The sequence below is a fragment of the Methylibium sp. T29-B genome, assembly GCF_000576225.1.
Lineage (GTDB): Bacteria > Pseudomonadota > Gammaproteobacteria > Burkholderiales > Burkholderiaceae_C > Methylibium > Methylibium petroleiphilum.
In genome coordinates this window covers 1-56,535 of record NZ_AZSN01000004.1, presented here as the reverse complement: position 1 = coordinate 56,535, position 56,535 = coordinate 1, and the positions used below count along the sequence as shown (strand labels likewise).

Genomic DNA, 56,535 nt, shown 5'->3' with positions numbered 1-56,535 from the left:
CAGCGTAGCCCCGCCCTCGCGGGCCGCTATGCTGTTCCCCAATGAGCCAACAAGCCCGCGCCGCCGAACGCGATCGCCGACGCCTTCGCGGCGCAAACGACGATGTGCATGCTTGCGCGGGCGCGCAACGCGCTAGGAACGGACTGAAGGACGTCCTGCTCGGGTCGGCGCTGTTGTACGAAGCGCTGGGCCGCACGGCGCATTGTGCCGAACGGGGTGGGTGAATGGCCTCGTTCGTCGAGCGCGTGCTGATCCTGTGCAAGACCTACCCGTCGCCGAGTGCGAAGTACGCCGAAACCTCCTGCGTGGCCGGCCTGACGGCGGGCGGCAAGCTCGTGCGATTGTTTCCGGTGCCGTTTAGGCTGGTGGCCGACGAACAGCAGTTCCGCAAGTGGCAGTGGATCGACGTGCGCCTGGAGAAGTCACGCGACGACCACCGCCCCGAAAGCCACCGCATCTTCGTCGATACGATCGTCTGCGACGCCGAGCCGATGAAGGCTGGCAAGCACGGCTGGCCCGCCCGCATGGCGCTGCTGGCGCAGCAGCGCGTCTTCACCGACTTCGACGCGATGGAGCAGGCGCGGCAAGCCGCCGGAACGACGCTGGCACTGTTCAAGCCAGCTCGCATCACGTCGCTCGAGATCAAGGCGACCAAGAACGACGACTGGACCCCCGACGAGCGCTCCAAGCTGCTGCAGATGCAGCAGCAGAACAGTCTCTTCGATGCCGAGGAGGATCAACGACAGGTTCGCCTGCTCGAGAAGATCCCATTCGACTTCTACTACCACTGCGAGTACGGCCCGGCGGACGCGACGAAGTCCGTCCGGGTCAAGCTCGTCGATTGGGAGGCCTGCGCGCTGTACCGCAACGCGCGGCGGCAGCATGGCAGGCACTGGGAGGCGCCTTTCGGGACAAGTTGGAGCACGACCTGCTCTCCAAGGATCTGATGCTGTTGATGGGCACCATCCATCGCTTCCCCGACCAGTGGCTCGGGGTGAGCCTGATCTACCCACCTAAGCCGCAGCCCGAAGACCCGAGTCAGAGCACATTGTTCTAGCGCTCAGGTGCATGACCGAAGGCGCACCGGCCGCATGGGCGGCACGCGCCACGAAGGTGCGATGGCAGAAGTTGAAGTCCGCCTCGAAGCAGACCAGGCAGCTGCGGGTCGCCCTGGCAATCTTCGCCAGCTCGCCGACCGAGGCCTTCTGCGCCGCCAAGTGCTTCATGAACCCGCTCGTGTAGCGAGACCACGAACCATCGCGCTTGTACTGGTCACGCACCTCCTTCGGGCAGCCCAGCGTCGGCGCGTGCAGGTAGGCGATGTCGGCCTCGGCCAACGCCGCCGCAAAGGCGGTCTTCGAGAAGCCGCGCTTGCGGGAGAGCGGCAGCTCGCGCACGTCCACGATGGTCCTGATGCCGGCCGACTGTAGGCGTGCGACGAAGGCGTCGATGTCGAGGCCTTCGTAGCCGAACGTGTAGAGGTGCGGGGGCGAGGACATGGGGGATGCAGGAGCGGACCGGAGTTTAGCCGGCGGCCTTGCGCTCGCCGGGGATGCTGTGGCCGCTGGCCTCGAAACCCCCCTCTCATTGGCCGCATTCCCGCCGGCCGCGGCGCCGCACCTTGCCTAACCTTACGGTCACCCGCTCCAAAGAGCACCGCCCGCAGTCGATGACCCAGGGATGCGCCCATGATCTCCGCTTCGCACAACGCCCCCGATGCCGGTACCCACGGCAGTTCGACCGGCGAGCACGCAGACACCGTCGAGACGCGGCTCTTCCTCGACAAGCACGAGTGGCTGTACGGCCTGCTGCGCAGTGACGACAACGTCTCGCCCACCTTCCGCTTCCCGGACCTGATCAGCGCCTGCGTGTCGCTGGTCTTCGAGGCGGACGACGCGCCCGGGCGCATCTTCGGCTTCCTCGGCACCCAGCTCGTGTTGCGCGCGCCGAACACGCCGCGCCGCCGCGAGTCGATGTGGCGTCCGCAGTACGAACTGCTGCAGGCCGTGCAGCGCTCGCCGGCCAACCGGCACCCAAACCCCAAATTCCAGCTCGACCAACTGACCACCGCCTGTGTCGCCCTCGCCCGCCAGATCGACGACGCCGACACGCGCGTGCTGCGCCAGGCCCGGCTGAACATGGCCGATCGCTCGTCCCGATGGCGACTGCCAAGACCCGGGTGATGCGGCCCTCGCTCGCGTGCGCGCCGACCCGCTGAGCACCCTGCCGGCCCCGACGCCGGCCCACCCGAACCCGACCCTCGCTGGCATCGCCAGCCTTGCCTCGCGGCCCGCTGGCCAGCGAGCGTGCCGACCTGCCTTCGGAGCTGTGATGTCCGCCACTCTGCCCACCCCGCTGACTTGCGCCTCGTCCGCCTCGCGGTCGGCTTTGGCGCGTGTCGTGCAGTGGGCTGCGCTCGGGCTCGTGGCGCTCGTAGCCCTGCCGGCGAGGGCCTGCTGGGAACAGGCGGCACAGCGCTACGGCGTCGCCGCCGAACTGCTCTATGCGATCGCCCGCGTCGAGTCGAACCTCAATCCGCGTGCGGTCAACCGGTCTCACGTCGCGCGCACCGGCTCTTACGACATCGGCCTCATGCAGATCAACAGCTCGCACCTTCCGCGGCTGGCCCGCCACGCATCGCCGAAGTGCACCTGTTCGACCCCTGCACCAACATCCAGGTCGGCGCCTGGCTGCTCGCGGACACGTTCTCGCGACATGGCGCCACATGGAATGGGGTCGGTGCCTACAACGCCGCGTGCTCGCAGCTGAAGGGCGCACGGTGCGTCGAAGCCCGGTCGCGCTACGCGTGGCAGGTCTTCCGCAAGCTGCCGGCCGCCACAGGAGTCTGGCCATGAAGCGCTCCTCCACCCGCTCGCTGCTGGCGTGGATTGCGTTCGGCTTGGTGGCCTGCGGCTCGATGGAACTGGCTGGGCCCAATCCGTCGGTGTCACCGGCACCTGCGGCGCCTGGCATGGGCGCAGCACGCATCGCGCAGTCCGGCTTTGGGGGCGACGCCCGCTTCGCGCTCTGCCAGCCGCCAGACTGCCCACGGCCCAGCGCAAAGTCGCTGCCTGCGCCTGCTTCGACCCCCGTCGCCGTGGAACCGTCGCCTTCGCGCGCGCCCCTCGCGCAAGATGCATTCGCGCTGACGCCGACGGTCTCGCACAGGTCGCCGCAAGCTTCGGCGTCCGGGGTGATCGAAGACGCGCCACCGCTGAAGGTCGTCGTGCACTTCGGCTTCGGTCGCTCCGACCTCTACGCCGCCGGCCGCGACGCACTCGACCTCGCGGCCGCGCAGCCGCTGCCGGTCCGGCGTGTGCTGATCGCCGGCCGCACCGACAGCATCGGACCCGCTGCAGCGAACGAGTTCCTGGCGCAGGCCCGCGCCGAGGCTGTGCAGCGCTACCTCACGGCGCGCCACTCACGCGTGCTGGCCGGCGCCGAAGTGCGCTTGCAGTCGCAGGGTGCGTGCTGCTACGCCGCCGGCAACGACAGCGCGTCGGGCCGCGCAGCCAACCGGCGTGTAGAGGTCATCTTCGAGCGTGACGGAGGCGCGTTGTGATCCCGAGGGTGCGCTGCGTCAGCGCAGTCGGGCGCGCATGGCGCTGGTCCAGTTGCCGGGCACCGCCGGTCGCGCTCGCACGCCCAAGCCACCACGTCATCCGCCAACCCGCGTTCCTCTTTCCACGCCCAACCGATGAGGTTTCCATGACCACCACCACCCTTGCCGCTCCCCCGCTGACCCGCCGCGCTGCACGCCGACCGTGGACCGTTGCCACCCTGCTGTGCCTGATCGCACTCGGCCTGGGCATCGCCTTCCCCGGCCATGCGCTGGACCTGGTCGCCTTCACCGGCATCACCGGCCCGCTGACTTCCGCGCTCACCGCCATCGCGAGCCTCGGCCCCGGCATCAAGGCGCTGGTCGGCTTCGTGGGCTTCGTCGTGGCGCTGATCTCGCTGGCGGCGCTGCGCAACTTCGGGCCGGTGCTGTTCTACGTCGGCCTGGCGATCTTCGCCGCCGTCGGCCTGGTGATCGCCGGCGCGATCATGGGCGCGGTTGTCTGAGCCACCGCGGCCCCGCTGCACGCACCGCCCGGAGCTCCATGCACGCCGACACCTACATCCCGCGGCGCCTCGACGACCAGTGGAAGATCGGCTTCTGGGACATCGACGTCGCCGCGCCTGCCCTGCTGGGCCTGTTCATGGGCTACATGTCGGGCTCGAAGCTCTCGTTCGCGCTGTGCTTCGCCGCCGGGCTGTTCACCTCGCGCTGGATCGCCCGCATCAAGGCCGACAAGCACCCGGCCTTCGCGATCCACTGGCTCTACTGGCACCTGCCGACCAGCCCGCTGACCGCGATGCGCGCGACGCCGCCTTCGCACATCCGCCGCATGGTCGGCTGACAGCCGGAGCGCGCCCACCATGGACTTCGAACGGCTCAGCGGCGACCTCAAGGAACTGCGCCGCCGCAACCGCACGCTCGGCGCGGCCGTCGGCCTGCTGGCGGCCGGCCATGTGCTGGCGCTGGCGGTGGTGCTGACCCTGCTGGGCGCCGTGCGCACGGTGGTCGTGCCGCCGTCGATCAACAAGTCGTTCTGGGTGACGCGCGACAAGGCCAGCGGCGAGTACCTCGAACAGATGGGCAGCTTCGTCGCCTGGCTGGTGCTCGACGTGACACCCGCTTCCATCGACTGGAAGAAGGACATCCTGCTGGGTTACGTCGAGCCCGAGCAGCACGGCGGCCTGAAGACCCGGCAGGAGCTCGAGGCGGCGCGGCTCAAGCGCATCAACGCCAGCACCGCGTTCGCACCACAGCAGCTGGTGCCCAGCGAGGAAGGCCAGTCGGTGGTGGTGCGCGGCCGGCTGCGCACGCTGGTCAACGGCGTCGAGACCGCGAACGACCTGAAGGCCTACCTGGTCGAGTTCAGCTACGCCGGCGGCCGCGTGCATCTCAAGACCTTCAAGGAGCTTCCCCATGCGGCCTCGTAGCCTCGTAGGCACGCGGAGACACGTCGCGGCTGCGCTGATCGCGCTGTTCTGCACGCCGGCAAGCCACGCGTTGCAGATCGTCGACGCGCGCGACGGCGTTGCGGTGGAAGCAATCCTCTCGGTCAAGGAGCCGACGCGCATCCGCATCGAGGGTGCGCCGATCACCGATGTCTTCGGCAACATCCACTCGAGCGCTTGCGGCGGCATGGCCGCTGGCGCGCCCGGCTCACCCGGCTCGCCGGTGGCGCCACTCTCACCGGCGGGCAACCCCGCCGGCGAGGTCGTCGTCGAGTGCGACCGCGACAAGGGTGAGATCTACGTGCGGCCGGTCGCCCCCGCCGGCGATGGCAGCGCCGCCGCGGGCAAACCGGTGAACCTGTTCATCTCGTCGGCGCACGCCACCTACACGCTGATCCTGCGCCGGGCCGACACGCCGGCAGACACCATCCTGATCCGCGACCGCAGCGCCCCTCCCGCCGCGGCCGACGGCCGCTCCGCGTCCGGCCCGTCGAGTACGTCGGCGCACCACGTGCGCGCCATGAAGGCGCTGCTGGTGGCGATGGCGTCGGATCGCGTGCCACCGGACGTGCGCGTGGACGAACTCAACCAGCCGGTGCAACTGTGGGCCGAGGCGCGCTTCGCGCTGATGCGCCGCTACGAAGGCCGCGGCCTGAGCGGCGAGAAGTACCTGCTGCAGAACATCAGCGCCACCGTGATGGTGCTCGCGGAACAAGAGTTCGACCGCCCCGACAGCAAGGCGGGCGGCCAGGTGCTGGGCGTCGCGGTCGAGCACCACCAGCTGCGCCCTGGCGAGAGCACCAGCGTTTACGTCATCCGCCGCGGAGGCGAACGATGAACCTGCCCGCCCCGATGCGCTCGCTTGTCGAGCGCCTGACGCCCCGGCAGCGTCAGTACGCCATGCTCGGCGCGATCCTGCTGGGCGGCGTCGGCCTTTTGTGGCTCGTCTTTGCCTTCGCCGAAAGCGCACCTTCGGGCCAGGCGGCCAAGGACCGTGGCGCCACGCCCGGGCCGGTCACCAACATCGGCGTGATGCCACCAGGCCAGCAGGTCAACCCGGTGGATCAGTGGGTCGGTACCGCCGGCAGCAAGCTCGCACAGTACGAGAGCGAGCGCGAAGAGCAGGGCCGGCTGAACAAGGACCGCCAGGCCTTCGAGGCGCGCACGATGCAGCGCTTCGCGGAACTCGAGCAGCGGCTCACTGCGACGACGCAGGCGGTGCAGGCGCCCGTGCCGGCGCCAGTTCCGAGTCCGGCTGCTGCGGCACCGTCGCTGCCGCCGCCTTCGGCCCTCCCTCCGCCGCCACCTGCGCCACGCGCGCCGGCTGCAGCGGTACCGGCAATGCCGCCCGGCGTCCCGCCGGCACCCCTCTCCTCGGCGTTGCCGCTTCAGACACCGGCCGCGCCGGCCCTGATGCGCATTGCGGTGGCCGACCGCGCTGCCCCCAGCGCTCCTGCGCCCGCGACTGCTGACTCCCGAACGCTGTCGACCTTCCTGCCGGTGAGCTTCACGCGCGGCACGCTGCTCGGCGGCCTGGACGCGCCCACCGGAGGCCAATCGCAATCCAATCCGCACCCCGTGCTGATCCGGCTTTCGGACAACTCGGTGCTGCCGAACCGCTTCCGCGGCGAATACCGCGACTGCTTCGTGATCGCTGCGGGCTACGGCGACATCAGTTCCGAACGCGCCTACCTGCGCACCGAGAACCTTTCCTGCGTGCGTGCCGACGGCGCGGCGCTGGAGGTCCGGATCCAGGGCAGCGTGTACGGCGAAGACGGCAAGGTCGGCATGCGTGGCCGCCTGGTCACCAAGCAGGGGCAGATGCTGGCCAACGCGCTGCTGGCCGGTGTGGTCAGCGGCATCGGCCAGGGCCTGGCCACCTCGTCTACCAGCTACAGCACCTCGGCGCTGGGCACGATCGCCACCGCCTCGGGCGCCGACGCCTACCGCGCCGGCCTGGGCACCGGCGTCGGGCGCGCGCTCGACCGGCTGGCGCAGTACTACATCAAGCTCGCCGAGAACACCTTTCCGGTGATCGAGGTCGATGCCGGCCGCGAGATTGACGTCGTCATCACCAAGGGCGTGCGCATCGAGCTGCCGCCGTCGGGCTCCGAGCAGCGTGCCGGAGCGAACCCGCCTTCAACCACCCGCAGCCCGGAGGCCGACGACGATGGCTCCTACTGACCCGCCCCGCCGCAGGCCGCTGATACGGCCCGCGGCACTCGCCACGCTGTGCATTGCGCTGCTGTCGCCGCTGGCCTTGGCGGTGGCGGCCGGACCGACCACCGACGAAGCCCGACTGCTCGGTGCACTGCGCAAGGCCCACCCCGGCACGCGCTTCACCGAGGTCGCTCGTTCACCCGTGCCCGGCGTCTACGAAGTCTGGATGAACGGCAACGTGGCCTTCGTCGCCGCACGCGACCCGCGCTACTTCATCTTCGGTCGCCTCTTCGACACGCGCACGATGACCGACCTGACCGGGCCGCGCCTGCTCACCGCTGCGCGCGCCGAACCGGTGACGGCCGAGGCCACTTCCACGGCGACCATCGCCTTCGACTCGCTGCCCGTCGCGGATGCGATTACGACGGTGCGCGGCAACGGCCGCCGCCAGCTCGCAGTCTTCAGCGACCCCGGTTGCAGCTTCTGCCGTCGGCTCGAGCCCGAACTCGATGGCCTCGACGACGTCACGATCCACACCTTCCTGCTGCCCTTCCAGGGCATGGCGCGACCCGTCGCGATCTGGTGCGCGCCCGACCGTGCACAGGCATGGCGGCAGGCGATGCACGACGGCATTGCGCCGACTGCGGCATCGGCGTCCTCCTGCGAGCACCCGGTCGACCGCAACCTCGCACTCGCCCGCCAGTTGGGAGTCAACGGAACGCCGACCCTCTTCTGGGCCGACGGCACGCGCACCGAAGGCTTCGTCACCCGGCCGGTGATCGAGGGCCGTCTGGCGCGCACCTCGGCAGAGGCCAGGCCATGATTGCCCAGCACACGAGTCGCCTGGTGGCCCTGCTCGGCGGCGTGGTGTCGCTCGCGGGCTGCATGAGCCTGTCCGGCCTGAGCGGCAACTCCAGCTACGCCTGCAAGGCCCCGGACGGCGTGACCTGCCAGTCCGTGTCCGGGACCTATGCCAACGCAGTGGCGAACAACCTGCCGGCGCAACGCACTCGCGCGACGCCGACTACAGCGCCGGTATCGGCACCACCGTCTTCAGCGGCAAGCGCGCCTGCCGTGCGTCACGCATCGGCGGACGCCGCGCAGGTGCTCCCGTTGCGCTCCGCACCGCGCATCCTGCGGCTGTGGTTCAAGCCCTGGGAGGACGTCGACCGCGATCTCTACGACCAGGGCTATGTGTACGTGCAGGTCGATGGCGGCCGTTGGCTCGTCGACCACGCCCAGCGAGCGATCCGCGAAGCCTACGCACCGTGCGTGCGCCCGCCGGACGGGGGGCCGCCGACGCCGCGCCACGCGGCCCCGCCGCGGGTGTGCAGCGTCCGCCAAGCCTTGAGCAATTGATCCAAGGCCTGCCCGCGCGGCCCGCCGCACCCACCACTGGCGACAGCCCCGACTGAGCCCGCGATGAACGCCCGCCTCCCCCATGTCGAACGCGCCGGCCTCACCGACTGGCTGCCGTTCGGCGCCGAAGCCGACTCGCCCGCCGAACAGTTCGCCGCCTGGCTGCCCTACTCGGCCTACCTGGCCGACGAGAAGCTGTTCGTCAACCGCGACGGGCTGGGCTTCCTGCTGGAGCTGATGCCGCAGTCCGGCGCCGACGAGCGCATGGCCGAGGTACTGGTGTCGCTCTACGCGACCTGCCCGCCAGGCACCGGGGTTCAGTTCCACCTTTTCGCCTCGCCGCACATCCGCGAGCAACTGTGCCGCTACGCGAACCTGCGCGTCGAGGACACCGACCAGGCCGAGAAGGCCAAGCACTGGGGCCGGCCCGCACGCAACGACAACCTCTTCCACCGTCTGGCGCGCCAGCGTGTCGGCCATCTGCTCGGCGGCGCCCAGCGTTCGCTGACGTCGGGCTTCCACTACACGATCCGCGACTTCCGGCTGATGATGAGCGTGGCATTGCCTGGCGATGCCGACCAGCTGAACCGCCGCGACGAACTGGTGGCGCTGCGCGAGTCGATGGCTTCGACGCTGCGCTCGGCCTCGTTGCCGAACCGCGTCTGCGACGCCGCCGACCTGATCAACTGGTGCGCGCTGTTCACCAATCCGGACCGCATCTCGCAGGCGGATGCACCGAACCTGCACTACGACGACGGCCGCGAGATCCGCGACCAGATCGTCGACTTCGACACCATCCAGGATCCGCAGCCCGGTGGCCTGACCTTGTGGAAGGAAGGCGGCGAGCACCGGCTCGAAGCGCGCTTCTACTCGATCAAGTCCTTCCCCGAACGCTTCGCGCTCTGGCAGATGGGCTCACTGATCGGCGACCTGATGCAGCCGGCGCTGCAGTACAGCGCACCCTTCCTGCTCACGATGGGCGTGCACGTGCTCGACCCGAACGTCACCAAGTCGGTGGTCACAGCCAACCATGTGCGCGCGACGCAGAACGCACGCAGCAAGATGGCCGAGGTGATGCCCGACGTGGGCAAGAAGCTGCAGGACTGGACCGCTGCGGCCAACGCAATCGACGTCGGCAGCAACCTGGTGAGCCTGTACCACCAGCTGGCGATCTTCTCGCCACCCGGCAAGTCGGTCGCCGCGCAGGAAACCGCCAACGCGATCTGGCGCGGCCGTGGATTCCAGCTCAACGCCGATGTCTACATGCACCGGCAGGCGCTGCTGGCCAGCTTGCCGATGACGCTCTCCGAGCGCTTCCACCGAGACCTGGCCAAGATGCGCCGCGTGTCGCGCAAGACGATGGCCAATGCCATTCACCTCGCGCCGCTGATCGCCGAGTGGCGCGGCACGCGCACCCCGGCGCTGGTCTTCGGCGGCCGGCGCGGACAGTTGATGACGCTGGACATCTTCGACAACGACCTCGGCAACTACAACTTCGCGATCATCGGCGCGCCGGGCTCGGGCAAGTCGGTGCTGATGAACGAGATGGCCTGGTCCTACCGCGCCATCGACGCCAAGGTCTGGATGCTGGACCTGGGCCGCTCGTTCGAGAAGCTGTGCCGCAAGGCCAAGGGCACCTACATCGAGTTCAAGCCCGATGTCGCCATCTGCCTGAACCCCTTCACCCACATCGTCGACATCAACGAAGACATCGACATGCTGGTGCCGGCCATCTCGAAGATGGCCTCGATGTCGCGGCCGCTGGACGAGGTCCAGTACAAGGCCATCTCGGCGATGGTGCTCAAGCTCTTCCGCGCGCACGGCAACGATCTGACCGTCACCGCACTGCGCGACGCCTTCAAGGCCGGCACGATCGAGGAACTGGACGTGCGCGAAGACCCGCGCATCAAGGACCTGGCGATCATGCTGAACCCCTACGCGCGGGGCGGCCAATACGAGCGTTTTTTCGAGGGCCACAACAGCATCGACTTCGAGAACGACTTCGTCGTCATCGAAAACGAGGAACTCAAGCGCCGGCCCGACCTGCATGCGGTGGTCAACATCCTGCTGCTGCACCAGATCACCGGCGAGATGTACCTGACGCGCAACCGGCGCAAGGTGCTCTTCATCGACGAGCTGAAGCAGCAGTTGGGCGACATCGGCGCCGACGATCCGGTCAAGGCCGCCGTCGTCGAGGAGGCCGCGCGGCGCGCCCGCAAGTACGGCGGCTCGCTTGGCACCGCGACGCAGAGCGCCGACGACTACTACGGCTCGGCACAGATGGAAGCAGCCTTCAACTGCTCGGACTGGGTGTTCCTGCTGCGCCAGAAACCGGAGTCGATCGAGATGCTGGACCGCCAGGGCCGGCTGTCGATGGACGAGCCGAAGAAGCGGCTGCTCAATTCGCTGCGGACCGAGCCCGGTGTGTTCTCGGAGGTCTACATCTCGTCCCCGGTTGGCGAAGGCGTGGCGCGCAACATCCTCGATCCGGCGACCCATCTTCTGTTCTCGAACAAGCTCGAGGACAACGCACCGATCGACGAACTGCGCGCACAGGGCCTGTCGATCGACGAGGCGATCGCGGAACTGCTGCGGCGCCGGGGGCATGTGTCGTGAGCCCCGGCCTCAAGTCGCTCCTGCTGAACGCGGGCATGGCCTGCGCGATCGTGCTCGGCACGCTGGCCGCTTACGACCGCGTCGTGGTCCGACCGGCGCAGCTGATCGGCGTGGTCGACATCGCCGAGGTCTACCGGCAGAAGGAAGCCGAGTTCACGCTGATCCTCACGCGCGCCGCAAGCGAGGGCGAGCGCGAGCAGGCAATGCGCATGGCGCGCAGCTTTGCGCAGCGCCTGCCGCTGGCGCTCGAGGAACTGCCGCGCGACTGCGGCTGCCTTGTGGTCCTGAAGACCGCCGTCGCGGCGCCCGCACCGCGGACCGTGGATCTGACGGCGCATCTGCGTCGCAAGGTGGAGACCCCATGACCCGCCGCAGCGATCGCCTCCGCGCAAGCGCACGCCACTTCGGCGCGCACCTGCGCCAGCGCTGGTACCTGTACCTGCCGGTCTTCGCGATCTGGGGTTTCGCCTACACGCGGCTGTTCATCGACCCCACGCCGCGCCTGCCGGTGCTCTTCAACTGGACACCGAGCCTTCCCTGCCGGGTGGCGCTGCTGCAGTACGGGCCGAATGCGCTCAAGCGCGGCGACTACGTGGTGTTCGCCTTCGACGGCGAAGCGCAGGCGCGGTATCCGGGTCTGCGCGGCCAGCCCTTCTTCAAGATCGTGCGCGGCCTGCCCGGGGACCGGATCACGGTCGAAGGACGCGCTGTCGCTATCAACGGCGAGATCGTCGGTCAGGCCAAGACCCACACCCACGACCGGCAGGCACTCGAGCCGATCCTGGCCGCCGTGATTCCCGCCGGCCACTACTACGTGCAGGGCACCAGCCCCGACTCCTTCGACTCGCGCTACCGGGCCAGCGGCCTCGTGCGCGCGGATCAGGTGCTCGGCACCGTTATCCCGCTGTTCTGACGAGGCACGGCGATGCAACACGCTCGACACCTTGCCGCCACCCTGTTGGCCCTATTCGCTCTCGCAGCAGCTGGACTCAGTTCTGTACGCGCGCAGACCTCACCCGCGCAGCCGGGTGCTCCCGGCACAGGCGAGATGCCCATCGAGGACTACCTGGCGCTGCTGGCGCGCATTGCGCCGGCCGCCCACGACGGTGCCCGTGCGTACCGGCAGGCCTGGTTGCAGCGCTGCGGCCGTTCGTTGACGACCGCGGAGCTGCGCGTGGCGATGGCGGTGGGAGACGGCAACCCGGTGCTGATGGGCATGATCCGGGCGAGCCATCTGCGCGACGCCGCAGCGCTCGCCAGCCTCGCCTCCCAGATCGACTGCACGCGGGGTGCGCGATGAGCGGGGCTGCCACGCCGTTGTTGGTCGCGGCCTTGCTGGCCGTGTGCGGCAAGGCCGGCGCAGTCGACCTCGGCACCCTCGGGCCGACCTACGAGATTGCCGAGCCGCATCTGCTGGCCTTCATCGAGCAGCGGCTGCGCGAGAAGGAGCGCAGCGGCGAGCTGCAGCGGCTCGCGGAAGCGGCGCGGAGCCGCGGTATCGAGACCGTGCGCCAGCCGCTGGCGGTCGAGGGCCTGCGGACGACCGAGCGCCCGCGCACCTTCTACGTCGACCCGAGCTTCACGCTCGACCGCAACATAACCGATCCGCAGGGCCGCCTGATGTTCGCCGCGGGCACACGCAAGAACCCGCTCGAGGTCGTGTCGCTTTCGCGGCATCTGCTGTTCTTCGACGCTCGCGACCCGCGGCAGGTGAAACACGCCCGCGAGCTGAGCGGTCGCTACGCGGGCCGCATCAAGCCGATCCTGACGGGAGGCTCCTACCTCGACCTGATGAAGGCCTGGCGCGTGCCCGTGTACTACGACCAGTCCGGCACCCTCACGCGCCGCTTCGGCATCCGCCAGGTGCCGGCCCTGGTCTCGCAGGACGGACTGCGCCTGCGCATCGACGAACTGGTGCTGCCATGAACCTCGGCCGAATCCTGCGCGCCTGGGCCGCGGCAATGGCCACCACGCTCGCGACCGGCGCCGCGCTGGCCGGCGACAGCCTGACCTGCACCGGTCGGTTCCCGAACCCCATCACCGACATCTGCTGGAGCTGCATCCTGCCGATCACGCTGGGCGGTACCACGCTGGCGAATCTCGACGGGCAGGAAGACATCGCCAATCCGTCCAGCCCCGTCTGCAGTTGCGGCGTGAACCCGACCGTGGGCCTGTCGATCGGCTTCTGGGAGCCGGCACGCCATGTCGAGGCAGTGCGCAAGCCTTCTGCCTGGCGTCGCTCGGTGGCGTCGATCTGGACCCCGGCATCGATGCGCCGACTGCCGCGCGCTTCACGCGGCCCGAGGGCGACGGTGACGGCGGCAGCTTCTACCAAGCGCACTTCTACATGAACCCGGTGCTGTACTGGCTCGAGGTCGTGACGGATTTTCCATGCCTGGAACGTGGTTCGTTCGACCTTGCCTACCTCACCGAAGTCGATCCGCTGTGGAACGACGATGAACTGACACTCATCCTCAACCCCGAGGCAGTGCTGTTCGCTAATCCGGTGGCGGTGGCGGCGTGCGCGGCGGACTGCGTCGCAGCGACGGCCGGATTCGGCATGCCCGAGTTGTTCTGGTGTGCGGGCTGCCAGGGCGGCCTCTACCCGCTCGACGGCCACGTGCCCTACCACCTGGGCGGCGTGCGCACGGCGGCGCTGATCGCCCAGCGCCTGACCGCCAAGATGCACCGCGAACTGCTGGCCTGGGGCTGGCATGGCAGGGCCGGGCTCTGCGGCCCCTACTTCCTGCCGGCGATGGACAAGACCGCCTACAAGACCCAGCTGACCTACCCGGTGGCGAACACCGCCAAGGACCGCGGGCGCTGCTGCCAGCCCTTCGGCCGCAGCACCATCGTCTGGGGCGCCGGCAAGGAGTACCCGGTGCGCGGCGAGGACTTCGCCTTCATGTTGTTCCGCAAGAGGAACTGCTGTGTGGGCTACTGAATTCCTTCGCCTCGCCGCACGCGTGGCCGCGGCCGGGCTCTTGTTCGCTGCCGCGGCGGTGCGCGCGCAAGCCCTCGTCGGCCTTCCTCCCGCCAAAGTGATGCCACGGGTGGATGCCCTGCCCGTACCGGCCACGCAGACTCCAGTGGACCTGGAGGCGCTGGCCCGGGGATTCGCAACCGCGACGGGGACACCTGCACTGCCAGGCGCCGACGAGCCACGCCTAATCGTTTTCATCAGCCTGTCCATGCCGGAGGGCGCGCTGGCGCGGCTGGTGGACCAGGCGGCACGTGCTCGCGCGCAGTTGCTGCTGCGCGGACTGTCAGCGGGGTCGCTGCCTCGCACCGCGGCGCGCATCCAGCAACTGATCGGCACGCGGGCAGTGTCGGTGCAGATTGACCCACGGGCATTCGATCGGTACGCGATCCAGCGCGTGCCGTCGTTCGTTCTCGCCCGCGCAGGCGGGCAAGACGCCGCCTGCAGCGGCGAGCAGTGTGCGCGAGCCGACGACCATGTCATGGCAGCCGGCGATGTCAGCCTCGACTACGCGCTGGCGCAGTTCCAGCGCTCGGCGCCGGCCTTCGCGAAGGACGCCGGCCGTTTCCTGGCCCGACTCGGCCGCCGGGAGTGATGCCATGCGCAAGCTGATTGCCTCCTTCACCGCGTTCTGCGTGGCCGTGACCCCGGTCACCGCGCCAGCCGGCCCGCACGAGGAAGGCGTCGCAGCAGGCCGGGCCGCCAACCCGGCAGCCCGCGCCACCGTCACTGCGCCGAGCGCCACCAGCGCCGTACCGGGCTACACCGCCGCCCCACCCGAGTCTGCGTACTACCGCCAGCCCAACCTGTCGTCGCAGGGCAGCGCACGGCTGTCGCTGTGCGCCACGTTGCCGAACGACCCGGTGTGCCAGGCCCAGCGCGGTGCGATGGGGTCGGCGAACCTGCCCCGTCCGGCGATCGGACCCGGCGACCCCTCGGTGTCCACAGCGCATGGCATCGCCCGTGCGCCATCCAGCGTGCTCGAGAACCTGGCGTCGTACTACAGCGGATGCACGACCACGACGACCGCGCTGCCGGCCGGCACGCAGACCCGCAGTTGCCTGCGCTACGAAGGCGTGGGCAGCTACCGCTGCATGCGCAGTCTGACAGTCGGCATTGAGCGCAGCACCAACTGCACCCCCGGCGACTGGTTCGCCCACGCCGGCGTAGGCCGCACCGGCGTGGACGCGCAGTGCCTGCCAGACCGCCCGGAGACGGCGCAGCACTTCCGCGTCACGCAGGACGCATCGCCGCTGGCCTTCTTCGACGTCGACATGACGACACCGGTGCTGTTCCCGCAGATGGTCGCGGTGCTGGGCACCAGCTACTCCTGGAGCACCGGCACGGAGATCCGCACCGGCGTCTGGGTTGCCGACAAGGCCTGCACTGGCGACGCCTGCGCACTGACGGCCATGATCGCAGCCGAGCGGGCCGAGGTCTGCACCGGCGGCGGTGACTCCGGCTACAGCTGCACCAGCGTCGAGCCCTTCCTGAGGCGCTATGCGGCCTGCCCGGCTGGTACGCAAAGCGGCGATCTGATCCAGGACACCGTCTGCCAGGGTGACAGCGGCTGCACGACGACGGCGCTCGACGGCACGCGCTGCTATGCGCCGGCCAATGGCGCCACAGCGCTGGTCGGTTACGACGTGACGGCCAGCCTGCCCGGCTACTACTGGAACCTCGACAGCGACCGCAGCGTCGTCGGCTGGGACCCGAACCCGGCCTACGGGCCGATCCCGACGATGCGACTGTCGTACACCCGACCCCGCACCACCCTCACCGAGACCGACCGCTGGGACGACCAATGCCCCGCCGTCGCCGACGGCAGTCGTTGTACCGTGCAGACCGCGGCCGTATGCACCGAAGGTCCGGCGACGAAGGTGATTGACGGGGCATCGGTGACCCGCGACTGCTGGCAGTACGAGAGCACGATGAACTGCACCGGCACCGCGCCGGGCAGCCAGTGCGGGCCGCTGGTCGCCGCCGGCTGCTCGCCCTCGGGCTCGGTCTGCCGACGCAGCAACCCCGTCACCGGCGCCTGCGAGGTGCACGAGGACAGCTACAGCTGCCCGGTGCCGGCACAGACGGTGACCAGCGCCAGCAACTGCCCGTCGAACGTCTTCTGCCTGCAGGGCAACTGCTACGACATCAGCCACGCGAACGATCCCGACTTCGCGCGCAGCATGTCGATGCTCGAGGCCGCGCGGGAAGCCGGCGTCTACCTCGACACCGACCGCATGCAGGTCTTCAAGGGCGAGGAGAACCGCTGCCGCGACCGGCTGCTGAACAACTGCTGCTATGCCGACAGCGCCGGCGCCGGCATGACCAACCAGAGCCCGTTCGGCACGGGCTCGCGGCTGGTGTACGACGTGCTGATGAACGCAGAGAACCGGCAGTTCATCTACCAGGGCATGCAGGCCTTGCTGCTCGGGGGCGGTTTCAGCGGCACCTTCACCACCTACGGCGTCACCGTGGCGGTCAATGGCGCGGCGCTGCCCGCCGGCTCGGCGGTGCTCTATGCCGGCGACAGCCTGGTGGTTGCCTTCGATCCGTGGAGCCTTGCCATCGCGGTCGTGATCTACGTCGTGATGGCGGCGATGTCCTGCGACGAGGAGGAAGGCAAGCTTGCGATGAAGGAGGGCGCCGGCCTGTGTCATTCCGTTGGCACCTACTGCTCGTCCTGCATCCGTGTCCTCGGCTCCTGCGTCTCGTGCATCACGCACACCACGCGCAAGTGCTGCTTCAACAGCATGCTGGCCCGCATCGTCAACGAGCAGGGGCGAACGCAGGTCGGCAAGGGCTGGGGCAGTGCGCAGAACCCAGATTGCTCGGGCTTCACCGTTGCGCAGTTGCAGTCGTTGGACTTCGCGGCGATGGACCTGAGCGAGTTCTATGCCTCGCTGGTGCCGACCCTGCCCAACGTGGCCACTCTTCAGGGCCAGAGTGGCGGGCGCATCCCGACCTGCTACTACGGTCAGGGGAGGTGCCAATGAGCCGCCATCACGTCCGTCGGGCATTGCCGCTGGGGCTTGCAATGGCCCTCTTCTCGTCCATGGCCACGGCCCAGGAACGCCTCCCGGTGCCCGATGCGCGTCCGCTGCTGCTTGCGGCCATCGATGCACCGGACGGGCGTGCGCACGGCGTGCTGTCGGGACCGATGGCGGACGCCGTCACGGCGCGTTTCAAGGCCACGTCGCCGGTCTACATCGACGTGATCACGGAGCGCCGCTATGCGCAACCGGGCTGCCGTCGTCTGAAGGTGAGCTTCTGGCAGGACGGTGTGCAGCTTCCCGGAGAGTCAGGGCCGCGCCGACGGACCATCGACTTCGGCATCAACTACTGCCGCGACGGACTGCCGCCGCGCTCGCTGTCCTGAGGTGCGCGATGCAAGGCACCCACCGCCTGATGTTGCTCGTGCTTGCCGGCGCATGTGCTTCATCGGCAGCAAGCGGGGCCGAGAACGATTCACCCCGCTTCTGGGGCGACACATGGCGCGGCTGGCACTTCTACGAGGACCCGACGCCCGAGCCCGACCCACCTCAATCCGTGCCGCCCAAGCCAGCGGGGCCGCCCGCTGCAGCCCGCGATCCCCGCCGTGAGCCCCGGCCGCCAGAACTGGTGGAACTCGAGCGCCTGCGCAAGCGGGTCGAGGATCTGCGCGGCATCGCCGTCATGCGGCCCACAGAGGCCAACGTGCGGCGCTACATGGAGCTCGAGGCCAAGGTCGTCGCCCAGGCTTCGGCCTTTGCCGACGTGGCGCAGCGGGTCGCCTGGACCACGCCCGAGCTCGATCCGTCCCTGCAGGGACGCCCGGTCAACGCCAAGGCGCTGGAAGTCTTCGAGGCCCAGCAACTGGGCGAACGCTCGCGTTCGATCACCCAGTTGGGTCGCGACCATGTGCTGCTGTTCTTCTTTCGCGGCGACTGCCCCTACTGCCACGCCTTCGCGCCGACGCTGGAAGCGTTTCAAGGTCGTCACGGTATCCGCGTCGAAGCCGTCAGCCTCGACGGCGGCACGCTGCCGGGCTTCGCGTCCGCGCGCCGCGACAACGGCGCGGCCACCGCGCTGCGCGTGGCCCAGGTGCCCGCCGTCTACCTGGCGCAGCCCTTCACCGGCCGCATCGTGCCCATCGGCTTCGGTGTGCTGTCCGAGTCGCAACTGCTCGAGCGCATCTCCGCCGCTGCAGCACCCGCCTTCGAGGCCATGGTGCCCAGCGCCGTGCGACAGCTCGGAGTGCCCTGATCCCGTCCCCAGGAGAATCGGCATGCCCAACCGCCCGTCCCAACGCACCTGCGCTGCACTCGTCACCCTGGCCATCACGTGGCATGCCGGGGCGGCACGAGCCGGCGACCTCAACGCCGAGGTGAACACGATGTTCAACAACCTCGGCACGATCGGGAACTACACCGCGCCGGGCGCATTTCGCGGGCAGACCTTCAACACCTACACCGGCGGCAGCCTGTTCATGCGCTCGCCGAACAAGGTCTACCAGCTTGCCGCGATCCAGTTCCCCAGCGGCAAGGCCGGCTGCGGCGGCATCGACGTCTTCGGCGGGTCGTTCTCGCACATCTCCGCCGAGGAGTTCAAGAACATGCTGCGCAACATCACGGCCGCGCTGCCCGGCATCGCCTTTCAACTCGCGCTGGAGTCGGTCTCGCCGCTGCTGGGTGGCCTGACGAAGTGGGCGAAGGGCCTGGAGACCTGGATCAACAACGCGCGCATCAACTCGTGCGAAACCGCGAAGGCCATCGTCAGCACGGCGGCCGAGGCCACGGGCTACAGCTCGCAGGAGGCCTGCGCCGACCTGGCCATCGAGATGGGCCTGGAAAGCGACCGCGACGCGGCCCGGCGCCGATGCGCCAGCGACCGGCCGAGCATCCTGGCCTCGGCGCGCAGTTCCGCAGATCCCAACGTCCGAAACAAGGCGCCCTTCGTCGGCAACCTCACCTGGAAGGCTCTGCAGCGCACCGGCACGGCGCTGGACGACGCCGAGCGCGAGTTGATCATGAGCATCGTCGGCACGGTCATCTTCCATCCGGAGAGCGCGAACCGCGACCCGGAGCCTGTGCCACCGACGATCACCTCGATCAGCCAGTTGCTCTACGGCCAGGCGGCGGCGACCGGCACGAACGTCACCCAGCACCTGCTGCGCTGCAACGACTACACGAACTGCGATGTCGTCACGCTGAACACGGGCTACACGCACACGCCCTTCACGGCCCGCGTCGAGACCATGATGCGGTCGATCGCCGACAAGATCGCCACGCGCACGGCGATCCCGAACAACTCGGCCGAGGTCGGCTTCGTCAACCAGACCACCGAGCCCGTCTACCGGATGTTGTCGATCGGCGCGACCATCCCTGGCTCGGGCTTGGCCGACAGCCTGATCGGCCAGTACCGCGACGTGATCGCGGCCGACTACGCCTACGTCTTCCTCGAACGGAACCTGCGGCTGGGCATGGCCGCGCTAGACAAGGACTACACGCTGCAGCAAAGCCAGCGCGAGCTTGCCAACCAGGTGCGCCAGCGTGCCCAGGCCATGCTGCTGCAGCTGTCGCAGGAGAAGAACCTGCTATACCAGAAGGTCGGCTCCTTCCGCGCCGTCTCCAGTCACCTGGAGCAACTCGAGCGGCAACTGCGCTCCAGCATGCCGCAGCACGTGATGGACATGCTGGGGCAGCGCGCGGCCTACGTGGCGCGATAGCCGCTCCGATTCATCGAGGCGGCCATGTGGGAGATCTTCGCCTACCAGAACGCGGACAGCCTGTTCGGCATCTTCAATGCCGCCGCAGCCATCCATGCGTCGAGCGACTACGCGGCCGCTGTCGCGGCGGTCGCCTTCTGCGGTTTCATCGCCGCTCTGCTCGCGTATGCCTTCGCCCCCGACAAGCTGCAGGGCTGGAAGTGGCTGGCCACAGTGTTGCTGGTGTTCTCGGTGCTGATCGTGCCCCGCGTGACGGTGGGCATCGTGGACAAGACCGGCGGCTCGGCGGTGAAGGTTGTCGCCAACGTCCCGTTTGGCGTGGCGATGCTCGGCAGCATCACCAGCACCATCGGTCACACGCTGACCGGCCTCTTCGAGACCGCGTTCCAGGTCATCCCCGGCGCAGGCGCGATGCCGGCGGAACTGAGCTACGAGCGCAACGGCCTGATGTTCGGCAACCGCCTGATCCGCGAGACCGGAAACGTGGTGTTCCAGGACCCCACCTTCCGCACCGACCTGATCAACTTCATCCACAACTGCACGATGTACGACCTGATCGACGGCACCGTCGATCCGGCCGCTTTCTCCACCTCCGACGACGTGTGGGCGCTCATGGCCACACCGAACCCAGCCCGCTTCAGTACGGTGACCGGCGCCGGCGGCGCGGTGACCGTCGACACCTGCCCCAACGTCTACGGCAACCTGAACGGCCGCCTGCCGGCGCAGGTTTCGCGCATCGAGGGCCGGCTGGCCTTCCAGCTGAACCCCACGCTGCCCAGCGCGGCCGCGACTGCCGCGATCGCCGGCCAGATCCAGCAGGCCTACATCCGCAACAGCATCGCAACGGCGGCCGCGACGGCAACCGACCTGATCCGGCAGAACGCCGTGCTCAATGCGATCAGCGACACCAGCAACATCATCGGCCAGAAGGTGAACGACCCTGCGGCGATGGTGCTCGCGGTCGGCCGGGCGCAGGCGGTGGCCCAGCAGAACGCGACCTGGATGAACTACGGCAAGGTGGCAGAACAGTCGCTGCCGGTGTTCCGCAATGTCGTCGAAGCCCTCACCTACGCCCTGTTCCCGCTCTTCGTGCTGCTGCTCCTGCTGACCAGCGGGCGCGAGTCGATGATCGCCTTCAAAGGCTATGCAGCTATCCTGATCTGGATCCAGCTATGGCCGCCGCTGTACGCGGTGCTCAACTACATGGCCTCGGTGTACGCCGCCTACGACCTGGCCGCCGCGTCGGACCTGGGCACCGGCACCAAGGCCCTCGCGCTGCAGACCGCATCGACGATCTACTCGCGGGCGATCTCCGGCGAGGCGGTGGTCGGCTACCTGGCCATCAGCATTCCCTTCATCGCCTGGGCCGCACTCAAGCGCATGGAGAACTTCGGCACCGCGCTCGTTGGCGGCTTGTCCGGGCTGCAGGGCATGCTGGCCGGCAGCACGGCAGGAGCCGCCGTCGGCAACGTGGCTATGGGCAACGTCGCGATGGATCAGTTGCAGCTGGCACCGAACCGTACGTCGGCTTTCATGAGTTCCTGGCAGAGCGATCTCAGCGGCAACACCTTCACATCGAGCGCACTCACCGGTCGCACGGCCGCGAGCCTGCTGCGCAACCAGGGCTTCGCCTCGCGCGTGGTGTCGATGCGGGTCAGTGAACAGGACGTGACCGAAGCGAGCCGTCAGGCAGACGCAGCGCGGGGCGAGATGGTGGCCGCGAGCAACGAGCGGTCCACCGTCCTGACCGAGGCCTTCACCAAGGGGCTGGCAAAGCTCAAGTCGTCGCGCAGTTCGTCGGGCACGTCGACGAGCAGCTTCGAGCAACTGGGCGAGACGCTGACGCGGCTGGACCAGATCACGAAGACTGTGGCTGACAGCACGGGCTTGACTCAGGCGCAGGTGGCCAGCATCGCCTTCGGCGCCTCGGCGCACCTTGGCCTGAGCACGCCTGTTGCCGGAGCGTCGGTCCAGGGGAACGCCGGCAAGAGCTATCAGACAGGCCTGTCGGCGGATCAGCGCAAGGTTCTCGGAGCGATGAGCAACGAGCAGATCGCAGAGTTCAAGCAGTTTGGCGATCGCGTTTCGCGAGACGCATCAACCGTTGCATTGTTCGCAGCTGACTCGCGAGAGTCCCGCGAGCTTGCCTCGAGGCTGGCGAGCATATCCTCGAGATCAGAGCGTGCCGAAGCTTCCTATGGCGAGCGGAGTGCTCTCGCAGAACGTCTCTCATCCGCGCGCGAGCGTGGCGAAGTGTTGTCGATCGACATCGCGCAGGACCCATACAACCTCGAGATGTTCATGCGGTACGCCGAACGGTACGGCGGCAACAGCGCAGCCGCGCTTTCGCTGATGGACTCCGAACTTGCGCGACAGGGGTTACCGCCGACGCGGGTCTTCTCGAACGGTGTCGCGGTTCCGGAGTCGTTCGCTCGCCTGCACGGTGAGTTTCAAGAGGACAGCGCGGCGACGAAGCTCAATCCCAAGCTCGATGCGGCCCCGCGGATTCCAGGGGTGCTTCCTCGAAGCGAACTTCCGTCGGGCGCCACAACGTCCGAGCAGAACGATCTCCGCGACGACGTCCGACGTAGTGGCGCTCAGTTGCGTGTTCGAGCAGACGACGCTCGCGCGGGTTTCGATGCAAAGGACGGCACATCTCGATCCGCTGATGGGACGCTTTCGACCGAGAAGTCCCTCCTCCTGCAGACGGGCCGGCAAGTCGCCGCCGATGCGGGCTCGACCCTTGACGAAGCGCGCAAGGCCGCGGGCGACCTGCTCAAAAAGAATCGCTAGTCAATCGACGCGGTCTGGATCAAGCATATGGCGATCGGGCTCGGAACGAGTGGGACGCATGAACGGAGGGTGGCCCCCGTCCCGCCAGTAGTTCCGATCCCGATCTTCTGGCCCGCTGCCCATGCCGAACGAAGCATCGAGCGCCTCGGGCCGACGCACTCCTGCCCCCCTGGCAACCCGCCCGATTGCGCCTCCGATGGCCGCGCCGGCGACGCATCCGATGCTGATCATCACCGCCCGGACGCTCCAGGCGTCTTGCGCGGCAACGAGCAGCCCCGCCACCCCCCCGATGGCGATACAGGCGAAGAAGACCAACTTGCGCATCTCGCTATCCACTGGGTTCCAAGCGTAGCGACAGGCGCAGAAAAGGCAATCTGCCTGGAGCGGCGGGCGGCGGCGCGGCGCAAGCGCCACCGAAAAGCGTCGGCCGCCCTGCAACACTCGCCAAGTCGATGTTGTCAAAGTTGACATACGAGACAAACGAGACTAATCTGCCGCATCTCAGTGCGTACATGGAGTTCGCCATGCGCAAGGCACAAGCGGCATCAGTTTTGAACCAACCACTTGTCACCCCGACGGAAGTTCGCCGCTTCGACAAGGCGGTCACGGTTCGCGACCGTGGCGCATTCCTCTTCGAGCTTGACCGCCTTGTTCGAGAGAAGGTGGCGGCTGCCACGAACATCGCCGACGAGGCGACACCCCTGACCGAAGCACTGGGCCGGAAGGCCGCGGCGCTGCGCGCAGCCGCCTCCTGGGCGCCGACGGCCGCCGACGTCCAGCGAGGCCGCGCTGAACTGCTGCGCGAGTTCGAGCAGCCGCACAACCTGCCGCTTGCCGACTTCGTGCGCCTAGCCCACAAGTCCCGCCAGCAGATCTACAAGGACATCGCTGCCCGCAGATTGCTTGCTCTGGACGTCGGTCGTCGCGGTCAGCGCATTCCCGACTGGCAACTGGAGGCACCAGGCCTGCAGCTGACGCGCACCGTGCTCCAGGCTGCGGAAGATGTCGACGCCTGGACGGTCTACCGCGCCTTGACGGAGCCCTGCGAAGCGCTGGGCGGCCAATCTCCGGCGGCGAGCGCGAATCGAGGCAACGTCGACGCGACCGCGCGCGTCGTGCTTGCTTCACTCGGCGTGCAGCGGGCGGAGCGCGGCGGTGCCGACGCCTGATGTTCCGGCCCGAATCATCCTCGCGGGGGAACTGCTCCAGCACGTGAGTCGTGCCGCGTATCGCGGCACAGCCCTTCACTTCGGACGTTCGGGAGGCAATCGTTACGACGACCTGGGCCTCCAGTACGGCACGCTCTATGTCGGCTTCGACCTGGCGACCGCGCTCATGGAGTCGGTCTTCCGCCAGCACCGTTGGGGCCAGCGCTCCAAGCGCGCAATCACCCGAACCGAGGTGTACGCGCGCACAGTCAGGGCGATCGGCGTCCTCGAGCCGCTGTCGCTGGCCGATCTCACTGCGCCCGGCGTGATGGCATCGCAGTTCGGATTGAACCTGTCCCAGCTGGCCAGCCGTCGCTACGTTCACACGCAGCGCATCGCTGCGCTGGTACACGAGCTCGCCGAGCCGGATGGCGCGCCTCGATTCGACGGCGTGCTCTACCCGTCGCGTAACAATCACCCGGCCGCGTGCGCCGCACTGTTCGACCGTGCAGCCGAGAAGCTCTTGCTCGTCGACGACATCGCGCTGCGCGACCATGTCGACTGGCCGTCGTTTCTCACCAGGTACCAAGTCTTCGTTTTGCCCGTGTGAAGTCAGCGCCTTCAACTGGAACCACTAGGCGAGCATCTTCACGTCAAGCGACGCTCTCGCCAACACCTTGTGTGCGCTCGCTGCTGCTAGACTTTTGCCTGCCGCTTCAGTGGAAAGGTCAGGCCTCGAAAGTGCCACGACGTGCCACTGAAGCGCACGTTGGATGTGGGGTGCTTCGTGGGGGTTTTGTCCGCCAAGACACGAAAGTTCCATACGCATCAACGGCTTAGATTCGTACTCGACATTCAGGTGCAGAACATCGAATGAGGCCCTGACACCCGATGGACACCCCTGGCAACCTCTTCGTCGTTGCGGCCCCCAGCGGAGCCGGCAAATCGAGCCTGGTCAAGGCGCTGCTCGAACTGGACTCGCACCTCGCGGTCTCTATTTCGCACACCACCCGGCCGCCGCGCGGGCAGGAGGTCGAGGGACGCGAATACCATTTCGTCGAGGAGCCGACCTTTCGCGACATGGTCATGGAGGGCGCGTTCTTCGAATGGGCGGAGGTGCACGGCAACCTGTACGGAACGTCGCGCATCGCGATCGAACAGCGATTGCAGGATGGCGAGGACGTCGTGCTAGAGATCGATTGGCAGGGCGCGCTGCAGATCAAGCGGCTGTTCCCGAACGCCGTGCTGATCTTCATCCTGCCGCCGAGCTGGGACGAACTGCTCCAGCGCCTGCAGCGCCGCGGCGAGGACCCGCCGCCGGTCATCGAGACCCGGATGGCCAACGCCCGCCTCGAGGTGGCCCAGGCAAAGCATTTCGACTACGTGGTCATCAACGCGGTGTTCGAGACGGCCTTGTTCGACCTGAAAGCCATCGTCCACGCGCAGCGGCTAAAATACTCTCGTCTGCGCCGCAGCAAGGCGGCCGTGTTCCGGGCTCTGCACCTGGACTGATTCTCGTCACACCCCTCCCCGGAGCACCGTCCATGGCCCGCATCACCGTCGAAGACTGCCTGACCAAGATCCCGAACCGCTTCCAGCTCGTGCTGGCAGCCACCTACCGGGCTCGCATGCTAAGCCAGGGCCATGCGCCCAAGGTCGAGAGCAAGAACAAGCCCGGCGTGACCGCGCTGCGCGAGATCGCCGAAGGCCATGTGGGCCTGGAGATGCTGCGCAAGGTGCCGGTCTAAAGCCTCACGCCCGCTCGCGAACGGCCCGCCTCGGCGGGCCGTCGTCATTTTGGCGGCCCCGCCTCAGGCGACGCCGGTTGCGGTGATGCGCCGGCGCCGCTCCAACAGCTCGAACGCGCCCATGCCGACGAGCATCGCCGCCACGAACACCAGCGCCTTGAACTCGCCCATGCCCAAGGCGACCAGTCCGGGACCGGGGCAGAACCCGGCCAGGCCCCAGCCCACGCCGAACACCAGGCTGCCCAGCACCAGCCGGCGATCGATGTCGCGGGCCGCGGGCAATTGCATCGCAGCCCCCAGCAGGGACACGGTGCGGCGGCGCGCGACGAGGAACGCCACCGTTCCCACGGCGATCGCTCCGGCCATCACGAAGGCCAGCGACGGATCCCACGGGCCGGCGAGGTTCAGGAAACCGATCACCTTGGCCGGATTGGTCATGCCGGCGACGATGAGGCCCAGGCCGAACAGCAGGCCGGCCAGCAGGGACGTGAAGATCAGCATGGCGACGCTCCTCAGAAACCGAACACGTGGCGGACCGCGAACACGGTGGCAAAACCCGCGGCCATGAACGTCGCCGTGGCGACGAGCGAGCGCGGCGACAGCCGCGACAGACCGCAGATGCCGTGGCCGCTCGTGCATCCCGAGCCGTAGCGGCTGCCGGCCCCGACCAGCACGCCGGCCACGACGAGCGTGCCGAAACCCGCGTCGATCTGCGCCTTTGGCAGCGCGGCGAACAGCAGGTAGACGAACGGTGCGCCGATCAGGCCGGCCACGAAGGCGACGCGCCAAGCCGCATCGCCCCAGACGGGTCGCAGCAGGCCCCCGACGATGCCGCTGATGCCGGCGATCCTGCCGTTCAGCAGCACGAAGGCCGCCGCGGCCAGTCCGATCAGCAGGCCGCCGGCGAGCGCGGACCACGGGGTGTAGGCATTCCAGTCGATGTTCACGGCTCATTCCTCGGGACAGTAGAGGCGGTAGAGCACCGCCAGGATCTCGAGCATCGCGGGATCCGCGACGCTGTAGAAGATGTGCTTGCCTTGTCGCCGCGTGCTGACCACGCCCTCGGCGCGCAGGACGCCGAGCTGTTGCGACAGCGTCGGCTGGCGGATGGCGAGTTGCTCCTCCAACTCGCTGACGCAGCGCTCGCCCTGCGACAGCTGGCACAACAGCAGCAGCCGATCCTCGTTCGCCAGCAGCTTGAGAGCCCCGACGGCGCGCGCAGCGGCACCGCGCAGCGCGCCGGGGTCGATGGCAGTGGAGGTGGACTTCACGAAGCGCTCCAGAATTGGACTTGATATCAATATATAAATAAATATACTATAAATCAACAGAGCATCTGAACCCCTGAAACAAGGCCCGCCCATGAGCAAGCGAACCGCGACCCGCGCCTTCTACGATCCCCTGACCGGCACGGTCACCTACGTCGTGTGGGACACGGCGACGCGACGCGCCGCGGTGATCGACCCCCTGCTGGATTTCGAGTTCAAGGCAGGCCGCACCAGCACCGGCTCGGCCGATGTGGTGCTGGCCTGCCTGGCTGAACAGCAGTTGCAGGTGGACTGGATCCTCGAGACCCATGCCCACGCGGACCACCTGTCCGCGGCCCGCTATCTGCAGGGGCGCGTCGGCGGGCGCATCGCCATCGGCGAGAACATCCGAGCAGTGCAGGCTGTCTTCAAGAAGATCTACAACCTCGAGCGCAGCTTCCTGCCCGACGGCAGCCAGTTCGACCACCTGTTCCGCGACGGCGAGACGTTCCGGATCGGTGAGGTGGAAGCCACTGCCTTGCTCGTTCCGGGCCATACCCCGGCCGACATGGCCTACCTCGTCGATGGCCAGGTGTTCGTGGGCGACACGCTGTTCATGCCCGACGTGGGCAGCGCCCGAGCCGACTTTCCCGGGGGTGACGCACACCAGCTCTACCGCTCCATGCGCCGCCTGCTCGATCTGCCGCCAGACACCGTGATGTACGTCTGCCACGACTATCCGCCGCCGAACCGCCCGCCGCGCTGGGAGACGACGGTCGCCGATCAACGAGCCCGCAACATCCACGTCCACGATGGCATTGGCGAGACCGAGTTCGTGGCCATGCGCACCGCACGCGACGCGCAACTCGAGGTGCCCGCGCTGATCCTGCCCTCGCTGCAGGTCAACGTACGCGCCGGGCAGCTCCCGCCAGCGGAAAGCGATGGTGTCAGTTATCTGAAGATCCCGCTCAACGTGCTGGCGACGAAGCACGCACGCGAACCGAACCCGCGCTGACCCGGCCGGCGCCCGTCGTTCGGCAGGGTCGTTCCGCGTTCGCTGCAGTCCGGCTCGGCGAGCGCGCTACCATGAGCCCATGCCCTCTCGTGCCGTACTTGCCGTCCGCAAAAAGCTGAGTCAGGCGTTGCCGTCGTTCATGCTCGGCGGCAGTGCCGTGGCCGAGCAGGACGCGGCCACCAGCGATGCCGAGGCAGCATCTTTTGCCGCGCTGACGCACAAGCTGTCCTACCTCGACGCGGCCGACATCAAGCGCGTGCGCGAGGCCTACAAGTTTGCCGACGAGGCCCACCTCGGCCAGTTCCGCGCCAGCGGCGAACCCTACATCACGCACCCGATCGCGGTCGCCGGCCTGTGTGCCGATTGGAAGCTCGACGCACAGGCCATCATGGCCGCGCTGATGCACGACGCGATGGAAGACTGCGGCATCGGCAAGGCTGAGCTGATCGAGCGCTTCGGCGCGCCGACGGCCGATCTGGTCGACGGCCTCACCAAGCTCGACAAGCTGCAGTTCAGCACCCGAGAAGAGTCGCAGGCGGAGAGCTTCCGCAAGATGCTGCTGGCGATGGCGCGCGATGTGCGCGTGATCCTGGTGAAGCTGGCCGACCGGCTGCACAACATGCGCACGATCGATGCGATGCTGCCGGTCAAGCGCGAACGCATCGCGCGCGAGACGATCGAGATCTACGCACCGATCGCCCATCGGCTGGGCCTGAACGAGACCTATCGGCAGCTGCAGGAACTCTCGTTCCAGCAGCTGCGCCCGTGGCGCCATGCCGCGCTCAGCAAGGCGGTGCTGCGCGCCCGGGGCAACCGGCGCGACATCGTCGAGCGCGTTCAGCGCGATGTGGTGAAGGCCTTCAAGGAGGCCAAGCTCGCGGTGCAGGTGTCGGGCCGCGAGAAAACCATCTTCTCCATCTACAACAAGATGGACGAGAAGCGCCTGAGCTTCGCCCAGGTCAGCGACATCTTCGGATTTCGCATCGTCGTCAACACGCTGCCCGAGTGCTACCTGGCGCTGGGTGTGCTGCACCAGCTCTACAAGCCGGTGCCGGGCCGCTTCAAGGACTACATCGCGATCCCCAAGGCCAACGGTTACCAATCGCTGCACACCACGCTGGTCAGCCCGCTCGGTACTTCAGTCGAGTTCCAGATCCGCACGGCGCCGATGCACATGGTGGCCGAGAAGGGCATCGCGGCGCACTGGATGTACAAGACCCGAGGCAGCGCCGACGCCCAGAACATCGGCGCGATGTGGCTGCAGTCGCTGCTCGACATCCAGGACGAGACACGCGACTCGGCCGAGTTCCTGGAGCATGTCAAGATCGACCTGTTCCCCGACTCGGTCTACGTCTTCACCCCGAAGAGCAAGATCCTCGCGCTGCCGAAGGGCGCCACCCCGGTGGACTTCGCCTATGCGATCCACAGCGATGTCGGTGACCACTGCATCGCCGCCAAGATCAACGGCGAGCCCGCGCCGCTGCGCACCGCGCTGCGCAGCGGCGACGCGATCGAGATCGTCACCGCACCGGGCGCCCGCCCCAACCCGGCCTGGTTGAACTTCGTGCGCACTGGCCGCGCGCGCTCGCGCATCCGGCACTACCTGAAGAACATGGAGGCAGAGGAGTCCCTGCAACTCGGGCAGAAGCTGCTGGCGCAGGCGATCCGAGCCGAAGGCCTGTCCCTGCCTGCCGGCGACGAGACCTCGGCCGGCGCCGACGGTGCGCTGTGGCAGGCCCTGCTGCGCTGGAGCGGCACCAAGAAACGCGACGAGCTGCTGACCGAGATCGGCCTGGGCAAGAAGATCCCGACCATCGTCGCCAAGCGCATGGCCGCGCTGCTGGCCGAGCGTGGCGCGCGGCCCGATGCGCTGACCCTGACGATGGGCCGCTACGGTGCCGATGATGGAGCACCCTCTCAAGGCACCGTGGTCATCGATGGCAGCGAAGGTGCGACCGTGCAGTTGGCCGAATGCTGTCGGCCGGTACCCGGTGACTCGATCGTCGGCTACCTGGGGCGTGGCGAGGGCCTGATGGTGCACACCGGCGAGTGCAGCACTGCCAAGCGGCTGTTCGGGCGGGACAGCGAACCGTGGATCACGGTGGAGTGGTCCGAGGCTCCGCAACGCAGCTTCGAGACAGCGGTGACGGTGCTGGTCCACAACGGCAAGGGTGTGCTGGCGCAGATCGCCACGGCGGTGAGCGGCGCCGAGGCCGACATCGTGCACATCGACATGGGCGATGAGCGCGCCACCGAGACGACCGAACTGCGCCTGCTGCTTGCGGTACGTGACCGGCTGCACCTGGCCGACACCCTGCGGGCGTTGAAGCGTTCGCCGTCGGTATTGCGCGTGGCGCGCGTCAAGCCTGAGAACGCGGCCAGCGCCCGCGCGGGTGGGCAGAATGCGCGCGTCGCACGAACGGGAGCAAACGATGCAGATCCTCGAAGGCATCAAGGTGGTCGAACTCGGCCAACTGATCGCCGGCCCCTTCGCGGCCAAGACGCTGGCCGATTTCGGCGCACGGGTCGTCAAGATCGAGCCGCCGGGCGGCGGCGATCCGCTGCGCAAGTGGCGCAAGCTGCGCGAGGGCAACTCGGTGTGGTGGGATGCGCAGTCTCGCAACAAGGAGTCGGTGGCGATCGACCTGCGCCAGCCCGAAGGCCAGGCACTGGTGCGCGAGCTGCTGGCCGACGCGGACGTGCTGATCGAGAACTTCCGACCGGGCACGCTCGAGGCCTGGGGCCTGGGCTGGGAAGCACTGCATGCGCTGAATCCGCGGCTGATCATGCTGCGCCTGTCTGGCTTCGGCCAGACCGGGCCCCGGGCGGGCGAGCCAGGCTTCGCGGCGGTGGGCGAGGCTTTTGCCGGCCTGCGCCACCTGAATGCCGAACCGGGCCGTGCACCGGTGCGGGCCGGCGTGTCGCTCGGCGACACCGTGGCCGGGCTGCACGGCGCGATGGGCGTGCTGCTGGCGCTGTACGGTCGCGATGCGCTCGGCGGCACCGGACAGATGATCGACCTGGCGCTCTACGAGGCCATGTTCAACCTGACCGAGAGCCTGCTGCCCGAGTACGACGCGTTCGGCGAGGTGCGGCAGCCGGCCGGCGGCGCGCTGCCCGGTATCGCACCGTCGAATGCCTACCCCTGCGGCGACGGTCGCTTCGTGCTGGTGGCCGGCAACGGCGACAGCATCTTCCGCCGGCTGATGGCCGCGATCGACCGGCCCGATCTGGCCGACGACCCGGCGCTGGCGCGCAACGATGGCCGCGCCGCGCGAGCCGCTGAACTGGACGCCGCGATCGGCGCGTGGACCGCGCAGCGAACACTCGACGACGTGCTGGCCGCCATGGCGGCCGCCGACGTGCCGGCGAGTCGCCTCTACACGATCGCCGACCTGGCGACCGACGCGCACTACCAAGCGCGCGGCAACATCGAGCGCATCCCCGCACTGGCGGGAGGCACGATCGCGGTGCCCGGCATCGTGCCGCGGCTGTCGGCTACGCCGGGTGCGGTGCGCCGCCGCGCGCCCCGGCTCGGCGAGCACAGCGATGCCGTGCTGCACGAACTGGGTCACGACGACGTGGCGATCGCCGCGCTCCGCGCGCGCAAGATCGTGGGCTGACGCCGGCGGTCAAGCCGGTCGGGGTGGGTAGCGCACCTCGATCACCTCGATCGTCTGCGGCCCCTGCGGCGTGAGCAGCGTGACCTCGTCGCCCACACGCGCCTTCAACAGTGCCCGCGCCACCGGCGAGATCCAGCTCACCTCGGCCTGCAGGTTGTCGGCCTCGTCGATGCCCTTGATCGTGATCGTGCGCTCGACGCCGTCGGGGGCCGCGTAGGTGACGGTCGCGCCGAAGAACACCTGGTCGCTGCCTCGATGCACGCTGGGGTCGGCCACCTCGGCGATCTCGAGTCGCTTCGTCAGGAAGCGGATGCGGCGGTCGATCTCGCGCAGCCGCTTCTTCCCGTAGAGGTAGTCGCCGTTCTCGGAGCGGTCGCCGTTCTTCGCGGCCCAGGACACGGTCTCGACCACCTTGGGACGTTCGTCGTCGAGCAGTTGCATCAACTCGGCCCGCAAGCGGGCGAAGCCCGCCGGCGTGATGTAGTTCTTGCTGCCGGCCGGCAAGGCGGGCAGCTCGAGCTCGTCGTCCTCGTCAGGCGCGTCGCTTTCCTTCGTGAAGGCCTTGCTCATGCCTTCATTGTGGCGCGCGGCGGCAGCCTGATCCGCAGGCTCAGACGGCCGAGCGGAGCACGCCGCCGTCCACCCGCAGCGCCGCACCGGTGGTGGCTGACGCGAGGGGGCTGGCGACATAGGCCACCAGCGAGGCCACCTCCTCGGTCGTGGCGAAGCGGCGAATCAGGGAAGTGGGCCGCATCTTGAGGAAGAACTCCTGCTCGACGACCTCGGCCGACTTGCCTTCGGCCTGGGCCAGCGCATCGACGAAGTCGACGACACCGCGCGAACGCGTGGGCCCGGGCAGTACGCTATTGACCGTGATGCCCGTCCCGGCCACGGCCTCCGCAAGGCCTCGCGACACCGCCAGTTGCGCGGTCTTGGTCATGCCGTAGTGGATCATCTCTGACGGGATCTGCAGCGCGCTCTCGCTCGAGATGAAGATCACCCGCCCCCAATTGCGTTGCCGCATCGCCGGCAGGTAGAGCCGCGCCAGACGCACGCCGCTGAGTACGTTGACGTCGAAGAAGCGCTGCCAGTCCGCGTCGGGGATCTCCTCGAAGGGCTTGGGCTCGAAGATGCCGAGGTTGTTGACGAGAATATCGACATCCGGGAAGCGGCGCACGAGCGCCTCGGCCGCCACCGCGGTGCTGAGGTCGCCGGCAAAGCCTTCGGCGGCGTTCGGCCCCGATGCCGCGCACAGTTGCGCGACGGCACGTTCGACGGCCACCTCGGTACGGCCGTTGACGATCACGCGCGCACCCTCGCGCGCCAGCGCCTCGGCGATCGAATAGCCGATGCCGGCCGTGCTGCCGGACACGAGAGCCTGCTTACCTGTCAGTTGAAGATCCACGTTGAGCTTTCCTGAAGAGTGACGCTCGGTGAGCGAATGCGCGCAGTCTTGCAGGAACGCGCCGACCTGCTCGATGTCAAGGTCTTCGTCGCGCCAACCTCGGCGCCGAGGTCAGGATTCGGAGCCGGTCAGCGACGCGGCATCGGCGCCGCCCAGTCGATTGACCAGCACCTTGTCGACCCGCTTGCCGTCGAGATCGACCACCTCGAAGCGCCAACCGGCCCACTCGACCACGTCGGCGGTCTGCGGCAGGCGCCCGAGCAGCAGCATCGTCATGCCGGCGAGGGTGTTGTAGCGGCCACGGTCCTCGTCGGGCAGTTCCTTCAGGCCGAGCCGGTCCTTGAGTTCGGGGACCGGGATCAAGCCGTCGATCAACCACGAGCCATCGTCGCGCTGCACCGCCCAGGCGTCGTCGGCGGTGGGCGTGGTGAACTCACCGGTGATGGCCTCCAGCACGTCGCGCAGCGTGATCACGCCTTGGACTTCGCCGTACTCGTCGACGACGAACACCATCTGCGTGGTCGATCCGCGGAACTGCTCGAGCAGTTCCATGCCGGTGAGCGTCTCGGGCACGAACACCGGCGGCTGCAGGCCTTCGGTCAACGATAGCGGCTTGCCGCTGGTGACCTGCTGCAGCAGGTGCTGCGTCCCGACGACGCCGAGCACCTCGTCCAGTCCGCCCCGGCACACCGGGTAGCGGGAGTGTTCGTGAGCCGCGATCACCGCCAGCGCGTCGGCGATGGGCGTCGTGCTGTCGAGCCAGGCGATCTCGCCGCGCGGGATCATCATCGAGCCGATCTGCCGCTCGTCGAGCCGGAAGACATTGCGCACCATCTGGTGTTCCTGGGCCTCGATGACTCCGGCGTCGAAGCCCTCCTCGAGGCTGGCCGCAATCTCCTCCTCCGTCACGCCCCGGCTCTGCGTGTCGCGGATGCCGAGCAGGCCGAGGATCGCGCCCGTGCTGCCGGCCAGCAGCTTGACGAAGGGCCTGGCGACGAAGGACAGGCCGCGCATCGGCCGAGAGACCAGGCGCGCGACGGCTTCGGGATAGAGCTGGCCGACCCGCTTGGGCACCAGTTCGCCGAAGATGATCGTCAGGAAGGTGATGATCACCACCACCAGGGCGAGCGAGCCGATATCGGCAGCCCGCGGCGCAATGTCGAAGCCTTCCTTGAGCCACGCGGCCAACGGCTGCGAGAAGGCGGCCTCGCCCACGATGCCGTTCAGGATGCCGATCGAGGTGATGCCGATCTGCACCGTCGACAGGAAGCTCGTCGGGTTGTCATGCAACTCCATCGCCGCCTTGGCGCCGGCGTCTCCGGTTTCCACCATCACCTGCAGACGCGCCTTGCGGCTCGCGGCCAGCGACATCTCCGACATCGCGAACAGGCCGTTGAGAAGGATCAGGCAAACCAGGAGAAAGACGTCCATTCAGTGCGCCGCGCCGGGCGACGTCACGAGTCGGTGAAATACGAGCGTAGCAGAATCGACCCATGATCTATCTCGTCGGCGACCTCCAGGGCTGTTGCGACGCCCTCGACCAACTGCTCGCCAAGATCGGCTTCTCGCCCTCGCGCGATCGGCTGTACGCGCTCGGCGATCTGGTGAACCGCGGGCCGCGGTCGCTCGACGTGCTGCGGCGACTGATCGCACTGGGCGACTCGGCCACCTGCCTGCTCGGCAACCACGACCTGCACCTGCTGGCCGTGGCCCGAGGCGTGCGCCGCCCCCACCGCAGCGACACGCTGACGCCGATCCTCGAGTCCGCGGACCGCGACGCGCTGATCGATTGGGTCCGCAGTCGACCGCTCGCGGTGCACGCGGAGGGCTGGCTGATGGTGCATGCCGGCGTGGCGCCGCAGTGGGACCGGGCGCTGACGCTGCAACTGGCCGCCGAAGTGGAGGCGGAACTCGGCGGTCCGCGATGGGGGGACTTCCTGCAGGTGATGTACGGCAACGAGCCGTCTCGATGGAAGACCGGTCTCGACGGCGCCGACCGATGGCGCTTCGCGATCAACGTGCTCACGCGCGTGCGCTTCGTCGATGCTCGTGGCACGCTGGACTTCAAGGTGAAGGAGGCCGCGGACAAAGCGCCGGACGGGCTCTACCCCTGGTTCGAGGCACCCGACCGCCAGACGCAGGGACAACCAATCGCCTTCGGCCATTGGTCGACGCTCGGCCTCTTGAATCGCCCTGACCTGCTGGCCATCGACACCGGCTGCGTCTGGGGCGGCGCGCTCACCGCGGTGCGTATCGACGGAGGGCGGCGGGAGATGACCCAGATCGACTGCGAAACGGCGCAGCGGCCTGGCTGATCAGACGCGACGACCGAGCCGCCGCCGAACTTAGAATTCAGTCCGTTGGAAGCGTGGCCGAGCGGTTGAAGGCAGCAGTCTTGAAAACTGCCGAAGGGGTGACCCTTCCGTGGGTTCGAATCCCACCGCTTCCGCCAATGCACCTCTCAGCGCCTAGTGAACGCGTCCTGCAGTTCTCCGGGCAGGGTATCGATTTCTTCCTCGCTCACGTCCAGCCCGCGACGCAGATCAAACGACGAATGCAACCAGTGATCGTCGGTCTGGGTGTCGTCCTGCTGAACAGCGCGGAGTTCAACAGCGCTCCGATCTGTCCGGGTTTTGGGTGGATGCAGAGTGAAATGCCGAGACTTGGCTCCGAAATCGAAAGTTGCCATGGCGAACCCCGTCCTGCGAAATCGCGTACATAAGGTTACATCTATGCTGGGGGCGTGGTAATTCCCATTTTTAGTTAAAGGTTATAGGCCATCTTCGCCGGCCGCAACGATGCCGCTCCTGGAGAGCTATCGGAGCGTCGTCCAATGGACATCGACGCTCGTCGATCGATCATCTTCTTCGAACCGAGGCCCAACGGGCAGGTCGCCTGACCCAGGAGGCACCGGTTCAGCACAACGGTCGATGAAGTGGCGCAATTCAGACTCCATAGCCGGCGTGAACCCATCGCGCATCTGCATCACGATGGCCTGCTCGATCGCCAGACGCATGTCCGGAGGCAAGTGCCGCCCCGCCAGGAGCGTGGTCAGCAACTCGTGCGCGCGTTGTTCGAAGCCACTCATTCTCGGATCACGGAACGTCTGCAGGGTCGGCACGCCAGGAGAGTCTCGACGAAGGCTGGGCCGCGCCGGGGCCACGATCGGCACGACCACAGCGCTGGATTGTCCGCCTCGGCAGGACAGGGCGTCCGAACGAACTAGGGGGTCCTTCGCGGGCCCCGCTCGGCCGCGCAACGAGCGCCGCGGGCAGTAGATCAGGCGGCGCAGGTGCGGTTCTTGCCGCTGTGCTTGGCCTCGTACAGCGCCTCGTCGGCGCGCTCCAGCGATTGCTCGAGCCGTTCGCCGGGCCGGTAGAGGCTGACGCCGGCCGAGAAGGTCACGAACACCTGCCCCTGCTCATCGCTCATGAACAGCTCCGCGCTGAGCGTACGCTGCACGCGGGTGAGCACGCGCTGCGCCTCGTCGAGCGGCGTGCCCGGCAGCAGCACCACGAACTCCTCGCCACCGTAGCGCGCCAGTGTGTCGCCGGGGCGCAGCGCCTGCGCGACGCGGTGCGTCAGGAACTGCAGCGCCGCATCGCCGCTCGCATGGCCCAGCCGATCGTTGAGCTTCTTGAAATTGTCGATGTCGATCAGCGCCACGGCGAGCGTCGCGCCCTCACCCTGTGCAGCCCGCTGGTTCTTGGCCTGCTCCGTCTCGAAGGCCTGCTGCAGGCCGCGGCGGTTGGCGATCTGCGTCAAGGGGTCCGTGGACACTTCGTCCGACAGCCGACGGATCTCGTCCTCCAATTCGACCACCCGCGCCTGCATCTCGGCCGATCGGCTGTGCTCCAGAGCCAGTCTGGCCTGCGCCTGGCTGACCCCTTCGTGCACTGCCCGGCTTTCAGCCACCATCTGTCGCACCGTCCCGGCCAGGCTCTCAAGAGACTCGGCACGGTCGATCTCGTCGGCGTACCCGTCCAATTGAGACGAGAAGCGCCCGGTCTGTGCCCCCAGCGAGGCAATCTCGTCGAGCATCTCGTGGATCGAGTCCTTCAAGGCATCACGGGCCGCCTTGCGGGCTGCGCGCAGTTCCTGCTGGCGCTCGCGCGTACCGAGCAGCAGTTGGCTGACCGATCGCACGCCCCGTGCCGTCAGGCCACCGTCGCTCTCGAACAGCTGACTGCGCATCACCTCGCACTGCCCTTTGACCCAGGAATCGTCCTCGGACAGGTCGGCCAAACCTTCGGTGAGTTCCTGGCACAGCCCTCCCAGTTGGTTCGTCAGGTGCTGGCGATGCTGCAACACCCGTTGCGCCTCGGTGCAAGCCTGCGCCACGTCTTCGACAACACCATCGGGGCCGTCGGCAGCAATGCGCGCCTGCAACTGCGCAAGCCGCTCGGCCACCTCGCGGCTGCGCGCCTCACTCGACGGCAACGCCGCCTGAACGGTCGCACCGAGTTCGGCGGCAACGCGCGACCAGGCCATCGAGACGGGCGCCGGCGAAGCCTCTGCAACGACCATCGGCGCGACGTCGCCCACGGGTGCTGCCGCGTCGAAAGGTGCCAGATCGCTCGGTGCCTCGTCGAGCGCATCACTGTCCCAGCTGGCGATGAGCTGCTTGAGCCTTTGCTGCAGCCGCTTGGCGTCGCTGCGGCTGCCCCCGAGCACCCGCTGCAGACTGTCCTTGCGTCGCGCGGCGGTCCAGTTGCGGCCGCCACGCTCCACGCCCCGCAGGGCGCTCTGGAACAGAGCGGCCCACGCTTCGCCGTCGCCTTCGGCGCTGTCCGGCACGGCAGCAGCGACCCCCGCCGCGGGCCCCGGAGCGTCACCGCGCTCCGTCCGGTAGGCCCACGCAAAGTTCTCGGGCGTCGGTTGCTTGCGCTCCAGCGCAAGGCGGCGCAGCGCCGCCTTGGCCAACTCCGCAGCCGCGGGTTCCGCGGCACGTGCAGCGGACGCTTCCGGGTTCGAGGCCACGCCCATCGCGCGTGCTCAGGCGCCCGGAGGCAGACTGCCCGGCAGGGCGCGCACATCGGCCCGCGGCACCGCCTCCGCCGTGGCATCGCTGTCTTCCACCTGCCGATCCACGGGGCCTTGCGAGGCAATACGGTCTGCGCCAGCCATTGTTCCAGTTCTTCAGGCGGCAAGGCCTTGCTGAACAGGAAGCCCTGCATCGTGCTGCAGCCCAGGCGGTGCAGCACCTCCATCTGGCGCAGGTTCTCCACGCCCTCCGCAATCACGCGGATGCCGAGCGAGCGCGCCAGCGCAATGATCGCCGTCACCACGGCCGAACTCTGCAAGGTAACGCCGAGGTCACGCACGAAGCTGCGGTCGATTTTCAGCTCGCTGATCGGCAGCGTCGTCAGGTACGCGAGCGAGGAATAGCCGGTGCCGAAGTCGTCGATGGAGATCTCGACGCCGATCTCGTTGAGTCGATGCAAGGCCGGGATCACGTTCTGCAGATCCTTCATCAGGCCGGTTTCAGTGATCTCGAGCTCGATGCAGGAATGCGTGACGCCGTGCGCCGCCGCGGCCTGCTGGATGTGGGTCACCAGGTCGGTGCGCTCGAACAGCCGGCTCGGCAGGTTCACCGCGATCGAGGTTTCGATGCCATGGTGCTGCTGCCACAGGCGCGCCTGCCGGGTGGCCTCGCGGATGGCCCACTCGCTCATCGGCACGATGAGGCCGGTCTCCTCGGCCAGCGGGATGAAATCGCCGGGCGGCACCAACACGCCATTGCGCTTCCAGCGCATCAGCGCCTCGGCACCGACCATGCGCGCGGTGCGCACGTCGATCTTCGGCTGGTAGTGCAGCACCAGTTCCTCGCGCTCGATGGCCTTGTGCAGCGCACTCTCGAGCTCGAGCTTCTCGCGGCCCTTGCCGGCCAGATGCGGCCGGTAGAGCGATGCCGCGTTGCGTCCGGCTGCCTTGGCGGAGTACATCGCCACATCGGCGTTGCGCAGCACGTCGGCCACCGAAGCGCCGTCCCGAGGGAACAGCGCGATGCCGACGCTCGCCGTCACGAAGCATTCCTGGCCGCCCACGAAGATGGGCTCGCGCATCACTTCGAGGATGCGCAGCGCAACGCGCTCGGCATCCTGGTCGGCATCGACCTCGGGCAGCAACGCCACGAACTCGTCACCGCCGAGACGACCGACCGCCTCCAGCGAGCGATGCGCGCGCAGACCCACCGAGTCGATCCCCGTCTCGACCACCTGGTCGGAGTGCCGCACGCAGGACCGCAGTCGCCGCGACACCTCCATCAGCAGTTCGTCCCCCGCCCCGTGCCCGAGCGTGTCATTAATGACCTTGAAGCGATCCAGGTCGATCAGCAGCAGCCCCACCTGATGGTTCAGCCGCTTGGCCTGTTCCATCGCACGTTCGGCGCGCCAGATCAACTGGCGCCGGTTCGGCAGGCCCGTCAGTGCGTCGAAGTTCGCCAGGTGACGGATCTTGTCCTCGGCCACCCGTCGGTCGGTCACGTCCTGAACGATGCCGGTGTAGCCGGTCAGGTTGCCGTGTTCGTTGAACTCGGGTTCGGCCTCGACGTGGACCACGCGCTGGCGCCCGTCGATCAGTTGTACCGGGAAATCGGTGGCCAGCACGGTGCTGCGGGCCAGCGTATCCCGCAACAGCGACAGACAGCCCTGCCGATGCTCGGCGGGGACCATGCGGATGAGCGATCTCATGCCGAGGTGATCCCCCGGGCCCAGACCGAAGACGCGCAAACCCTCGACCGAGAACAGCAGCCCCGAGCGATCGCGCCGCCAGTCGAAGCTTCCCATGCGTGCGAGATCCTGCGCGCGTGCCAGCTTCGATTTGCTGCGCTCGAGCTCCAGTCGGGTGCGGGACGAGCGCAGCAGATAACGCAGCCGTCCGGCCAGCAGGCTCCACTGCGTCGATTTGACGAAAAAGTCGGTGGCGCCGGCCTCGTAGGCACGAGTGATCGACGCATCGTCATCCAATCCGGTCAGCATCAGCACCGGCATCGACTCGAAGCCGGGCAAGGCGCGCAGCTCCCGGCAGGTGGTGAAGCCGTCCATGCCGGGCATCAGCGCATCGAGCACGATGACATCGGGCGACCAGTCGGTCAGCAACTGCACCGCGCGCTCGCCGCTGGTGGCTTCGGTGACGGCGAAGCCTCGCTCGCGCAACGCGATCGATGTCAGCAGCAGGTTGACCTCGTCGTCGTCGACCAGGAGAACACGAGGGCTCTCCAGAGGATCGTCGACAGAGGGATCGGCGCGCAGGTCCATGGGTGAATTCTTGATCGACAGCGCGTGGGTCGTGGATCCAGGTCAGGCGGCAGGCAGCAGCAGAGCGTGCAGGCTGCCACGAACCGACGCGATCTCGGCGCGCAGCGCCGCGACGCGCGACCCCAGGGCCTGCACCTCGTTGTTGCGAATCATGCCCTCGATGTCGGCACACAGGGCCGACAACTTGAGCGCCCCGATGCTGGCCGACGAGGATTTCAGCGTATGGGCGACATGCTTCACGCCGTCGAGGTCGCCCGCTGCATGCGCTTCGTCGAGCTGCGGCAGCAAACGCCCCGTGGACGTCTCGAACGCCTGCACGACGCGCTCCAGCAGCCGGTTCGCCCCGGTGGGATCGAGGTCGCGCAGCCGCTGCAGAGCCTGGGCATCCAGAGCTCCGGCCGTCGCCGCAGGGGGGCTCGCCGGAGCTCCAGCCAACGCTGGCTCGGCCGGAGCCGGCGTCAGCTCTCCCGCCCCGGTGTCGGGAATGTTCAGGCGTTGTGACAGCATGGTGTGCAACTGGCTTTGCCGGAAGGGTTTGGAAAGGTATTCATCGAATCCGAGGCCGAGGAATCGCTCGCGGTCACCCCCCAATGCGTTGGCGGTCACCGCGACCACCGGCGTGGTGGGTGGAGTGCGGAAGGCGAAGCGCTCGCCAGGCCCTCGGCGGAACCAGCCGAGCGCCTCGACACCGTCCATGCCCGGCATCTGGATGTCCATCATGATCAGGTCGAAGCGCTCGGCACACAAAGCACGCAGCCCTTCGAGCGCCGACGAGGCGAGCTGCACGCGGCAACCGAAGTGGCGCAGCATCTGCCCGATCACTTCCTGGTTCACGGGATTGTCCTCGACCACCAGGATATGGGCGCCGATCTTGCGCGACGAACCGCCGCCGGCACCGGCAACACCCGACACGCCGAGGATCGCCTGGCGCAGTTCGGCCTTCCGCACCGGCTTGTTGACGAAGCGCTTGAAGCCCACGGCCTGCGCCCGCTTGGCGTCGTCGGGCGAGCTCACGGACGACAGCATGATCAGCTTCACGTCCGCGAAGTCCGGCTCGGCCGAGATCCGGTCGGCCAGTTGCAGGCCATCGAGCCGCGGCATCTGCATGTCGATCAGCGCAATGTCGAAGCTGCGTGCGGCATCGCGCTCCGCATGCAGCCGCTCCAGCGCATGCACGCCGTCGTTCGCCACCACGACCTCCATGCCCCAGGCCCCGAGCAAGTTTTCGAGCACCGTCCGGTTGGTCTCGTTGTCATCGACGACGAGCACGCGCAGGGCAGGCATGTCATGAAGTTCGAGCATGTCGACATCGACGTCGCTGGAGGCCGGCATCAGGGGCAGCCGAACGCAGAACCGCGAGCCCACCCCCGGCTGGCTGCGGACCGTGATCGATCCGGACATCAGTTCGACCAGCTGGCGCGAGATCGCCAGCCCCAGACCGGTGCCGCCGTAGCGTCGCGCCATGCCGCTGCTGGCCTGGCTGAAGGCAATGAAGAGCCGTGACAAGGCCTCGGGGGGAATGCCGATCCCGGTATCCCGCACGCACAGCTCGACCCACAGCCGGTCCCCGGTGGCCAGGGCCGTCTCTGCCGCGGTCGGCTCGACCCGGCGCATCTCGACGACCACCTCGCCATGCTCGGTGAACTTGATCGCGTTGGCGACCAGGTTCGTGAGCACCTGGCGCAGCCGCAGCGCATCGCCATGCAGTGCCGGCGGCAGGCCGGGCTCCTCCCGGAAGCTCAACTCCAGCCCGCGCTCCTGCGCCCGAGGCGCCAACAGTTCCAACACGTCCTCGACCAGGGCTCGCGGCGTGAAGTCGGCCGGCGCCAGTTCCAGCTTGCCGGCCTCGATCTTCGAGAAATCGAGGATGTCGTTGATGATCTCGAGCAGGCTTTCGCCGGAGCGGTACACCGCCTGGGCAAAGCGTCGCTGCCGCGAATCGAGCGCGGTGCCCAGCAGGAGTTCGGTCATGCCGAGCACGCCGTTCATCGGCGTGCGGATCTCGTGGCTCATCGTCGCCATGAACTGGCTCTTCGCCTGGCTCGCCGTCTCGGCCTGCAGCGCCAGCGCCTGGGCCGCAGCCGTGGCCTGCTGCAACTCGGCGGCGCTGGCTTCGATGGCACTGCGATGCTCCCGCAGCCGGGCCTGCATGCTGTTGAAAGTGGCGGCGAGCCGGCCCAGTTCGTCGTCGGAGACGATCTCCACCGGTTGCTCGAAGTCGTCGTCCGCCATGCGCAACGCCCCGTCGCGCAGCCCGTCGATCTGACGGTTGATGCGGCGCGTCAGATAGCCGGCGACCACCAGCCCGAACGTGAGCAAACCGCAGGCCGTCACCAGCATCAGAGCGAACAACAGCTGGGCGATCCAGCGGCTGGCCTCCCCCAGCACGGTGGAGAAGGCGTCCTCGATCGGCACGAGGCGGCGATTGAGCACCTCGATCTCGCCGACCAGGAGGGCAGCGTGCGCCGGGCTCAGGCTGCCGTTCAGCACTTGCGTGCGGATGGTGTCGCCGTAGCTGCGCAGCAGCGCCATTTCCTCGTCGCCGCGGGTCCAGAGCTGGATCACCCGGTCCATGTAGCTCAGATTGCGGAAGGTCCGGAACAACCAGATCAGGCTGTCGATGTCGTCGGGGTGGTTGCGCCCTGCCAGGAAGCCCGCATACGCCACGTCGTAGTCGAAATCGGGCTTCTCCAGTTCCAGTCGGGCCTGCCGGTCCCCCAGCGTCACGGACAACGCCGCCGCGTACTGGCGGTAATCAGCTTCCTCGTGGGTCTGTGCATAGCGCACCAGGTAGAACACCGCGTCGCGGTTGCCTTTGGCCCACAGCCCGTCCCCGGCCACGTAGGCGCGCACGCCGGACAGGATGTCGGAGCTGAGCTTGCTGAGGTAGACGAGGCCGACGACCACGCCGACCAGCAGGAACACGATCAACGCGAGCTTGCGCGCCACCGCCAGATCGCGCAGCGGCCGCAGCACCCGGCGATCGACCGCGGCGCGCGCCTCGGCCGCGGCACGCTCGAACTGCGAGTCGACGTGCTCGTTGCTCATCGAGCCACCCCCGACCCGGGAACCCGCCGTGTCGATGTGGACGTCTCGCGTCCGGGTTGGCCGACGGCGCGGATCGAGCAGGTGCGCATGTCGGCAAGTGTGGCGTGGCCCGGTGCCGCGCGCAAAGCCGCCGCCGTCCCTCCTGTCGGGTGCTGGCGAGCCGTCGCGACGCCGAGGCCCCGCTGCGGCAATCGTTCACGGATGCGACTTCTACAATCGATCACATGATTTCGATTGACAACGACCTCAGGCGTGCACCGTCCCGGATCGCGGAAGCCTCGGGCATCGGACTCGGCGCGTTGCTGCTGCCGGTCGACGCGCGAGCTGCCTTCGACGCTGCCGAGGGTCTGCCCTGGCATGCCTTCGGGCTGTTGCTGGTCGGCGCGCTGCTGGCACTGGGCGTCCTGCTCGGTCTCCTGGCGTGGCAACAGCGCCAGCGGCGAGACGCCGCTGCACTGCGCGACGAGCGCGCCCGCGTGCGACGCCTGCTCGGCCTGATCGAGGGCCCGCTGTGGCGCACCGACGCACAGCACCGCCTGACCGCGCTGCGCGCGACGGCGCTGCCTGCCGACCATGCGCTGCACGCCGGCCGCGACAGTCAGGCGTTCTGGCAGCTGTTCGACGAGACGTCGATGCCCGGCCTGCGCCAGGCTCTCGAGTCGGAAGCCGATTTCCAGGCCATCGAGGTCGGGCTCGCGGCGCCTGGCGGCGGGCCGCTGCAACGCTGGCGATTGAAGGCATGCGTGTGCCTCGACGCCTCGGGCCGCTTCGCTGGCCACGAGGGGAGCGCGACGCTCCTGACGCCCCCACGCCCGTCGCCGGCGGGTGCGGACGAGGATGCGGCGTCGTTCGGCACGCTGGTGTCGCACGATCTGCGCGCACCGATCCGGGTGGTCGAGGGCTTCACGAAGATCGTCAAGGAGGACTACGGTCGCCTGCTCGATCGCGTCGGCAACGACCACCTTGACCGCGTACTCGGGGCCGCAGCCCGCATGAACGGCATGATCGACGCGCTGCTGGCGCTGTCGAGACTCGGCGCGCTGCCTCTGGCGCGCCAGACGGTCGACCTGTCGCAACTCGCGAGCTACGTGATCGACGATCTGCAGCGCCAGGCGCCCGAACGCCGCGTCGATGTCCGCATCGCGCCCGGCCTGCTGGTCACCGGCGATCCGACCCTGTTGCGCGTGGTGCTCGAAATCTGCTGGGCAACGCCTGGAAATACAGCGCCCATCGCCACGTTGCCCGGATCGAACTGGGCCGCGTGGTCGAAGGCGAGCACAGTGCGTTTTGCGTGGCCGACAACGGCGCCGGTTTCGACATGCGCTTCATCGATCGGCTGTTCGGCGTGTTCCAGCGACTGCACAGCAGCAGCGATTTCGCCGGCACCGGGGTCGGCCTGGCGTCGGTGCGGCGCATCGTGCAACGCCATGGCGGCGAGATCTGGGCGGAAGCGAGGTCGACCGCGGAGCCCGCTTCTACTTCACCCTGTCCACCTGAAACGATCGACGCCAAGACGGCCACTCGGTTCACGGCGCCGCAGGCGCCGACAACAGCTCGACCGCGGCCAGGAGCTGCTCGCACTCGGCCTCCAGCGACCGCCCGTGATGCGTCGCCAGCCGGCGCAGCCGCTCCAGCGCCACGGCACGCGGCAGCGAGTGCCGGTGCATCACCACGCCGACCGCGATGGCCACCGGATCGGACAGCGGATCGCGCGGACGCGGCGCGCCGACTTCGGCGACCGGTTCGACCCCGCCGCGGATGCGCTTGAACGCCGCCTCGACCGCCGGCAGGATCTGCCGCATGTCGACCGGTTGATCAGGTGATCCAGTGCGCCCAGGGCCCGCACCTGCGCCACCGTGGCCGCGTCGGAGAAGGCCGACAGGAACATGAAGGGCACGCTGCCGTGCTCTCGCAGGTAGGCGGCCACGTCGAATCCGCTCTTGCCCTCCATGCGGATGTCGAGCAGGGCCAGGTCCGGCCGGCGCGTGCGCGCCTCGAGGATGGCGTCGTCGCCGTTGTCGGCGTCGACCACGGCATAGCCGGCCGCGGACAAGCCGTGCGTCAGCGTCGCCAGCACCAGCCTGTCGTCATCGACGACGAGGATCTTGCCCTTGCTGCTCAAGAATGATTCCCCTTGATGGCCGTGACCGCGCCCTGATCCGCACGAGTGCCGGTCTTGCTCATGAAAGTACACCGATGTTCGTCGACCGCGGCTCCAGCGATACCAGGCCCGGCGGACGCAGGCTCACGCAAGCCAGCACGCCGCCGGCATCCGGCGCCAGGCCGAAGGTGGCGGTACGCCGCGGCAGCAGCGCCCGCACCAGTCCCAGTCCGTAGACCCCCGCAGCCACCCGGTCGAGGCTGAAGCCCTCGGGCAACTGCCCCTCGTTCCGGATCTCGATGCGCGCTTCCTCGGCCGCACTGACGAGCCGGCATTCGACCGCGCCGTTGCCGTGCTTCAGCGCATTGCCCAGCAGCTCGTTGAGCGTCAGCGCGATCGGGATCGCCTCGGCCTCGGGCAGGGCCCAGCGCGGCGCCTCGCCGTCCGGCAATTCCACGGTGATGGTCCGGTCGCTGCCGCGCTGCAGGTTGGTCGAGATCGCGCCGACCAGGCCGGCCAGTTGCACCGGCCCCTGCGAGCCCACCTGCAGGCCGTAGACCTGGGCGATCGCCTGCACCTGTGCCACGGCCTCGTGGATGGCCGGCGCCACCTCGGGGCGCCGCTGGGCGATCTGCGTCAGCAGGCCGGCCACGCCTTGCAGGTTGTTCTTGATGCGGTGATGGACCTCCTTCACCAGCATCTCGCGCTGCGCGATCGCAGCCTCCAGGCGTGCCGCCTGGGCGGCACGCTGCTCCGTCACATCGACCGCCACCAGCAGCACCTCGTCCGGGACCTCGCCGGGCTGCCCGAGCGGCAGGTAGCGTGCCTCCCAGACCAGCGGGCGCCCTTCATGCTCGAAGCGGTACTCGCGCAGCGTGACATCACCGCCCTGGCCGGCGTCGAGCGCCGCCTGCAGGTCGGCGCGGATCACGTCACCACCGATCGGCAACGGCAGTTCCTCCGGCCGGCGGCCGACCAGCATCTCGCCCGGCAGGCCGGCTGCAGCGGCAACCTGCGGATTGGCCTGCCGCAACTCGCCGCTGGCCGCATCGAACAGGGCAATCGCCAACGGCGCCAGGTCGATGACCCGCTGCAGCGAGGCCTGCGCCTGCGCGCTGCGCGCCTCGGCGCGGCGGCGGCGGTCGATGTCGAGCAGCGCATACGTGAGCTGCGGTTGCTCGGCATCGCCGGTCGGAACCACGTTACCGACCACCCAGAAGGCTCGGCCGTCGCGCGCCTGCACGCGGCACTCGAAGCTGCCGGCCGCGGCTTCGGTGCGCAGGTCGGGCGACGCCAGCCGCGCTTCGACCTGGCGGAACGGGTGTTGAGGATCGCTGGTCGCCACGCAGCACAAGGGGAAGTGCTGAAAATCGGCCAGATCACCGCCGAACATGCGGCGCGCCGAACGGTTCATCCATTCGATGCCCCCCTGCCCCACGGTGACGATGCCGACGAACACCGAGTCGAGGATGGCCCGGGTGAGTTCGGCCTGCTGTGCCATGGCCGATTCCGTGCGCTCGCGCTCGTCGGCGAGACGCTCCAACTGCGCCTGCTGGCGCTTCAGGCGCGTGATGTCGGACAGCACCGCCACCACCTCGGCGTCAGGGCCGGGGGGGCCGATTCGGCGCGCCGCCAGCGACACCCAGTGCGGTTCGTGCTGCGGCAGCAGGATCTCGATCTCCGTCTCGTAGACGCCGGACTCGAGCAACGCCAGCTCGGCGTCTTCCACCGCGAGCCGCGCCTGCGGCTGGCCGGCAAACAGCTCGCGCACGCTGCACCCGGCCACGGCGCCCGAGGTGGTGCCGAGCATGCGTTCGAAGCTGCGATTGCAGCGCACCAACGTGTTGCCGCGCAGGAAGGCGATGCCGGCACTCGAGCTCTCGAGGATGCTGCTCAGCTCCCGCAGCAGCTCCTCGCTGCGAGCGCGGCTATGTTCCTGCTCCGTGACGTCGAGCGTGACCACCGAGGGGTCGCCGTCCCCGTCCGGCCGTGGCGACACGCGCGTGAGCAGCCAGCGCATGCCCAGTTCGGGATGGCGGATCGCGTAGCGCGCCTGAGCCGCCTCGCCGGCGCGCAGCGCCCGCTGCAGCCGCTCGAACTCGGGCAGTGAATCGGACAGCACCAGATCGCGGCTGACGCTCTGCAGCGCCACGCCGACGCCGGCCGCGTCGACCAGCGCCCCGAGTTGGGCCTGCGCCAGATCGAGCGCCTGCTCCGCGCTGAGATCCTCGATCACCGCGATGTAGCGCGGCTCGCTACCGGCCACGGCATCGGTGCAGCGCACCCTCGCCCGCAGATGGCGGGGAGAGCGGGAGCGCGCCCCTGGCAAGGCCGCGACCCAGCCGCGCCGCTCGGCGGCCTCGCCACCCGGCTGCAGCGCACCGAGGCTGCGTGGCCCATGCCAGCCCAGCAGGTCGTTCAGTCCCGGGGGAGCCTCGCTCAACAGCACCGGCACCCGACCGACCAGGGCCTCGAAAACGGCGTTGCTGCGCAGCACGAGGCCGGCGCCGTCGAAGGCCAGCATGCCGACCGGGCTGAGCTCGAACCACTGATCGAGCTCGCTGAGTGAACGCTCCGCCCGCTCTCGGGCCGCCCTCTCGGCGGTGCAGTCCTGCATCACCGTCAGGCACAGTGCACGGCCCTCGGTGTCCGTGACCTGACGCCGCGCCCCGCGGAACCAGCGGTCACGCCCCTGCGCGTCGACCAGACGGCGCTCCATCAGCGCCGGCAGTTCAGCGCCTGCCGGCGGGTCGCGGGTGGATTCCCACAGCAGGTGGTCCTCGATCGGCACCAGCGTCAGCGTGTCCATGCCGACGAGGCGGTTGCGCGACCAGCCGGTGTAGTCGACGAAGGCCTGGTTGACGTCGACGATGCGGAAGTGGCCGTCTTCCAGGATGGCAGGAAACGGCGAGTGCCAGTACAGCCGGCGCACCTCGGCGAGCGGTTCCGCCGCGGTCTGCACCGCGGCCGCCACGCGCTCGCGCCGCGCTGGCGGCAGGCGCAGGGCCCAGCGCTGGGCGCTGAGCTGGCTGAGCGCGGCATCGGGAAAGCTGCTCAGCAGCTCGTCTGCCCGGCCCTCCAGCACATCCAGGACCCAGGACACCAGACCGCCGTCGATCACCGGCAGCAGATCTTCCAGCGGCATGCCCGGCTCGAACGGGAACAGCCTCAGGGCGGCCGTGTTGGCGAAACGCACGCGCGCCTGCGCGTCGAGCATCAGCAGGGGATCGTTCAGTGTGTCGAGAAAGCCGTGCCACAGAACCACGGCGTCGGCAGCGCTCACCGGTGGCGGCTGGGCAGGAAGGGCAGCGGGAGTGACCAAAGGCACGGGCTCGGACAGCAACTGCTCGGCCAGGCAGGAGGCCTGGACAACTGTCACGGAGTGTAAGGTCAAGGAGGCTGTCGGACAGGCTGTCCCGACTGTGGAAAACACGGGCGGGTGCCCGCCCCGCCTCCGGGCCGAGCGGCCTGCAGGACCGTCACAAGGAGAGCAGGCGCCGCCGCTTCTGCGTCTGGTCGATGTAGCGTTGCAGCGCGCGCTCGCCTTCGCCGCCGAGGTTCAGCATCTCGCAGCCCAGCCGCGCGCCGCGCGACTCGTGGTGCAGCAGTGTCACGTGGTGGACGATCAGGCCGCTTTGCAGGCGGGTGTCACCGTCCAAATCGACCTGCACCTGCGCGATCTGCACGCCCGGCTCGATCGGCGGCACATCGTCGGGCAGGAACAGCGCAATGCCGCCGATGCTCACGTCGAGCACCCGCAGGCTCAGCTGCATGTCGGGCAGCGCCGGATGACGCAGCGTGGCGGTCGGGCTGGTGTTGAGCAGCGGCCGCACGCGGTAGCTGCCGCGTCGCTGGAAACGGTAGAGCTCGCGCGGGAAGCGCGCATTGAGCGCGCTGGCGCGTCCGCTGTGCACCAGCACCAGGTCGTGCAGGTCGAACTGGAGCTTGACGCTGTCGAGGTAGCCCACCGCGACCACCTCCTCGCTCTCCAGCAGGCGCTGGAGCTTGATGTCGCCGCCGTCGGCACTCAGGCACAGCAGCCCCCGCGCCGGGTCCAGTGCCCACACAGTGGTCGTGTAGGCGGCGCCCTCCGGGGAGCTGAGGCTCAACAGCACGTTGCCGTCGGCGCATTGCTTGAGCAGGCTGAACACCTCGGCCGGCGCGCTCACCCTGAATTCACCCAGGCCATGTGGAGAACCGCTCATGGCCTCCAGCGGCATCGGCAGCGTTTCCATCGCTCGGATTCTCTCGGCAGCAGTCTGATGGGAGTCGGGTTCGGTTTCGATCAGTGCAGCATCTTCGGCCGGCCGGCCAGGAGCTGATCGAGGTCCTCGAGCCAGGGCTCGGCCAGGGTACGGACCTCGGCGTCGTTGACGAGGATGCGCTTCATGATGCGGGTCTTGAGCTGGCGTTCGTCCGCGCCGAGTTCACGGGTCGCCGCAGCCTGCTTGAGCTGATTGATCAGCACCGCGCAGGCCCCTTCGAGCTTCACGACCTGGTCCCAGTTGCCGCCGCGCGCGGCCTCGAGCATCTGCTCGCTGGCGCGTTCGATGGCCTCGTAGTAGTTCAGCAATGGCGTACTCATCGAAAAACTTCCTTGTCGATGGATCGTCGTCGGGACGCTCAGCGAACCGCCGGCATGTCGCTTTGGGCGCGGATCGTCGACCAGGCATCGCGCAGCGGCTCGATCAGGCTGACGCATTCGGCCAGCGCGGCATCGTCGTTGCGCAGGTTGGCCTGCATCAGGCGCGTGCTGACATAGCTGTAGAGCGATGACAGCTGCTCGGTCAGGGCGCCGCCGGCCGGGCTCAGCCCGCCCTTGAGTCCTTCCTCGACGATGCGGACCGCCCGGCTCAGTTCGTGCGCCTTGCGCTCGATCTGGCCGTCGCGCAGTGCGCCGCGCGCACGCGCCACGGCATCGAGCAATCCGGTGAACAGCATCGCGACCAGCTGGTGGGGCGAGGCGCCGCCGATGCCGGTCTCGACGCCGACCAGGTTGTAGGCCTGGCTGGAGGCGTGGTGGCGCGACGGCGAGTAGGGGCTGCTCTGGGCAAACATGACTGAAGGTCCGGCATTCGAGTGGGGCTGAGTGTTTATCGGCCGCTGCGCGCCCGGTCTTGAGCGCCACACACTCGAAATCGCCCTGCGTTTCAACCGACCCCGCGAATGCGCGGATCGGGAACGACCTCAGTCTTTCTTGTTGTAGAGGTTGGACAGGCCGGTCAGCTGCTGCGTCATGTAGGTCGACAGGGCGGTCAGCTTGGCCATCTGGGTGTCCAGCGCCGTGTACTGCTGGGTCAGCCGGACCTGCATGCGGTCGGCACGGTCGTTGACCTTCTCCTGGTCGTCCTTGTTACGCTCCAGGCGGGCCTTGATCCCCGCATTGCGGCTGGCGATCACGCCGTCGGTACCGGTCGACATGTCGGCCAGCTTCTGGAAACGCACACCCAGGCCCGTCGACGCGGGGTTCGCCGTGTCATTGGTCGTGAAGAGCTTCGACAGCTCGGCCGGCTTCGCGAGCGCCGCGTCGAGCTTGGCGTTGTCGAGCACGATGGAACCATCGCGCTGCACGTTGAAGCCGATGTCCGACAGGCGGGTCAGCTCGGCCGAGGCCGCGCTGTCCTGGCGCAGCATGGCGCGGAACTGATTGCGCAGCCCCACGGCGGCGCTGTCGCCCTGCAAGGTGCCGCCGATCTTGTTCTCCTCGTCGTACTTGGTCTGCGTGACCAGGTAGGTGTTGAGCGCGTTGTAGGCGTCGGAGAACTTCTTGATCGCGTCGCGCATCGTCCCGGTGTTCGTCGTGACGTTCACGGTGACCGGTGCGGTGGTGACCTTCACGAGATCGAGCGTCACGCCGTCCAGCGTGCCCGTCAGGCGGTTCGTGGGCGACTCGATCGCCAGGCCGTTGATCGATGCGAGGGCGTTGACCGCGGCCTGCGTCTGCGTCATCGGGTTGGCACCGCTGGCCGGGTCGTAGGCCAGGCCTGTCAGCGCCCCGGTGGCGTCGCTGACGGCGACGCGCAGGGTACTGTCCAGTCCGGTCGTGGTGCTGGTCAGCGTGAGGCGGGCACCGTTCGCGTCGCGCACGATCGCCGCCGAGACCCCGGCGTTCGCCGCATTGATCTGCGTCTTCACCTGCTCGAGCGTCGTGCCCTCCGCGAACTCGAGTTCGAGCGTCGTCGATCCGGTCTTCGGGGTGAACGCCGGATCGTTCGCGACGTTGTAGCCGCCGAGTTCGATCGTCATCTTGCCGGCACCGACCACGTCGGTCGGCGCGGTGAACACCGCCGAGGCCAGGCTCTGCGCGCGTGCGATCTGGGAGACGCTGACCGAATAGCTGCCGATGGCGGCGCCCGCGCTGGCGGTGGCGGCGACCGAGGTGGCGTCGCTGGTGCCTGCCGACGCCGCCTGCCACAGGGTGGGCTTGGCGAGCGCCTTCGCAGCGTCGCCGACGGCGGACACCAGGCTCTGCAACTGACCGTAGGCCGAGACCTGGGTCTGCATGAACGTCGCCGCGGTCTGCATCTTCTCCAGCGGCTTGCGCTCCAGCGCCACGAGCTGCGAGACGATGCTGCTGACGTCGAGGCCGCTGCCGAGACCGGGTGAAGAGATGGCCATGCTGAGTCCGGACGGATTGATGAGGGGCTATCGGCGCTCGCGCAGAAAACTGAAGCCGCGGGCCCGGCGCCGTCAGGCACCGGACAGCCGCGGCTCTCCGAAGCAGGTCGCCGGAAGGCGTCTTACTTGAGCAGCGACAGCACCTGCTGAGGCAGCTGGTTGGCCTGCGCCACCATCGCAGTGCCGGCCTGCTGCAGGATCTGGGCGCGGGACAGGTTCGCCGTTTCCATCGCGAAGTCGGCGTCCATGATGCGGCCACGCGCGGCCGACAGGTTCTCGGCCTGGATCTGGATGTTCGACACCGCGTTCTCGAAGCGGCTCTGCAGCGCGCCGAGCGTGCCGCGTGCGCCGTTGATCTGGTCGAGCGCACTGTCGATCTTCTTGATCGACACCCAGGTGGCGGAATCGGTCTCGATGTTCAAGTCGCTCAGGCCGATGTCGTCGGCGACCTCGGCGATCGCGTCGCCTTCGTCCAGACCCGTCGTCGCGGTGGTGAAGCCGGTGAACTCCACCGCCAGCGCGGCGCCAGTAGCATCCAGCTTGGATGCCTTGATGTCGAGCTTGAAGGTCCCGTCGTCGTTCTTCACCAAGTAGGCGGAGACGCCGGTGTCCGTGGTCTTGCGGTTGATCGCCTCGGCGATCTGGCCCAGGCGTTCGGTTTCGGTGCTGGCCTCGGCGATCGGGCCGACCTCGACGATCTGCTCGTTCGCGCCACCGCCGTCGATCGTGATCTGCAGGTCGCCGTCGGCGATCGCGGCCAGGTCCGTGATGGTCGTGCCGTCGAGCGTCAGGTCGGCGCTCGCGCCCTCGGCGTAGGTGATCTTCGAGAGCACCGCCGCGGTGGCGTTGGTCAGGCTGCCGACGGTGATCGCATCACCGGAGTTGGCCCCGACCTGGAAGGTCGCCGCCGTGAAGGAGCCGTCGAGCAGCTTCTTGCCGTTGAAGCTGGTCTGCTTGGCCACACGGTCGATCTCGTCGCGCAGCTGGTTCACTTCGGCCTGCAGCGCCTTGCGGTCGTCGGCGCTGTTGGTGGCGTTGGCCGATTGCACCGCCAGTTCGCGCATCCGCTGCAGCATGTCGCCCAGCTTGCCCAGCGCGCCTTCGGCGGTCTGGGCCAGCGAGATGCCGTCGTTGGCGTTGCGCGCCGCGACGTTCAAGCCGCGCACCTGGGTGTTCATGCGCTCGGCGATCGCCAGGCCGGCGGCATCGTCCTTCGCGCTGTTGACGCGCAGACCCGACGACAGCCGCTGCATCGAGGTGGCCAGCGAGGACTGACTGGTGTTCAGGTTCCGCTGGGCATTCAGCGAGATGACGTTCGTGTTGATGGTCTGGGCCATGGAAATGCTCCTTGAAGAATCGAGGATCTCCGGCCCGAAGCCGGCTTACCTGTTCGGTGTAGCCATTCTTGGTGACCTGCGGGGGTGACGATGGATCGAAAAGAGGCCGACTTCCGGCGCATTTCGGCCCCGGAAAGCAAAAGGCCCCGTCCTGACGGACGGGGCCCGAGGATCCCGGGGCCGGCGGCCCGGAGGCCGCCGCGGGAGGCCGATCAGCGCAGCAGCGACAGCACTTGCTGCGGCAGCTGATTGGCCTGGGCCACCATGGCGGTACCGGCCTGCTGCAGGATCTGCGAGCGCGACAGGTTGGCCGTTTCCGACGCGAAGTCGGCATCCATGATCCGGCCACGCGAGGCCGCGGTGTTCTCCGCCTGGATCTGGATGTTCGACACCGCATTCTCGAAGCGGCTCTGGATCGCGCCCAGGGTACCGCGGGCACTGTTCACCTGGTCCAGTGCGCTGTCGATCTTCTTGATCGACACCCACACATCCGATTCGGTCTCGATGCTCAGCGCGTCGATGCCAATGGCATCCGTCACCGCGGCGGGCACGTCGCCTTCGTCCAGACCCGTGGTCGTGGTATCGAAGCCGGTGAACTCCACCGACAGCGGGGCACCGTCGGCATCCAGGCGCGAGGCCTTGATGTCGAGCTTGTAGGTGCCGTCGTCATTGGCCACCAGGTAGGCCGACACGCCGGTGTCGCTGGTCTTGCGGTTGATCGCCTCGGCCACCTGACCCAGACGCTCCAAGCCCGAGCTCGCTTGGGCGATCGCACCCACCTCGACCACCAGTTCGTTGTCGCCGCCGTCGTCGATCGTGATCTGCAGGTCGCCGTCGGCGATCGCGTCCAGCGTCGTGATGTCGGTGTCGTCCTTCGCCAGGTCACCGCTGGAGATTTCGGCGTAGGTGATCTTCGACAGGTTGCTGGCCGATGCGTTCGTCAGGCTGCCGACCGTGATGTTGTCGCCGGCGCCGGCGCCGACCTGGAAGGCCGCCGCGGTGAAGGAGCCGTCGAGCAGCTTGCGGCCGTTGAAGGTCGTCTGCTTCGCCACACGGTCGATTTCGTCGCGCAGTTGCGTGACTTCGGCCTGCAGGGCCTTGCGGTCGTCGGCGCTGTTGGTGGCGTTGCCCGACTGGACGGCCAGTTCACGCATGCGTTGCAGCATGTCGCCGACCTTGCCCAGCGCGCCTTCGGCGGTCTGCGCCAGCGAGATGCCGTCGTTGGCGTTGCGCGCCGCGACATTGAGGCCACGGACCGACGCGTTCATGCGCTCGGCGATCGCCAGACCGGCGGCGTCGTCCTTCGCGCTGTTGACACGCAGGCCGGAAGACAGGCGCTGCATGGACGTTGCCAGCGACGACTGAGAGGTGCCGAGGTTGCGTTGCGCATTGAGCGAAACGATGTTGGTGTTGACTGACATTGCCATGATCTGAATCTCCTGAACGGTTGAAATGACTCTCCGGCAGCGCCGGCATTGCCTCGGTGGCTCGGCCCTGGGGCCTCATCACCGTGAACTAACCCTCGATCTCCAACAGCGGGTTTCGAGGGCCTGCTGCGCCCGGCGTACGTCATCCTCAGATCTCGTGGGAGGGGCGGAATGGTTGTGCCCTCTACGAAACATCGGTCGCCTACTCCGGACCCCGGAACCGATCGCTTGGTCCCGTTGTGGGGGTTATCGGAGCCCGTCCTGGCAACTTGAGGGCTGCGGGTTTCCTGTCAGCCTGGCCGGGAAGAGCACTTTCCTCCTCACCACGGCCGTCATCGGCATCTCGCGCCGCCACTTGAGCCGCCGCGTCGACGCGCTGCCTACTGGGGCGTGTAGGAAGTTGCCTGACACGGGCGGTCGAATAAGCGAGACCCGAACCACAGAACTGGGCTGATGTTCCTGTGCATCTCCGATCTTCACAATCCATTTCACGCTGAAACGAACACCCGCTGCACCAGCGAAAGACGACCGGCAACCGCACGAGGAGCACCCTGATGAACACCGAACAGATCCTGATCGAGATTCGCGAAGCCAATCTGTCCTACCTGATGCTGGCGCAGAGCCTGATCCGCGCCGACCGCGACCAGGCCCTGTTCCGCCTCGGCATCTCGGAAGAGACGGCCGACCTGATCGGCCTGCTGAGCCCGGCGCAGATGATGAAGATCGCCTCCGGCAACACGCTGCTGTGCCGCATGCGCGTGGACGAGAGATGGTGTGGAGCCTGCTGACCAACCACGGCAAGGGCGCCGCCAACGACAGCGTCAGCCGCCTGCACGCCAACATCCTGATGGCTGGCCGCCATCAGGAAGCCGCCTGACCGACGACCCCTGCGAGACCGACATCATGCGCAACAAGAGCATCCTCACCGAAGCCAAGCAGATCGAACGTGCCGTCACGCTGATCCAGCTCGGTGCCCGCCTGCAGGTGCTGGAGTCGGAGACCGACCTGTCCTACGAGCGCCTGCTGCGCCTGTACAAGGAAGTGGCGGGCAAGTCGCCGAGCAAGGGCCAGCTGCCCTTCTCCACGGACTGGTTCATGACCTGGCAGCCGAACATCCATGCCAGCCTGTTCCTGAACATCCACGAATACCTGAACAAGGTTGCGGCGCTCGACGAGATCGACACCGTGATCAAGGCCTACCGTCTCTATCTCGAGCAGACCGAAGCCCAGGGCCTGGAAGCGCTGCTGTCCGTCACGCGTGCCTGGCGCCTGGTGAAGTTCGTGGACAACGGCATGCTGACCATGACCGAATGCTCCAAGTGCGGTGGGCATTTCGTCACGCACCCGCACGAGATCGGCAAGCACTTCACCTGCGGCCTGTGCAACCCGCCAGCGCGCGCCGGCAAGGGCAAGGCGGCGGGCGCCCTCCAACTGCACTGATCTCCTCCCGCCGGCAGCCGCCCTCGGTACCGGCCCCTCCGTTCGCGGCCCCCTCCGGGACGCCCTCGATGTCATCCGCCCTGCCCGTCCCACCGGTCACCGCTGCGCGGCCCGACCCGGTTGCCCCGAGCGGCATCCGCCGCGGGCCGGCATTGCAACGCCTCTGGCCCCTGCCCGCGTTGCTGGGCTGGGCCGCCGCCTGGGCGCTCTTCCTGCTGTTGCGCTCGACACCCGCACCGCTCTGGCTGGCGATCGCCTGCGCTTCGGCCACCGGCCTGGCTCTCGGCAGCCTGAGCGGCACCCGCATGCGCAGCCTGATCGTCGCAGCCGGCTTCCCGGTGTCGCTGCTGGCCAGCGGCGCCGCGAGCGGCTTGCCCGGCTGGGCGTGGCTGCTGCCGCTGGCCCTGCTGCTGCTCGCCTATCCGCTCCAGGCCTGGCGCGACGCACCGCTGTTCCCGACGCCGGCCGGCGCACTCGACCGCCTGGCCGAGCGCGTGCCG

At 68.2% G+C, this 56,535-nt stretch carries 53 protein-coding genes, 1 tRNA gene and 7 pseudogenes (1 of these 61 only partly in view); 39 read left to right on the top strand and 22 right to left on the bottom strand.

The window, feature by feature from the left end:
* Positions 1-8, top strand: the 3' portion of a protein-coding gene (locus Y694_RS01535) for a DUF4400 domain-containing protein (RefSeq protein WP_036229240.1). It extends 619 nt beyond the left edge of the window; 8 of the gene's 627 nt are visible here — the last part of the coding sequence; its start codon lies beyond the left edge, outside the window; the stop codon is at positions 6-8.
* Positions 9-224: 216 nt separating this feature from the next.
* On the top strand, positions 225-947 hold the full coding sequence (locus tag Y694_RS01530; RefSeq protein WP_197028707.1) for a hypothetical protein: 723 nt from the start codon (positions 225-227) through the stop codon (positions 945-947).
* Between the two features lie 66 nt (positions 948-1,013).
* Here Y694_RS01530 and Y694_RS01525 read toward each other — a convergent pair whose 3' ends face one another.
* Positions 1,014-1,499: a DUF488 family protein gene (locus tag Y694_RS01525; protein ID WP_036229238.1), complete on the bottom strand. Its 486-nt coding sequence runs from the start codon at positions 1,497-1,499 to the stop codon at positions 1,014-1,016.
* A 189-nt stretch (positions 1,500-1,688) separates the two neighbouring features.
* Here Y694_RS01525 and Y694_RS01520 point away from each other — a divergent pair, with 189 nt between their 5' ends.
* The 23 genes and pseudogenes from Y694_RS01520 (at position 1,689) to Y694_RS01415 (ending at position 22,619) form a co-directional block, all read left to right on the top strand.
* On the top strand, positions 1,689-2,183 hold the full coding sequence (locus Y694_RS01520) for a hypothetical protein (protein ID WP_036229236.1): 495 nt from the start codon (positions 1,689-1,691) through the stop codon (positions 2,181-2,183).
* 148 nt (positions 2,184-2,331) lie between these two features.
* Positions 2,332-2,580 (top strand): annotated as a pseudogene (locus Y694_RS26400) (transglycosylase SLT domain-containing protein); the annotation flags it as partial.
* A gap of 65 nt (positions 2,581-2,645) precedes the next feature.
* A complete protein-coding gene (locus Y694_RS26395; protein ID WP_255343758.1) occupies positions 2,646-2,855 on the top strand; it encodes a lytic transglycosylase domain-containing protein in 210 nt (69 codons plus the stop codon).
* Complete coding sequence (locus tag Y694_RS01510; RefSeq protein WP_051495495.1) at positions 2,852-3,562, top strand: OmpA family protein; 711 nt, start codon at positions 2,852-2,854, stop codon at positions 3,560-3,562. The genes Y694_RS26395 and Y694_RS01510 overlap by 4 nt, the downstream gene beginning before the upstream one ends.
* Before the next feature lie 146 nt (positions 3,563-3,708).
* Positions 3,709-4,065: a hypothetical protein gene (locus Y694_RS01505; protein WP_036229235.1), complete on the top strand. Its 357-nt coding sequence runs from the start codon at positions 3,709-3,711 to the stop codon at positions 4,063-4,065.
* Between the two features lie 38 nt (positions 4,066-4,103).
* Positions 4,104-4,403: a type IV conjugative transfer system protein TraL gene (gene traL, locus Y694_RS01500; protein WP_036229233.1), complete on the top strand. Its 300-nt coding sequence runs from the start codon at positions 4,104-4,106 to the stop codon at positions 4,401-4,403.
* Between the two features lie 19 nt (positions 4,404-4,422).
* Positions 4,423-4,989 carry a type IV conjugative transfer system protein TraE gene (gene traE / locus Y694_RS01495; RefSeq protein ID WP_036229231.1) on the top strand — a complete coding sequence of 189 codons (567 nt, stop codon included), beginning with the start codon at positions 4,423-4,425 and terminating at the stop codon, positions 4,987-4,989.
* Positions 4,976-5,845, top strand: a complete 870-nt coding sequence (locus Y694_RS01490) for a type-F conjugative transfer system secretin TraK (RefSeq protein WP_081771176.1) — start codon at positions 4,976-4,978, stop codon at positions 5,843-5,845. The genes traE and Y694_RS01490 overlap by 14 nt, the downstream gene beginning before the upstream one ends.
* On the top strand, positions 5,842-7,191 hold the full coding sequence (locus Y694_RS01485; protein WP_036229229.1) for a TraB/VirB10 family protein: 1,350 nt from the start codon (positions 5,842-5,844) through the stop codon (positions 7,189-7,191). The genes Y694_RS01490 and Y694_RS01485 overlap by 4 nt, the downstream gene beginning before the upstream one ends.
* Entirely contained in the window at positions 7,178-7,990 is an 813-nt protein-coding gene (locus Y694_RS01480) for a DsbC family protein (protein ID WP_036229227.1), read from the top strand. Before Y694_RS01485 ends, Y694_RS01480 begins: the two co-directional genes overlap by 14 nt.
* A 23-nt stretch (positions 7,991-8,013) precedes the next feature.
* Positions 8,014-8,526, top strand: coding sequence for a TraV family lipoprotein (locus Y694_RS01475; RefSeq protein WP_051495494.1), 513 nt, complete (start codon positions 8,014-8,016; stop codon positions 8,524-8,526).
* 63 nt (positions 8,527-8,589) lie between these two features.
* The gene (traC, locus tag Y694_RS01470; protein ID WP_036229224.1) at positions 8,590-11,142 is read left to right on the top strand and encodes a type IV secretion system protein TraC; all 2,553 of its coding nucleotides are present in this window, start codon (positions 8,590-8,592) and stop codon (positions 11,140-11,142) included.
* Positions 11,139-11,507, top strand: coding sequence for a hypothetical protein (locus tag Y694_RS01465; protein WP_231497472.1), 369 nt, complete (start codon positions 11,139-11,141; stop codon positions 11,505-11,507). Before traC ends, Y694_RS01465 begins: the two co-directional genes overlap by 4 nt.
* On the top strand, positions 11,504-12,055 hold the full coding sequence (gene traF / locus Y694_RS01460; protein ID WP_051495493.1) for a conjugative transfer signal peptidase TraF: 552 nt from the start codon (positions 11,504-11,506) through the stop codon (positions 12,053-12,055). Before Y694_RS01465 ends, traF (Y694_RS01460) begins: the two co-directional genes overlap by 4 nt.
* A gap of 135 nt (positions 12,056-12,190) precedes the next feature.
* The gene (locus tag Y694_RS01455; RefSeq protein ID WP_231497471.1) at positions 12,191-12,442 is read left to right on the top strand and encodes a hypothetical protein; all 252 of its coding nucleotides are present in this window, start codon (positions 12,191-12,193) and stop codon (positions 12,440-12,442) included.
* On the top strand, positions 12,439-13,068 hold the full coding sequence (gene traW, locus Y694_RS01450; protein ID WP_036229218.1) for a type-F conjugative transfer system protein TraW: 630 nt from the start codon (positions 12,439-12,441) through the stop codon (positions 13,066-13,068). Before Y694_RS01455 ends, traW begins: the two co-directional genes overlap by 4 nt.
* A 35-nt stretch (positions 13,069-13,103) precedes the next feature.
* A pseudogene (locus Y694_RS01445) lies at positions 13,104-14,086 on the top strand (TraU family protein).
* A 40-nt stretch (positions 14,087-14,126) separates the two neighbouring features.
* Entirely contained in the window at positions 14,127-14,717 is a 591-nt protein-coding gene (gene trbC, locus Y694_RS23040) for a type-F conjugative transfer system pilin assembly protein TrbC (RefSeq protein ID WP_231497470.1), read from the top strand.
* A gap of 4 nt (positions 14,718-14,721) precedes the next feature.
* The gene (traN, locus tag Y694_RS01435; RefSeq protein WP_036229213.1) at positions 14,722-17,115 is read left to right on the top strand and encodes a type-F conjugative transfer system mating-pair stabilization protein TraN; all 2,394 of its coding nucleotides are present in this window, start codon (positions 14,722-14,724) and stop codon (positions 17,113-17,115) included.
* A gap of 41 nt (positions 17,116-17,156) precedes the next feature.
* Positions 17,157-17,498, top strand: coding sequence for a hypothetical protein (locus Y694_RS01430; RefSeq protein WP_231497469.1), 342 nt, complete (start codon positions 17,157-17,159; stop codon positions 17,496-17,498).
* Between the two features lie 8 nt (positions 17,499-17,506).
* Positions 17,507-18,364, top strand: a complete 858-nt coding sequence (gene traF / locus Y694_RS01425) for a conjugal transfer protein TraF (protein ID WP_036229206.1) — start codon at positions 17,507-17,509, stop codon at positions 18,362-18,364.
* Positions 18,365-18,386: 22 nt separating this feature from the next.
* Positions 18,387-19,826: a conjugal transfer protein TraH gene (locus tag Y694_RS01420; protein ID WP_036229203.1), complete on the top strand. Its 1,440-nt coding sequence runs from the start codon at positions 18,387-18,389 to the stop codon at positions 19,824-19,826.
* Positions 19,827-19,850: 24 nt separating this feature from the next.
* Positions 19,851-22,619 (top strand): conjugal transfer protein TraG N-terminal domain-containing protein, encoded by a 2,769-nt coding sequence (locus Y694_RS01415; RefSeq protein WP_036229200.1) that lies wholly within the window; start codon positions 19,851-19,853, stop codon positions 22,617-22,619.
* On the opposite strand, the gene Y694_RS01410 is transcribed toward Y694_RS01415, so the two are convergent.
* Positions 22,620-22,943 (bottom strand): hypothetical protein, encoded by a 324-nt coding sequence (locus Y694_RS01410; protein WP_036229196.1) that lies wholly within the window; start codon positions 22,941-22,943, stop codon positions 22,620-22,622.
* A gap of 188 nt (positions 22,944-23,131) precedes the next feature.
* Here Y694_RS01410 and Y694_RS01405 point away from each other — a divergent pair, with 188 nt between their 5' ends.
* From Y694_RS01405 to rpoZ, 4 genes are all read left to right on the top strand, one after another.
* Positions 23,132-23,788: an integrase gene (locus Y694_RS01405; protein WP_231497468.1), complete on the top strand. Its 657-nt coding sequence runs from the start codon at positions 23,132-23,134 to the stop codon at positions 23,786-23,788.
* Positions 23,775-24,377, top strand: coding sequence for an RES family NAD+ phosphorylase (locus tag Y694_RS01400; protein WP_036229194.1), 603 nt, complete (start codon positions 23,775-23,777; stop codon positions 24,375-24,377). Before Y694_RS01405 ends, Y694_RS01400 begins: the two co-directional genes overlap by 14 nt.
* A 281-nt stretch (positions 24,378-24,658) precedes the next feature.
* Positions 24,659-25,279, top strand: coding sequence for a guanylate kinase (gmk, locus tag Y694_RS01395; protein ID WP_036229191.1), 621 nt, complete (start codon positions 24,659-24,661; stop codon positions 25,277-25,279).
* A gap of 32 nt (positions 25,280-25,311) precedes the next feature.
* A complete protein-coding gene (gene rpoZ, locus Y694_RS01390) occupies positions 25,312-25,515 on the top strand; it encodes a DNA-directed RNA polymerase subunit omega (protein ID WP_011830300.1) in 204 nt (67 codons plus the stop codon).
* Positions 25,516-25,578: 63 nt separating this feature from the next.
* On the opposite strand, the gene Y694_RS01385 is transcribed toward rpoZ, so the two are convergent.
* From Y694_RS01385 to Y694_RS01375, 3 genes are read right to left on the bottom strand one after another with little or no spacing between them, the layout of a single operon-like run.
* Positions 25,579-26,016: a DUF6691 family protein gene (locus Y694_RS01385; protein WP_011830301.1), complete on the bottom strand. Its 438-nt coding sequence runs from the start codon at positions 26,014-26,016 to the stop codon at positions 25,579-25,581.
* Positions 26,017-26,027: 11 nt separating this feature from the next.
* Positions 26,028-26,462 carry a YeeE/YedE family protein gene (locus Y694_RS01380; RefSeq protein WP_011830302.1) on the bottom strand — a complete coding sequence of 145 codons (435 nt, stop codon included), beginning with the start codon at positions 26,460-26,462 and terminating at the stop codon, positions 26,028-26,030.
* A 3-nt stretch (positions 26,463-26,465) separates the two neighbouring features.
* Entirely contained in the window at positions 26,466-26,843 is a 378-nt protein-coding gene (locus tag Y694_RS01375) for a helix-turn-helix transcriptional regulator (RefSeq protein ID WP_011830303.1), read from the bottom strand.
* Between the two features lie 34 nt (positions 26,844-26,877).
* Between Y694_RS01375 and Y694_RS01370 the strand changes: the two genes are divergently transcribed.
* The 3 genes and pseudogenes from Y694_RS01370 (at position 26,878) to Y694_RS01360 (ending at position 31,400) form a co-directional block, all read left to right on the top strand.
* Positions 26,878-27,777 (top strand): MBL fold metallo-hydrolase, encoded by a 900-nt coding sequence (locus Y694_RS01370; protein ID WP_036229183.1) that lies wholly within the window; start codon positions 26,878-26,880, stop codon positions 27,775-27,777.
* 139 nt (positions 27,778-27,916) lie between these two features.
* Positions 27,917-30,145: pseudogene (locus tag Y694_RS01365) on the top strand (RelA/SpoT family protein); the annotation flags it as partial.
* Positions 30,146-30,209: 64 nt separating this feature from the next.
* Positions 30,210-31,400, top strand: coding sequence for a CaiB/BaiF CoA-transferase family protein (locus Y694_RS01360; RefSeq protein WP_036229180.1), 1,191 nt, complete (start codon positions 30,210-30,212; stop codon positions 31,398-31,400).
* A gap of 9 nt (positions 31,401-31,409) precedes the next feature.
* Here the strand turns inward: Y694_RS01360 and greB are convergent, their stop codons facing one another.
* From greB to Y694_RS01345, 3 genes are all read right to left on the bottom strand, one after another.
* Positions 31,410-31,970, bottom strand: a complete 561-nt coding sequence (greB, locus tag Y694_RS01355; protein WP_036229178.1) for a transcription elongation factor GreB — start codon at positions 31,968-31,970, stop codon at positions 31,410-31,412.
* 40 nt (positions 31,971-32,010) lie between these two features.
* A complete protein-coding gene (locus Y694_RS01350; protein WP_011830435.1) occupies positions 32,011-32,805 on the bottom strand; it encodes an SDR family NAD(P)-dependent oxidoreductase in 795 nt (264 codons plus the stop codon).
* Positions 32,806-32,916: 111 nt separating this feature from the next.
* Positions 32,917-34,236: a hemolysin family protein gene (locus Y694_RS01345; protein ID WP_011830436.1), complete on the bottom strand. Its 1,320-nt coding sequence runs from the start codon at positions 34,234-34,236 to the stop codon at positions 32,917-32,919.
* A gap of 62 nt (positions 34,237-34,298) precedes the next feature.
* Here Y694_RS01345 and Y694_RS01340 point away from each other — a divergent pair, with 62 nt between their 5' ends.
* A complete protein-coding gene (locus tag Y694_RS01340) occupies positions 34,299-35,120 on the top strand; it encodes a symmetrical bis(5'-nucleosyl)-tetraphosphatase (RefSeq protein ID WP_036229176.1) in 822 nt (273 codons plus the stop codon).
* Positions 35,121-35,167: 47 nt separating this feature from the next.
* Positions 35,168-35,257: transfer RNA gene (locus Y694_RS01335), tRNA-Ser, on the top strand.
* A 9-nt stretch (positions 35,258-35,266) separates the two neighbouring features.
* On the opposite strand, the gene Y694_RS23995 is transcribed toward Y694_RS01335, so the two are convergent.
* The 5 genes from Y694_RS23995 to Y694_RS01315 all read right to left on the bottom strand — a co-directional run bounded on the left by Y694_RS23995 (position 35,267) and on the right by Y694_RS01315 (position 43,112).
* A complete protein-coding gene (locus Y694_RS23995) occupies positions 35,267-35,494 on the bottom strand; it encodes a hypothetical protein (RefSeq protein ID WP_152543370.1) in 228 nt (75 codons plus the stop codon).
* A 126-nt stretch (positions 35,495-35,620) separates the two neighbouring features.
* Positions 35,621-35,926, bottom strand: a complete 306-nt coding sequence (locus tag Y694_RS01330; protein WP_036229173.1) for a hypothetical protein — start codon at positions 35,924-35,926, stop codon at positions 35,621-35,623.
* A 158-nt stretch (positions 35,927-36,084) separates the two neighbouring features.
* Positions 36,085-37,116 (bottom strand): GGDEF domain-containing protein, encoded by a 1,032-nt coding sequence (locus Y694_RS25290; RefSeq protein WP_231497467.1) that lies wholly within the window; start codon positions 37,114-37,116, stop codon positions 36,085-36,087.
* Entirely contained in the window at positions 37,092-40,064 is a 2,973-nt protein-coding gene (locus Y694_RS01320; RefSeq protein WP_231497466.1) for a bifunctional diguanylate cyclase/phosphodiesterase, read from the bottom strand. The genes Y694_RS25290 and Y694_RS01320 overlap by 25 nt, the downstream gene beginning before the upstream one ends.
* Positions 40,065-40,106: 42 nt before the next feature.
* Entirely contained in the window at positions 40,107-43,112 is a 3,006-nt protein-coding gene (locus tag Y694_RS01315) for a response regulator (protein ID WP_051495489.1), read from the bottom strand.
* 224 nt (positions 43,113-43,336) lie between these two features.
* Between Y694_RS01315 and Y694_RS26995 the strand changes: the two are divergent.
* Together Y694_RS26995 and Y694_RS26990 are read left to right on the top strand one after the other, a co-directional pair.
* Positions 43,337-44,092 (top strand): annotated as a pseudogene (locus Y694_RS26995) (hypothetical protein); the annotation flags it as partial.
* A gap of 218 nt (positions 44,093-44,310) precedes the next feature.
* Positions 44,311-44,514 (top strand): annotated as a pseudogene (locus tag Y694_RS26990) (ATP-binding protein); the annotation flags it as partial.
* A 124-nt stretch (positions 44,515-44,638) separates the two neighbouring features.
* On the opposite strand, the gene Y694_RS25275 reads toward Y694_RS26990, so the two are convergent.
* From Y694_RS25275 to Y694_RS01270, 9 genes are all read right to left on the bottom strand, one after another.
* Complete coding sequence (locus Y694_RS25275) at positions 44,639-44,803, bottom strand: ANTAR domain-containing protein (protein WP_231497463.1); 165 nt, start codon at positions 44,801-44,803, stop codon at positions 44,639-44,641.
* On the bottom strand, positions 44,779-45,234 hold the full coding sequence (locus tag Y694_RS23025; RefSeq protein ID WP_036229170.1) for a response regulator: 456 nt from the start codon (positions 45,232-45,234) through the stop codon (positions 44,779-44,781). Before Y694_RS23025 ends, Y694_RS25275 begins: the two co-directional genes overlap by 25 nt.
* Before the next feature lie 58 nt (positions 45,235-45,292).
* Complete coding sequence (locus Y694_RS22275; protein ID WP_051495486.1) at positions 45,293-48,496, bottom strand: PAS domain S-box protein; 3,204 nt, start codon at positions 48,494-48,496, stop codon at positions 45,293-45,295.
* Positions 48,497-48,692: 196 nt separating this feature from the next.
* A complete protein-coding gene (locus tag Y694_RS01295) occupies positions 48,693-49,448 on the bottom strand; it encodes a flagellar brake protein (RefSeq protein WP_231497462.1) in 756 nt (251 codons plus the stop codon).
* A 50-nt stretch (positions 49,449-49,498) separates the two neighbouring features.
* Entirely contained in the window at positions 49,499-49,798 is a 300-nt protein-coding gene (locus Y694_RS01290) for a flagellar protein FliT (protein ID WP_011830446.1), read from the bottom strand.
* A gap of 38 nt (positions 49,799-49,836) precedes the next feature.
* Positions 49,837-50,271 carry a flagellar export chaperone FliS gene (fliS, locus tag Y694_RS01285; RefSeq protein WP_036229167.1) on the bottom strand — a complete coding sequence of 145 codons (435 nt, stop codon included), beginning with the start codon at positions 50,269-50,271 and terminating at the stop codon, positions 49,837-49,839.
* A gap of 129 nt (positions 50,272-50,400) precedes the next feature.
* A complete protein-coding gene (gene fliD, locus Y694_RS01280) occupies positions 50,401-51,831 on the bottom strand; it encodes a flagellar filament capping protein FliD (protein ID WP_036229166.1) in 1,431 nt (476 codons plus the stop codon).
* Positions 51,832-51,953: 122 nt separating this feature from the next.
* Positions 51,954-53,168: a flagellin gene (locus Y694_RS01275; protein WP_036229164.1), complete on the bottom strand. Its 1,215-nt coding sequence runs from the start codon at positions 53,166-53,168 to the stop codon at positions 51,954-51,956.
* 212 nt (positions 53,169-53,380) lie between these two features.
* Positions 53,381-54,595, bottom strand: a complete 1,215-nt coding sequence (locus Y694_RS01270) for a flagellin (protein WP_011830450.1) — start codon at positions 54,593-54,595, stop codon at positions 53,381-53,383.
* 554 nt (positions 54,596-55,149) lie between these two features.
* Between Y694_RS01270 and flhD the strand changes: the two are divergent.
* The 3 genes and pseudogenes from flhD to Y694_RS01255 all read left to right on the top strand — a co-directional run.
* Positions 55,150-55,472, top strand: a pseudogene (gene flhD, locus Y694_RS01265) (flagellar transcriptional regulator FlhD).
* Between the two features lie 26 nt (positions 55,473-55,498).
* Entirely contained in the window at positions 55,499-56,035 is a 537-nt protein-coding gene (gene flhC, locus Y694_RS01260) for a flagellar transcriptional regulator FlhC (protein WP_011830453.1), read from the top strand.
* Between the two features lie 68 nt (positions 56,036-56,103).
* Positions 56,104-56,535, top strand: a pseudogene (locus Y694_RS01255) (class I SAM-dependent methyltransferase); the annotation flags it as partial.

Excerpts from the sequence above, each read along its gene's own strand:
- Y694_RS01290 (WP_011830446.1), bottom strand. The coding sequence starts at position 49,798 with ATGAGTACGCCATTGCTGAACTACTACGAGGCCATCGAACGCGCCAGC.
- Y694_RS01275 (WP_036229164.1), bottom strand. The coding sequence starts at position 53,168 with ATGGCCCAGACCATCAACACGAACGTCATCTCGCTGAATGCCCAGCGG.
- greB (WP_036229178.1), bottom strand. The coding sequence starts at position 31,970 with ATGAGCAAGGCCTTCACGAAGGAAAGCGACGCGCCTGACGAGGACGAC.
- traC (WP_036229224.1), top strand. The coding sequence starts at position 8,590 with ATGAACGCCCGCCTCCCCCATGTCGAACGCGCCGGCCTCACCGACTGG.
- traL (WP_036229233.1), top strand. The coding sequence starts at position 4,104 with ATGCACGCCGACACCTACATCCCGCGGCGCCTCGACGACCAGTGGAAG.
- Y694_RS01525 (WP_036229238.1), bottom strand. The coding sequence starts at position 1,499 with ATGTCCTCGCCCCCGCACCTCTACACGTTCGGCTACGAAGGCCTCGAC.
- Y694_RS01315 (WP_051495489.1), bottom strand. The coding sequence starts at position 43,112 with ATGAGCAACGAGCACGTCGACTCGCAGTTCGAGCGTGCCGCGGCCGAG.
- traF (WP_036229206.1), top strand. The coding sequence starts at position 17,507 with ATGCAAGGCACCCACCGCCTGATGTTGCTCGTGCTTGCCGGCGCATGT.
- Y694_RS01530 (WP_197028707.1), top strand. The coding sequence starts at position 225 with ATGGCCTCGTTCGTCGAGCGCGTGCTGATCCTGTGCAAGACCTACCCG.
- traE (WP_036229231.1), top strand. The coding sequence starts at position 4,423 with ATGGACTTCGAACGGCTCAGCGGCGACCTCAAGGAACTGCGCCGCCGC.
- Y694_RS01485 (WP_036229229.1), top strand. The coding sequence starts at position 5,842 with ATGAACCTGCCCGCCCCGATGCGCTCGCTTGTCGAGCGCCTGACGCCC.
- Y694_RS01340 (WP_036229176.1), top strand. The coding sequence starts at position 34,299 with ATGATCTATCTCGTCGGCGACCTCCAGGGCTGTTGCGACGCCCTCGAC.
- Y694_RS01410 (WP_036229196.1), bottom strand. The coding sequence starts at position 22,943 with ATGCGCAAGTTGGTCTTCTTCGCCTGTATCGCCATCGGGGGGGTGGCG.
- Y694_RS01455 (WP_231497471.1), top strand. The coding sequence starts at position 12,191 with ATGCCCATCGAGGACTACCTGGCGCTGCTGGCGCGCATTGCGCCGGCC.
- Y694_RS01430 (WP_231497469.1), top strand. The coding sequence starts at position 17,157 with ATGGCCCTCTTCTCGTCCATGGCCACGGCCCAGGAACGCCTCCCGGTG.
- traW (WP_036229218.1), top strand. The coding sequence starts at position 12,439 with ATGAGCGGGGCTGCCACGCCGTTGTTGGTCGCGGCCTTGCTGGCCGTG.
- traN (WP_036229213.1), top strand. The coding sequence starts at position 14,722 with ATGCGCAAGCTGATTGCCTCCTTCACCGCGTTCTGCGTGGCCGTGACC.
- Y694_RS01510 (WP_051495495.1), top strand. The coding sequence starts at position 2,852 with ATGAAGCGCTCCTCCACCCGCTCGCTGCTGGCGTGGATTGCGTTCGGC.
- Y694_RS01360 (WP_036229180.1), top strand. The coding sequence starts at position 30,210 with ATGCAGATCCTCGAAGGCATCAAGGTGGTCGAACTCGGCCAACTGATC.
- flhC (WP_011830453.1), top strand. The coding sequence starts at position 55,499 with ATGCGCAACAAGAGCATCCTCACCGAAGCCAAGCAGATCGAACGTGCC.
- fliS (WP_036229167.1), bottom strand. The coding sequence starts at position 50,271 with ATGTTTGCCCAGAGCAGCCCCTACTCGCCGTCGCGCCACCACGCCTCC.
- fliD (WP_036229166.1), bottom strand. The coding sequence starts at position 51,831 with ATGGCCATCTCTTCACCCGGTCTCGGCAGCGGCCTCGACGTCAGCAGC.
- Y694_RS01405 (WP_231497468.1), top strand. The coding sequence starts at position 23,132 with ATGGAGTTCGCCATGCGCAAGGCACAAGCGGCATCAGTTTTGAACCAA.
- Y694_RS01420 (WP_036229203.1), top strand. The coding sequence starts at position 18,387 with ATGCCCAACCGCCCGTCCCAACGCACCTGCGCTGCACTCGTCACCCTG.
- Y694_RS01505 (WP_036229235.1), top strand. The coding sequence starts at position 3,709 with ATGACCACCACCACCCTTGCCGCTCCCCCGCTGACCCGCCGCGCTGCA.
- gmk (WP_036229191.1), top strand. The coding sequence starts at position 24,659 with ATGGACACCCCTGGCAACCTCTTCGTCGTTGCGGCCCCCAGCGGAGCC.
- Y694_RS01320 (WP_231497466.1), bottom strand. The coding sequence starts at position 40,064 with ATGGACCTGCGCGCCGATCCCTCTGTCGACGATCCTCTGGAGAGCCCT.
- Y694_RS23995 (WP_152543370.1), bottom strand. The coding sequence starts at position 35,494 with ATGGCAACTTTCGATTTCGGAGCCAAGTCTCGGCATTTCACTCTGCAT.
- Y694_RS01520 (WP_036229236.1), top strand. The coding sequence starts at position 1,689 with ATGATCTCCGCTTCGCACAACGCCCCCGATGCCGGTACCCACGGCAGT.
- Y694_RS01345 (WP_011830436.1), bottom strand. The coding sequence starts at position 34,236 with ATGGACGTCTTTCTCCTGGTTTGCCTGATCCTTCTCAACGGCCTGTTC.
- traF (WP_051495493.1), top strand. The coding sequence starts at position 11,504 with ATGACCCGCCGCAGCGATCGCCTCCGCGCAAGCGCACGCCACTTCGGC.
- Y694_RS01270 (WP_011830450.1), bottom strand. The coding sequence starts at position 54,595 with ATGGCAATGTCAGTCAACACCAACATCGTTTCGCTCAATGCGCAACGC.
- Y694_RS01415 (WP_036229200.1), top strand. The coding sequence starts at position 19,851 with ATGTGGGAGATCTTCGCCTACCAGAACGCGGACAGCCTGTTCGGCATC.
- Y694_RS01385 (WP_011830301.1), bottom strand. The coding sequence starts at position 26,016 with ATGCTGATCTTCACGTCCCTGCTGGCCGGCCTGCTGTTCGGCCTGGGC.
- Y694_RS01480 (WP_036229227.1), top strand. The coding sequence starts at position 7,178 with ATGGCTCCTACTGACCCGCCCCGCCGCAGGCCGCTGATACGGCCCGCG.
- Y694_RS01370 (WP_036229183.1), top strand. The coding sequence starts at position 26,878 with ATGAGCAAGCGAACCGCGACCCGCGCCTTCTACGATCCCCTGACCGGC.
- rpoZ (WP_011830300.1), top strand. The coding sequence starts at position 25,312 with ATGGCCCGCATCACCGTCGAAGACTGCCTGACCAAGATCCCGAACCGC.
- Y694_RS01490 (WP_081771176.1), top strand. The coding sequence starts at position 4,976 with ATGCGGCCTCGTAGCCTCGTAGGCACGCGGAGACACGTCGCGGCTGCG.
- Y694_RS01295 (WP_231497462.1), bottom strand. The coding sequence starts at position 49,448 with ATGGAAACGCTGCCGATGCCGCTGGAGGCCATGAGCGGTTCTCCACAT.